This is a genomic window from Salmonella sp. SSDFZ69 (assembly GCF_004010755.1).
Classification (GTDB): Bacteria; Pseudomonadota; Gammaproteobacteria; order Enterobacterales; family Enterobacteriaceae; genus Salmonella; species Salmonella enterica.
This window is the reverse complement of the sequence record NZ_CP034831.1, coordinates 3,565,634-3,623,304: the sequence shown is the minus strand read 5'-3', so window position 1 is coordinate 3,623,304 and position 57,671 is coordinate 3,565,634. Positions and strand designations below refer to the sequence as shown.

The window sequence follows — 57,671 nt, the reverse complement described above, 5'->3', positions numbered from 1 at the left end:
ATGTTGTCTGCAACTCAACCAGTAAGCGAAAATTTGCCAGCACATGGCTGCCGTCATGTTGCCATAATTATGGATGGCAATGGTCGCTGGGCGAAAAAGCAAGGGAAGATCCGGGCCTTTGGGCATAAAGCCGGGGCGAAGTCCGTCCGGCGAGCGGTCTCTTTTGCTGCCAATAACGGTATTGATGCGTTAACGCTGTATGCCTTTAGTAGTGAAAACTGGAACCGACCGGCGCAGGAAGTGAGCGCGTTAATGGAGCTGTTTGTGTGGGCGCTGGATAGCGAAGTCAAAAGCCTGCACCGCCATAACGTTCGCCTGCGTATTATCGGCGATATCAGCCGATTTAACTCACGTTTACAAGAACGTATTCGCAAATCAGAAGCGCTTACCGCCCATAATACGGGTCTAACGCTGAATATCGCTGCGAATTACGGCGGACGTTGGGATATTGTCCAGGGAGTCCGACAACTGGCGGAACAGGTGCAGGCTGGAGTGCTGCGCCCCGATCAGATTGATGAAGAGAGACTAGGCCAGCAAATCTGTATGCATGAGCTGGCGCCTGTGGATTTAGTAATTAGGACTGGGGGAGAGCATCGCATTAGTAACTTTTTGCTTTGGCAAATTGCCTATGCCGAACTTTACTTTACGGATGTTCTTTGGCCCGATTTCGATGAACAAGACTTTGAAGGTGCGCTGCATGCCTTTGCTAATCGAGAGCGTCGTTTCGGCGGTACCGAGCCTGGTGATGACAAAGCCTGATGGGGGTTGCTTTTGCTGAAGTATCGCCTGATTTCTGCTTTTGTGTTAATACCCGCGGTCATCGCTGCGCTTTTTTTATTGCCGCCGGTGGGGTTCGCCATTATTACGCTGGTTGTCTGTATGCTGGCCGCGTGGGAATGGGGACAGTTAAGCGGTTTCGCCGCGCGTTCACAGCGGGTTTGGCTGGCGGTGCTGTGTGGTCTGTTATTGGCGCTGATGCTATTTTTGTTGCCTGAGTATCATCACAACATTCGTCAACCGCTGGTTGAGATGTCGCTTTGGGCATCGTTAGGATGGTGGATTGTCGCGCTACTGCTGGTGCTATTTTATCCCGGTTCGGCGGCAATCTGGCGCAACTCAAAAACATTGCGTCTCATTTTCGGTTTGTTAACTATTGTGCCATTTTTCTGGGGCATGCTGGCGCTGCGCGCCTGGCACTATGACGAGAATCATTACAGTGGCGCAATATGGCTACTCTATGTCATGATCCTGGTCTGGGGAGCGGACTCTGGCGCGTATATGTTTGGTAAATTGTTTGGCAAACATAAGCTGGCGCCGAAGGTTTCCCCGGGTAAAACCTGGCAAGGGTTTATCGGCGGGCTTGCTACGGCTGCCGTGATCTCATGGGGTTACGGTATGTGGGCGAATCTGAATGTTGCGCCTGTTATCTTGCTGATTTGCTCTGTGGTGGCGGCTCTGGCTTCTGTACTGGGCGACCTCACCGAGAGTATGTTTAAGCGCGAAGCAGGAATTAAGGATAGCGGCCACTTGATTCCAGGCCATGGCGGCATTCTGGACCGAATTGACAGCCTGACGGCTGCCGTACCGGTCTTTGCTTGCCTGTTGTTACTGGTGTTCAGGACGCTCTAACGGAAGGTTTTATGCTGAGTATTCTCTGGAATCTGGCTGCATTCATCATCGCACTGGGCGTGCTGATCACTGTGCATGAATTTGGTCATTTCTGGGTTGCCCGGCGCTGCGGTGTGCGAGTTGAGCGCTTTTCCATCGGTTTTGGCAAAGCGCTCTGGCGTCGTACCGATCGGTACGGCACCGAGTATGTCATCGCCCTGATCCCGCTGGGCGGCTACGTCAAAATGCTGGATGAGCGCGCCGAACCGGTAGCGCCGGAATTGCGTCGTCACGCCTTCAATAACAAAACGGTGGGCCAGCGCGCCGCAATTATTGCCGCAGGTCCGGTTGCGAACTTCATTTTTGCTATCTTTGCTTACTGGCTGGTCTTTATCATCGGCGTCCCTGGCGTTCGTCCGGTCATTGGCGAAATAACGCCCAACTCGATTGCTGCGCAGGCGCAAATTGCGCCTGGTACGGAACTTAAAGCCGTTGATGGTATCGAAACCCCTGATTGGGATGCCGTGCGTTTACAACTGGTGTCCAAAATTGGCGATCAGCAGACGACGGTGAGCGTCGCGCCGTTTGGTAGCGACCAGCGGCAGGATAAAACGCTTGATTTACGTCACTGGGCATTTGAGCCTGATAAGCAAGATCCTGTATCTTCTTTAGGGATTCGGCCCCGCGGGCCACAGATTGAACCGGTACTGTCAGAAGTGCAGGCGAATTCCGCAGCCAGTAAAGCGGGTTTGCAAGCGGGCGACAGGATCGTTAAAGTCGATGGTCAGCCGTTAACGCAGTGGATGAAATTCGTGACGTTTGTACGCGATAATCCCGGTAAGCCGTTAGCGTTAGAGATTGAAAGGCAGGGGAGCGCCTTGTCGTTGACGTTAACGCCGGATACGAAATCGGTTAACGGAAAGGCGGAAGGGTTTGCAGGCGTGGTGCCTAAAATTATTCCTCTGCCGGAAGAGTACAAGACTATACGCCAGTATGGGCCTTTTAGCGCCATCCTCGAAGCCACGGATAAGACGTGGCAGTTGATGAAGCTGACGGTCAGTATGCTGGGTAAATTGATAACCGGTGATGTGAAACTGAACAACCTCAGTGGGCCGATTTCTATCGCTCAGGGGGCTGGGATGTCAGCGGAGTTCGGGGTGATTTATTACCTGATGTTCCTTGCGCTAATCAGCGTGAACTTAGGGATAATTAACCTGTTTCCGCTGCCCGTTCTTGACGGGGGTCATCTGCTGTTCCTGGCGATTGAAAAGCTTAAGGGCGGGCCGGTATCCGAGCGGGTTCAAGACTTTAGTTATCGCATTGGCTCGATTTTGCTGGTGTTGTTAATGGGGCTTGCACTTTTCAATGATTTCTCTCGGTTGTAAGAGAGTTAGTTAGGAAGAACGCATAATAACGATGGCGATGAAAAAGTTGCTCATAGCGTCGCTGCTGTTCAGCAGCGCCACCGTATACGGTGCTGAAGGGTTCGTAGTGAAGGACATTCATTTCGAAGGCCTGCAGCGAGTCGCCGTTGGTGCGGCTCTCCTCAGTATGCCGGTGCGCACAGGCGACACGGTTAATGATGAAGATATCAGTAACACCATTCGCGCTCTGTTCGCCACCGGCAACTTTGAGGACGTCCGCGTCCTGCGCGATGGTAATACCCTTCTGGTTCAGGTAAAAGAACGTCCGACCATTGCCAGCATCACTTTCTCCGGGAACAAGTCGGTGAAAGATGACATGCTCAAGCAAAACCTCGAAGCGTCTGGCGTACGTGTTGGCGAGTCTCTGGATCGCACCACGTTGTCTGATATCGAAAAAGGTCTGGAAGACTTTTACTATAGCGTAGGTAAATACAGCGCCAGCGTTAAGGCGGTCGTCACGCCGCTACCGCGCAACCGTGTTGATCTTAAACTGGTGTTCCAGGAGGGCGTATCGGCGAAGATCCAACAGATCAACATCGTCGGTAACCATGCCTTTAGCACTGAAGAACTCATTTCTCATTTCCAGTTGCGTGACGAAGTGCCGTGGTGGAATGTCGTCGGCGATCGTAAATACCAGAAACAGAAGCTGGCGGGCGACCTTGAAACCTTGCGCAGCTACTATCTGGATCGCGGCTACGCGCGTTTCAATATTGACTCCACGCAAGTGAGTCTGACGCCGGATAAGAAAGGGATCTACATCACCGTCAATATCACCGAAGGCGATCAGTACAAGCTTTCCGGGGTTCAGGTGAGCGGTAACCTGGCCGGACATTCCGCTGAAATTGAGAAACTGACGAAAATTGAACCGGGCGAGCTCTATAACGGCACCAAAGTGACCAAAATGGAAGATGACATCAAAAAGCTTCTGGGTCGCTATGGTTACGCCTATCCGCGCGTGCAGTCACAGCCTGAAATTAACGATGCTGACAAAACCGTAAAACTGCGCGTGAACGTCGATGCGGGCAACCGTTTCTACGTGCGTAAGATCCGCTTTGAAGGCAACGACACCTCAAAAGATTCCGTTCTGCGCCGTGAAATGCGCCAGATGGAAGGGGCGTGGCTGGGCAGCGACCTGGTTGACCAGGGGAAAGAGCGTCTGAACCGTCTCGGCTTCTTTGAAACCGTCGACACCGACACGCAGCGCGTTCCGGGTAGCCCGGATCAGGTTGATGTGGTGTACAAGGTGAAAGAGCGCAACACCGGTAGCTTTAACTTCGGTATCGGTTACGGTACAGAAAGCGGCGTTAGCTTCCAGGCCGGCGTTCAGCAGGACAACTGGTTAGGTACCGGTTATTCCGTGGGGATTAACGGTACCAAAAACGACTACCAGACCTACAGCGAACTGTCCGTTACTAACCCATACTTTACCGTTGACGGCGTGAGCCTCGGTGGTCGTATCTTCTATAACGACTTCCAGGCGGACGATGCGGATCTATCCGACTATACCAACAAGAGTTACGGTACGGATGTGACGCTTGGCTTCCCCATCAACGAGTACAACACGTTGCGTGCTGGTTTAGGGTATGTGCATAACTCCCTGTCCAATATGGAACCGCAGGTTGCAATGTGGCGTTATCTGGCATCAATGGGTCAGTATCCGAGTACTAATGATCAGGATAATAGTTTTAGCACTGATGACTTCACCTTTAACTACGGCTGGACCTACAACAAACTAGACCGTGGTTACTTCCCGACGGAAGGTACGCGTATCAACCTGACGGGTAAGGTGACGATTCCGGGATCGGATAACGAATACTATAAAGCGACGTTGGATACCGCGACCTATGTACCGATCGATAACGATCATAAGTGGGTCATTCTGGGCCGTACCCGCTTTGGTTATGGCGATGGTTTAGGCGGTAAAGAAATGCCGTTCTATGAGAACTTCTATGCCGGTGGTTCCAGTACCGTTCGTGGCTTCCAGTCCAATACCATTGGTCCTAAGGCGGTCTATTATCCCTATAACCCTAAAAATTACGATGCTGATGAAGACTACGATTGCGCGACGCAGGACGGCGCAAAAGATATGTGTAAGTCGGATGATGCGGTAGGGGGTAACGCGATGGCGGTCGCCAGCCTGGAATTTATCACGCCGACGCCGTTTATCAGCGAGAAATATGCTAATTCGGTCCGTACTTCTTTCTTCTGGGATATGGGGACCGTCTGGGATACTAACTGGGATTCCAGCCAGTATTCTGGTTATCCGGACTACAGCGATCCGAGCAACATCCGTATGTCCGCGGGTATCGCATTACAATGGATGTCCCCATTGGGGCCGTTGGTCTTCTCCTACGCCCAGCCGTTTAAAAAGTACGATGGAGACAAAGCCGAGCAGTTCCAGTTTAACATTGGTAAAACCTGGTAATTGTTCACTGCAAAGGAATGCATTGGTAGTGTAGCGATGACTTTTGGCGATGCCCCCAGGGATCGCCAGGCCACGCAAAGAGCTGTACCTTCGGGTGCAAATGGGATGGTAAGGAGTTTATTGTGAAAAAGTGGTTATTAGCTGCAGGTCTTGGTTTGGCGATGGTAACGTCCGCACAGGCTGCTGACAAAATTGCAATCGTCAACATGGGTAATCTGTTCCAACAGGTTGCGCAGAAGACGGGTGTATCCAATACACTGGAAAACGAATTTAAAGGCCGTGCGGCTGAACTGCAAAAAATGGAAACCGATCTGCAATCTAAAATGCAGCGTCTGCAATCCATGAAAGCAGGTAGCGATCGTACTAAGCTGGAAAAAGACGTGATGTCTCAGCGCCAGACTTTCGCGCAAAAAGCGCAGGCTTTTGAGAAAGATCGCGCTCGTCGTTCCAACGAAGAACGCAACAAACTGGTGACTCGTATCCAGACTGCGGTGAAAAAAGTGGCTAACGACCAGAGTATCGATCTGGTGGTAGACGCAAACACCGTTGCTTACAACAGCAGCGATGTGAAAGACATCACCGCTGACGTACTGAAACAGGTTAAATAAGTAATGCCTTCAATTCGACTGGCTGACTTAGCAGAACAGTTGGATGCAGAATTACACGGTGATGGCGATATCGTCATCACCGGCGTTGCGTCCATGCAATCTGCAACAACAGGCCACATTACGTTTATGGTAAATCCTAAGTACCGTGAACACTTAGGTTTATGCCAGGCTTCTGCGGTTGTCATGACGCAGGACGATCTTCCTTTTGCTAAGAGCGCGGCGCTGGTAGTTAAAAATCCCTACCTGACCTACGCGCGCATGGCGCAAATTTTAGATACTACGCCGCAGCCCGCGCAGAATATCGCGCCAAGCGCCGTGATTGATGCGACGGCAACGCTGGGTAGCAATGTTTCAGTCGGCGCGAATGCGGTGATTGAATCTGGCGTACAACTGGGCGATAACGTGGTTATCGGCGCAGGCTGTTTCGTCGGAAAAAATAGCAAAATCGGGGCGGGTTCACGCTTGTGGGCGAACGTAACGATTTACCACGACATTCAGATCGGTGAGAATTGCCTGATCCAGTCCAGTACGGTGATCGGCGCGGACGGTTTTGGCTACGCTAACGATCGTGGCAACTGGGTGAAGATCCCACAACTGGGCCGGGTCATTATTGGCGATCGTGTCGAGATCGGCGCTTGTACCACCATTGACCGTGGCGCGTTGGATGATACTGTTATTGGCAATGGCGTGATTATTGATAATCAGTGCCAGATTGCACATAACGTCGTGATTGGCGACAATACGGCAGTTGCCGGTGGCGTCATTATGGCGGGTAGCCTGAAGATTGGCCGTTACTGCATGATTGGCGGCGCCAGCGTGATCAATGGGCATATGGAAATATGCGACAAAGTCACGGTAACTGGCATGGGTATGGTGATGCGTCCCATCACGGAACCGGGCGTCTACTCCTCAGGCATTCCGCTGCAACCCAACAAAGTATGGCGTAAAACTGCTGCACTGGTGATGAACATTGATGATATGAGCAAGCGTCTCAAAGCGATTGAGCGCAAGGTTAATCAACAAGACTAACGTTTCGCCTTGTAGTTGCCATTCTTTTCCGGCCTGTCACATTCATACGATTGCGGCAGGCCGTGTTATTATTGCCTTTTTGTATATTTGGACAGGAAGAGTATTTTGACTACTAACACTCATACTCTGCAGATTGAAGAGATTTTAGAGCTTCTGCCGCACCGTTTTCCGTTTTTACTGGTCGATCGCGTGCTGGACTTTGAAGAAGGTCGTTTTCTGCGTGCGGTGAAAAATGTCTCCGTCAACGAGCCGTTTTTCCAGGGGCATTTCCCGGGCAAACCGATTTTGCCAGGCGTGCTGATTCTGGAAGCGATGGCGCAGGCAACCGGTATTCTGGCGTTTAAAAGCGTTGGTAAACTGGAACCTGGCGAACTGTATTATTTCGCGGGTATTGATGAAGCGCGCTTTAAGCGTCCGGTGGTGCCAGGCGATCAGATGATCATGGAAGTCACTTTCGAGAAAACGCGCCGTGGCCTGACCCGCTTTAAAGGGGTTGCGCTGGTCGACGGTAAAGTTGTGTGCGAAGCAACCATGATGTGTGCTCGTAGCCGGGAGGCCTGATTCGTGATTGATAAATCCGCCTTTATTCATCCTACCGCCATTGTGGAAGACGGCGCTGTAATTGGCGCTAATGCCCACATTGGTCCCTTTTGTATTGTTGGGCCGCAGGTCGAAATTGGTGAGGGAACCGTACTGAAGTCTCATGTGGTCGTGAATGGTCAAACCAAAATCGGCCGCGACAACGAGATTTATCAGTTTGCCTCCATCGGTGAAGTGAACCAGGATCTGAAATATGCGGGTGAGCCGACCCGTGTGGAAATTGGCGATCGTAACCGCATCCGCGAAAGCGTCACCATTCATCGTGGTACAGTGCAGGGCGGTGGGTTGACGAAGGTGGGTAGCGATAACCTGCTGATGATCAATGCGCATGTCGCACATGATTGTACGGTAGGTAATCGCTGTATCCTCGCCAACAACGCCACGCTGGCGGGGCACGTATCAGTCGATGATTTTGCGATTATCGGCGGTATGACGGCAGTTCATCAATTCTGCATTATCGGTGCGCATGTGATGGTCGGCGGCTGCTCCGGCGTGGCGCAGGATGTCCCTCCGTATGTGATTGCGCAGGGTAACCATGCGACGCCGTTCGGGGTAAATATCGAAGGGCTGAAGCGTCGCGGCTTTAGCCGTGAAGGGCTGGTGGCGATTCGTAATGCCTACAAACTGTTGTACCGCAGTGGTAAAACGCTCGACGAAGCGAAGCTGGAAATCGCTGAACTTGCTGAAAAGCATCCGGAAGTGAAGGCGTTTACCGAGTTCTTTGAGCGTTCAACGCGTGGTCCGATTCGTTAATGGCGGCACAGCGTCCTTTAACGATTGCCCTGGTCGCCGGTGAAACGTCCGGCGATATTCTTGGCGCAGGCTTAATTCGTGCGCTGAAAGCGCGCGTACCCAACGCCCGTTTTGTGGGCGTTGCGGGGCCGCGTATGCAGGCCGAAGGGTGTGAAGCCTGGTACGAAATGGAAGAGCTGGCGGTCATGGGCATTGTTGAAGTGCTCGGACGTTTACGCCGTTTGTTGCATATCCGCGCCGATCTGACCCGCCGTTTTACCGAGCTCAAGCCCGATGTCTTTGTCGGGATTGATGCCCCTGATTTCAACATTACCCTCGAAGGTAATCTGAAAAAGCAAGGGATTAAGACCATTCATTATGTCAGCCCGTCCGTTTGGGCCTGGCGACAGAAACGCGTTTTCAAAATAGGCAGATCCACCCATATGGTGCTGGCTTTTCTGCCTTTCGAAAAAGCGTTTTACGATAAATTTAACGTCCCGTGCCGCTTTATCGGTCACACCATGGCGGATGCCATGCCGCTGGACCCGGATAAAAATGCGGCGCGCGACGTGCTGGGTATCCCGCATGACGCCCATTGTCTGGCGCTACTGCCAGGCAGCCGTGGCGCGGAAGTAGAAATGCTCAGCGCCGACTTCCTGAAAACCGCACAATTGCTGCGACAGCGCTATCCCGATCTGGAAGTGGTCGTGCCGCTGGTAAACGCGAAACGCCGCGAGCAGTTTGAAAAAATTAAAGCGGAGGTTGCGCCGGATCTCGCCGTTCATTTGCTGGACGGCATGGCGCGCGAGGCGATGATCGCCAGCGACGCGGCTCTGCTGGCCTCGGGTACGGCGGCGCTGGAGTGTATGCTGGCAAAATGCCCGATGGTAGTGGGGTATCGTATGAAGCCCTTCACTTTCTGGCTGGCGAAACGTCTGGTGAAAACGGAGTATGTGTCTTTGCCTAACCTGCTGGCGGGAAGAGAATTAGTCAAAGAGCTGTTGCAGGAAGAGTGCGAACCGCAAAAACTCGCCGAAGCGCTGTTGCCGCTACTGGCGAACGGTAAAACCAGCCATGCGATGCACGACACCTTCCGTGAATTGCATCAGCAGATCCGCTGTAATGCCGATGAGCAGGCGGCAGATGCCGTCCTGGAGTTAGCACAATGATCGAATTTGTTTATCCACACACACATTTAGTGGCGGGTGTGGATGAAGTGGGCCGTGGCCCGCTGGTGGGCGCCGTAGTGACCGCCGCCGTGATCCTCGATCCGGCTCGTCCGATCGTCGGTCTGAATGATTCCAAAAAATTGTCTGAAAAGCGTCGTCTGTCATTGTATGACGAGATTAAAGAAAAGGCGTTAAGCTGGAGTCTGGGACGCGCGGAAGCGCATGAAATTGATGAGCTGAATATTTTGCACGCCACCATGCTCGCCATGCAGCGCGCTGTCGCTGGTCTGCATATTGCGCCAGAATATGTGCTGATCGACGGCAATCGCTGTCCGGCGCTGCCTGTGCCGTCAATGGCCGTGGTGAAAGGCGACAGCCGCGTGGCGGAGATTAGCGCGGCGTCTATTCTGGCGAAAGTCACCCGCGACGCAGAAATGGCGGCGCTGGATATCGTTTTTCCTCAGTATGGCTTTGCGCAGCACAAAGGCTATCCAACCGCTTTTCATCTGGAAAAGTTGGCCCAGTATGGCGCGACGGCGCACCACCGACGCAGTTTTGCGCCTGTTAAACGCGCTCTGGGACTTGTGTCCTGATTCTTGTATCGAGAAATCTGAAGATGTCTGAACCACGTTTCGTTCACCTGCGGGTGCACAGCGACTACTCTATGATCGATGGGCTGGCGAAGACCGGGCCGCTGGTGAAAAAGGCGGCCTCATTAGGTATGCCTGCGCTGGCGATCACCGATTTTACCAACCTCTGCGGTCTGGTGAAGTTCTACGGAGCGGGTCATGGCGCGGGCATTAAACCCATCGTCGGGGCGGACTTTAACGTTCACAACGAACTGCTGGGAGATGAGCTGACTCATCTGACGGTACTGGCGGCGAATAATACGGGATACCAGAACCTGACGTTGCTGATCTCGAAAGCGTATCAGCGCGGCTACGGCGCGGCAGGCCCGATTATCGAGCGCGACTGGCTGGTAGAGCTTAAAGAAGGTTTGATCCTGCTTTCCGGCGGGCGCATGGGCGACGTAGGCCGCTGTCTGCTACGCGGCAACCAGGCGCTGGTGGAGGAGTGCGTTGCTTTCTATGAAGCGCATTTTCCCGATCGCTACTTCCTGGAATTGATCCGTACCGGCAGACAGGATGAAGAGACCTATCTCCATGCTGCGGTTGAGCTGGCTGAGGCACGTGGTTTGCCGGTTGTCGCGACAAACGATGTCCGTTTTCTTGAAAGCGATGATTTTGACGCCCATGAAATTCGTGTCGCGATCCACGACGGTTTCACGCTTGACGATCCTAAGCGTCCACGCAATTACTCGCCGCAGCAGTATATGCGCAGTGAAGAAGAAATGTGCGAGCTGTTCTCCGATATTCCGGAGGCGCTGGAAAATACGGTGGAGATTGCCAAACGCTGCAACGTAACGGTGCGTCTGGGTGAATATTTCCTGCCGCAGTTCCCGACCGGCGATATGACCACCGAAGATTATCTGGTCAAAAAAGCGAAAGAGGGGCTGGAAGAGCGTCTGGCTTTCCTGTTTCCGGACGAAGAAGAGCGCAAAAAGCGTCGCCCGGAATATGACGAGCGTCTGGATATTGAACTACAGGTTATCAACCAGATGGGGTTCCCTGGCTACTTCCTCATCGTGATGGAGTTTATCCAGTGGTCAAAAGATAACGGCGTGCCGGTAGGGCCGGGACGTGGTTCCGGGGCTGGTTCGCTGGTGGCCTACGCGCTGAAAATTACCGACCTTGATCCGCTGGAGTTTGACCTGCTGTTCGAACGTTTCCTGAACCCGGAACGTGTCTCGATGCCTGACTTCGACGTTGACTTCTGTATGGAGAAACGCGACCAGGTGATTGAGCACGTCGCAGACATGTACGGGCGTGATGCGGTATCGCAGATTATCACCTTTGGTACGATGGCGGCGAAAGCCGTTATCCGCGATGTGGGCCGCGTGCTGGGGCATCCGTACGGTTTTGTGGATCGTATCTCGAAGCTGGTGCCGCCCGATCCGGGCATGACGCTGGCAAAAGCCTTTGAAGCGGAACCGCAACTGCCGGAAATTTACGAGGCGGACGAAGAGGTCAGAGCGCTGATCGATATGGCGCGTAAGCTCGAAGGCGTCACGCGTAACGCCGGTAAGCACGCTGGCGGCGTGGTCATCGCGCCGACCAAAATTACCGACTTTGCGCCGCTGTACTGCGATGAAGAGGGCAAGCATCCGGTTACCCAGTTTGATAAAAGCGACGTGGAATATGCCGGGCTGGTGAAGTTCGACTTCCTCGGTTTGCGTACGCTGACTATCATCAACTGGGCGCTGGAGATGATCAACAAGCGGCGGGCGAAGAATGGCGAGCCACCGCTGGATATCGCCGCCATTCCGCTGGACGATAAAAAAAGCTTCGACATGCTGCAGCGCTCGGAAACCACGGCGGTCTTCCAGCTTGAATCGCGCGGCATGAAAGATCTGATCAAACGTCTGCAGCCAGACTGCTTTGAAGATATGATCGCACTGGTGGCCCTGTTCCGTCCCGGCCCGTTGCAGTCAGGGATGGTAGATAACTTTATCGACCGTAAGCACGGTCGTGAAGAACTCTCTTACCCGGACGTTCAGTGGCAGCATGAAAGCCTGAAGCCGGTACTGGAGCCGACCTACGGCATCATTCTGTATCAGGAACAGGTGATGCAGATTGCCCAGGTACTTTCCGGGTATACTCTCGGCGGCGCGGATATGCTGCGTCGTGCGATGGGTAAGAAAAAGCCGGAGGAGATGGCCAAACAGCGTTCCGTTTTTGAAGAGGGCGCGAAAAAGAACGGTATCGACGGCGAACTGGCGATGAAAATCTTTGACCTGGTGGAGAAATTCGCCGGTTACGGGTTTAACAAATCGCACTCCGCCGCTTATGCGCTGGTTTCTTACCAGACGCTATGGCTAAAGGCGCACTATCCGGCTGAATTTATGGCGGCGGTGATGACTGCCGATATGGACAACACCGAGAAGGTCGTCGGCCTGGTGGACGAGTGCTGGCGGATGGGACTGAAAATTCTGCCGCCGGATATTAACTCCGGATTGTACCATTTCCACGTTAACGATGAGGGCGAGATCGTCTACGGTATCGGCGCGATCAAAGGCGTCGGCGAAGGGCCGATCGAAGCGATCATCGACGCGCGTAATCAGGGCGGCTATTTCCGCGAGCTGTTTGATCTGTGCGCGCGGACCGACACCAAAAAGCTCAACCGCCGGGTGCTGGAAAAGCTGATCATGTCCGGGGCGTTCGACCGCCTGGGGCCGCACCGCGCCGCGCTGATGAACTCATTGGGCGATGCGCTGAAAGCCGCCGACCAGCACGCCAAAGCGGAAGCTATCGGTCAGGCGGATATGTTCGGCGTACTGGCGGAAGAGCCGGAGCAAATCGAGCAATCCTATGCCAGCTGCCAGCCGTGGCCGGAGCAGGTGGTGTTAGATGGGGAACGTGAAACGTTGGGGCTGTACCTGACGGGCCACCCCATCAATCAGTATTTAAAAGAAATTGAGCGCTATGTCGGCGGGGTAAGGCTCAAAGACATGCATCCGACAGAACGTGGTAAAGTCACCACGGCTGCGGGGCTCGTGATTGCCGCAAGGGTTATGGTCACCAAGCGCGGCAATCGTATCGGCATCTGTACGCTGGATGACCGTTCCGGGCGTCTGGAAGTGATGTTATTTACCGACGCGCTGGATAAATACCAGCAGTTGCTGGAAAAAGACCGCATACTTATCGTCAGCGGACAGGTCAGCTTTGATGACTTCAGCGGGGGGCTTAAAATGACCGCCCGCGAAGTGATGGATATTGACGAAGCTCGCGAAAAATACGCTCGCGGGCTTGCTATCTCGCTGACGGACAGGCAAATTGATGACCAGCTTTTAAACCGACTCCGTCAGTCTCTGGAACCCCACCGCTCGGGGACCATTCCAGTACATCTCTACTATCAGAGGGCGGATGCGCGTGCGCGGCTGCGTTTTGGCGCAACGTGGCGTGTCTCTCCGAGCGATCGTTTACTTAACGATCTGCGTGGCCTCATTGGTTCGGAGCAGGTGGAACTGGAGTTTGACTAATACAGGAATACTATGAGTCTGAATTTCCTTGATTTTGAACAGCCGATAGCAGAGCTGGAAGCGAAAATCGATTCTCTGACTGCGGTAAGCCGCCAGGATGAGAAACTGGATATTAATATCGATGAAGAAGTCCATCGCCTGCGCGAAAAAAGCGTAGAACTGACGCGCAAAATCTTCGCCGATCTCGGCGCATGGCAGGTAGCCCAACTGGCGCGCCATCCGCAGCGTCCGTACACCCTGGATTATGTCCGTCTGGCGTTTGATGAGTTTGATGAGCTGGCGGGCGATCGCGCCTATGCTGATGACAAAGCCATCGTCGGCGGTATCGCGCGTCTGGAAGGGCGGCCGGTGATGATCATTGGTCATCAGAAAGGTCGTGAAACCAAAGAAAAAATTCGTCGTAACTTTGGCATGCCAGCGCCGGAAGGCTACCGCAAAGCGCTGCGCCTGATGGAAATGGCTGAACGCTTCAACATGCCGATTATCACCTTCATCGACACCCCGGGCGCTTACCCTGGCGTGGGCGCGGAAGAGCGTGGTCAGTCTGAAGCCATCGCCCGCAACCTGCGTGAGATGTCTCGTCTGAACGTACCGGTCATCTGCACCGTGATTGGCGAAGGCGGCTCCGGCGGCGCATTGGCGATTGGTGTGGGTGATAAAGTGAATATGCTGCAATACAGCACCTATTCCGTTATCTCCCCGGAAGGTTGCGCCTCTATTTTGTGGAAGAGCGCCGACAAAGCGCCATTGGCTGCTGAAGCAATGGGCATCATCGCGCCGCGTCTGAAAGAGCTGAAGCTAATCGATTCCATCATTCCGGAGCCGCTGGGCGGCGCGCACCGTAATCCGGAAGCGATGGCGGCGTCGCTAAAAGCGCAGCTGCTGGAAGATTTAGCCGATCTCGATGTGTTAAGCACCGATGATTTAAAAAACCGTCGTTACCAGCGTTTGATGAGCTACGGTTACGCCTAATCATTTACCTCATTTTTCCCAGGAGGCCGGATAATCCGGCCTCTTTTTTTTGGACGAGGAAAAATGAGACGCCGATGAGTTGATGTGATTAAACGCAACAGCATGTTCTCCCTGACACTGTAGCAACTGCCAGGCGTGTGGCCAGGGCAGGCAGTGAACTACCCTTCAAGGAGAAAATTATGGGATTGCAAAAAACACTGGCGCTCAGCGCCGTGGCGGCAGGGATCATGTTGAGCTTATCCGGTGCGCAGGCCGCGCCGCTGCTTAGCAGTAGTGAGCCAATGACCATCAACGCCAGCGATCTGGCGGCGAAAGAGAAAGCGCTGACGGATTTTCCGTTAATGGAAGCAGTGAAATCCTCTATCCAGACGTTGGATAACAGCGCGGTCGAACAAATCGAACCGGGGCGCGCCGCTAACCCGGCAAACGTAAAACGCGTTGAAAGTATTCTGAAAGAGGCCGACTGGGATTATCTGTTCCCGATGCGCGCGCCGGAATACACTTACTCTAACTTCCTGAAAGCGATAGGTAAATTCCCGGCGGTTTGTGGTACCTACACCGATGGACGCGATAGCGACGCCATCTGCCGTAAAACCCTGGCTACTATGTTTGCGCATTTTGCCCAGGAGACGGGCGGTCACGAAAGCTGGCGTGACATTCCGGAATGGCGTCAGGCGCTGGTCTATCTGCGCGAAGTCGGCTGGACTGAAGGGCAGAAAGGCGGCTACAACGGCGAATGTAACCCGGATGTATGGCAGGGCCAGACCTGGCCGTGCGGTAAAGATAAGGACGGCGATTTCCTCAGCTATTTTGGTCGCGGGGCAAAACAGCTTTCTTATAACTACAACTATGGGCCTTTCTCTGACGCGATGTATGGCGACGTTCGCCCTCTGCTGGATAAACCCGAGCTGGTGGCGGATACCTGGATGAACCTGGCGAGCGCCGTCTTCTTCTTTGTGTATCCGCAGCCGCCGAAGCCGTCTATGCTACATGTGATTGACGGTACCTGGCAGCCAAACGATCGCGATAAAGCAAACGGCCTGGTATCAGGTTTCGGCGTCACCATTCAGATCATCAATGGCGGCGTGGAGTGCGGCGGCGCAGATGAGAATGCGCAGTCGCTTAACCGTATCGCCTACTACAAAGAGTTTGCCAACTACCTGAAAGTGCCGGTGCCGGCTGACGAAGTGTTGGGCTGTAAAAAGATGAAGCAGTTCGATGAAGGCGGCGCTGGCGCGTTACCGATCTATTGGGAACAAGACTGGGGCTGGAGCGCCGATACTGCGGACGGTAAAACCTATTCCTGCCAGTTAGTGGGATATCAGACGCCGTATACCGCCTTTAAAGAGGGCGACTACACGAAATGTGTACAGCATTATTTCAACGTTAATGTCGTCGATGATAGCGGAACCACTGAACCGGATGTCACGCCAACTCCGGCGCCAGTGACGGATGAAAACGTGGCGCCAGTCGCGCGCATTGCCGGACCGGTCGGGGCGGTGGAAGCTGGTAGCCCGGTTTCACTCAGCGCGGAAGGATCGACCGACGCGAATGGCGACAAGCTCACCTATACCTGGATGTCGCAGGATGGCAAAACGCTGAGCGGCCAGGATAAAGCCGTTGTGATTTTCAACGCGCCGGATGTCACTCAGAACACCCAGTATGTGGTGAATCTGACCGTTAGCGACGGTACGCTCTCCAGTACAGCGGTTTATACGCTGAATGTGAAAGCGAAGGCCGCCGCTGCGGATGACGAAGATAAGACCACCAGCTATCCTGCCTGGAGCAGCAGCCAGAAATGGAATCCGGGCGACATCGTCAACAGTAATGGCGCATTGTACCAGTGCAAACCGTTCCCGGAAGGCTCATGGTGTAATGTTGCGCCTGCCTACTATGAGCCCGGCGTAGGGATTGCCTGGGCCGATGCATGGAACGCATTGTAATAAGATAAATCCTGTCGGTGCTTTGCATCGGCAGGATTGTTACTATGCTTATCTCAGGTTTTTTCAGGAGAAAGCATGAACATCATCGCCATTATGGGGCCGCACGGGGTTTATTATAAAGATGAACCCATCAAGGAGCTTGAGCGTGCATTACAATCCCTGGGATTTCAAATTATCTGGCCGCAAAATAGCGTTGACTTGTTGAAGTTTATTGAACATAACCCGCGCATCTGCGGCGTTATTTTTGATTGGGATGAATACAGTCTCGACCTTTGTAGCGAAATCAACCAGCTAAATGAATACCTTCCTCTCTACGCCTTTATCAATACCAACTCCACGCTGGACGTTAGCGTTCACGATATGCGCATGGCGCTGTGGTTTTTTGAGTATGCGTTGGGGCTGGCTGAAGATATCGCGACGCGCATTCATCAATATACAAACGAATATCTCGATAATATTACGCCACCGTTTACCAAAGCGCTGTTTACCTACGCCAAAGAAGGAAAATATACCTTTTGTACGCCGGGTCATATGGCGGGAACGGCGTATCAGAAAAGTCCGCCAGGCTGTCTGTTTTATGACTTTTTTGGCGGCAATACCTTAAAAGCTGATGTGTCGATTTCGGTGACTGAACTGGGATCGCTGCTGGATCACACCGGGCCGCATCTGGAAGCGGAAGAGTATATCGCCCGTACTTTTGGCGCCGAGCAGAGTTATATGGTGACGAACGGTACGTCGACCTCGAATAAAATTGTCGGTATGTATGCCGCGCCTGCGGGAAGTACGCTACTTATTGATCGTAATTGCCATAAATCGCTGGCGCATTTGCTGATGATGAGCGATGTGGTGCCTCTCTGGTTGAAGCCGACGCGCAATGCGCTCGGTATTCTCGGCGGTATTCCTAAGCGTGAATTTACCCGCGACAGCATTGCGCGTAAGGTGGCGGAAACCGCGCAGGCGCAATGGCCGGTTCATGCGGTTATCACCAATTCGACTTACGATGGTCTGCTGTATAACACTAACTGGATCAAGCAGATGCTGGACGTTCCCTCGATCCATTTTGATTCCGCCTGGGTACCCTATACCCATTTCCATCCGATCTACCAGGGGAAAAGCGGGATGAGCGGCGATCGGGTGCCCGGAAAAGTGATTTTTGAAACGCAATCCACCCATAAAATGCTGGCGGCTTTTTCGCAGGCGTCGCTTATTCATATCAAAGGGGAATATGACGAAGAAACGTTTAACGAAGCGTTTATGATGCACACTTCCACATCGCCGAGCTATCCCATTGTCGCCTCTATCGAGACCGCGGCGGCGATGCTGCGCGGCAATCCAGGGAAAAGATTGATTAATCGTTCGGTGGAACGGGCGCTCCATTTTCGTAAAGAAGTACAGCGGTTACGTGAAGAGTCCGATAGCTGGTTCTTTGATATCTGGCAGCCGGAAGAGGTTGATGAGGCCGAATGCTGGCCGGTCACGCCGGGAGAAACCTGGCATGGCTTCGCCGATGCCGATGACGATCATATGTTCCTCGATCCGGTTAAGGTGACAATCCTGACGCCGGGGATGGATGAACAGGGCAACATGAGCGAAGAGGGGATACCCGCCGCGCTGGTGGCGAAGTTCCTCGATGAGCGAGGCGTAGTGGTGGAAAAAACCGGGCCGTATAATCTGCTGTTTTTGTTCAGCATAGGGATTGATAAGACCCGTGCGATGGGGCTGCTGCGCGGACTGACGGAATTTAAACGCGCCTACGATCTTAACCTGCGCGTCAAAAATATGTTGCCGGATCTGTATGCGGAAGATCCGGATTTTTATCGCAATATGCGCATTCAGGATCTGGCGCAGGGGATCCATAAACTGATCCGCCAGCACGATCTTCCGGGGCTGATGCTGCGGGCGTTCGAGGTTTTACCGGAGATGATTATGACCCCGCACCAGGCCTGGCAGCGTCAGATCAAAGGCGAGGTGGAAACCGTGGCGCTCGATCAACTGCCAGGGCGCGTTTCCGCGAATATGATCCTGCCTTATCCGCCAGGCGTTCCGCTGTTGATGCCCGGCGAGAGGATCACGCAACAGAGTCGGGCCGTGCTCGATTTTCTGCTGATGCTCTGCTCGATTGGCCAGCATTATCCCGGTTTTGAAACGGATATTCACGGCGCGAAACGGAATGAAGACGGGGTGTACCAGGTACGAGTCTTAAAACACGCCTGTTAGCTTGCCTGACGGGAATGTGACGAGTAACGTACTGATAATCAATAAAGGAGACGCTATGCTGGGATTAAAACAGGTTCATCACATCGCGATCATTGCGACAGACTATGCGGTGAGCAAGGCGTTTTACTGCGATATTCTGGGGTTCGATCTGCTAAGCGAAGCCTGGCGGGAAGAGCGTGACTCGTGGAAGGGCGATTTGGCGCTAAACGGGCAGTATGTGATTGAGCTTTTCTCTTTTCCCTTCCCTCCGGCGCGTCCAAGCCGACCTGAAGCCTGTGGCCTGCGCCATCTGGCTTTCAGCGTGGAAAATGTGGAAAACGCCGTTGCGCATCTGGAAAAGCATCAGGTTAAGTGCGAACCGATACGCATCGATCCGTATACCGGGAAGCGCTTTACTTTTTTCAACGATCCGGACGGTTTACCGCTTGAGCTGTATGAGCAGTAAGGCTTGTCATTAAGACGCTCGCCAGGTAACGTTGCCGGGCTAAGTCACTATAAGCATGGATCATGACCACTCTCACGTTGAATACCTCGTTACTCTCTTCTTGCCGTATTCTGGCTGCCTTTAGCGGCGGCCTGGATTCTACGGTGCTTCTGCATCAACTGGTGTTGTGGCGAGAACGCCACCCTGACGTTACGCTGCGTGCTATCCATATTCATCACGGTTTAAGCCCTCATGCTGATAGCTGGGTGCGGCATTGCGAAACCGTATGCGAACGCTGGCAGGTTCCGCTGGTAGTGGAGCGGGTGACGCTGGCAGATAATGGCCTGGGTATCGAGGCCCATGCGCGTGAAGCGCGCTACCGGGCGTTCGCACAGACGCTATTGCCTGGCGAAGTGCTGGCAACCGCGCAGCACCTTGACGATCAGTGTGAAACATTCCTGCTGGCGTTAAAGCGCGGCAGCGGTCCGGCCGGACTTTCCGCGATGGGAGAATGCTCGCCTTTTGCCGGAACTCTGCTTCTTCGCCCGCTGTTGAGAGAAACGCGGAAGACGCTGGAACAGTGGGCTGTGCGCCATGGCTTATGCTGGATTGAAGATGAAAGCAATCAGGATGACGCCTACGATCGCAATTTTTTACGCCTGCGCGCGCTTCCGCTCTTACAGCAGCGCTGGCCGCATTTTCCTGCGGCGGTAGCCCGTAGCGCGACGCTCTGCGCCGAGCAAGAAAGGCTGCTGGATGAGCTTCTGGCCAGCGATCTTACGGACTGTATCACGGCGGAGGGAACATTGCGGCTCTCTCCATTGATGTTGATGAGCGATGTACGGCGGGCAGCGATTTTGCGTCGCTGGCTGGCGATGCGTAATGCGCCGATGCCCTCTCGCGACGCGCTGGAACGTATCTGGCAGGAAGTGGCGCTGGCGCGCGACGACGCCTCTCCCTGTTTACGCTTTGGCGATCACGAGATTCGCCGTTATCAGTCGCAACTGTGGTGGATTAAAACCGTGGCCGGACAACACGAAACGACGGTCGTCTGGCCCGTCTGGCAAACACCGCTGGCGCTGCCTGCCGGCTTAGGGACGGTACAGCTCGTTCCTGGCGGCGAACTGCGCCGACCGCGAGAGGAAGAATCCGTCAGCATTCGGTTTAAAGCGCCAGGCGTATTACATATTGTCGGGCGTAACGGTGGACGTAAGTTAAAGAAAATCTGGCAGGAGCAGGGGATCCCGCCCTGGCGACGAGATACCACGCCGTTGTTGTTTTACGGCGAAACGCTGATTGCGGCTGCGGGTGTTTTTGTGACGCGTGAGGGAGCAGCAGAAGATAAAGAAGGGGTGAGTCTGGTTTGGCATGCCTGATGGCGCTGCGCTTATCAGGCCTGCGTATCGCATGGAACGTAGGCCGGATAAGGTGCTTGCACCACCATCCGGCAACAAAATACTCAGGATTCGCTAACTACCACGGTACCAATTTCCGGGTGGCTGAAACTGGCGATTTTATCGAGACGAAGTTCACAAGACTCGCCGGAAACTTCGGCAAGCAGATATTCTACGTTTTTACGTAAGATCAAATCGTTCGCTTTTGCCTGCAAAACCTCGCCATCTTTTAACGTTAGCGTCAGTATTAAATGATGCATGCAGGCAAGCTCAAGACTATCGTAGTCATCGCAATTAATGGGTTGATACGTTTCATTCATTGACATAATCGCTCACCAGTAAGTTCGCGGCAGCATAAGCTGCCTTTTCCCTGACCGACTCTGAAAGGGCGCTATCTGCCGCCACTTCATTAAGCACTTTCAATACACAACCCAGCGCATCCGGGACATACCCTAAGTCTCCGCTGGCGATTTCCGCATACCGCTTGCGTACTAACTCACAATATTTTTCCACACGCCCTCCTGTCAGCATTCTGACTTAACCGTGGATGCAAGTCTAAGCCTACGAAGTTAAATCTTGTTTAGCAAGGTGACTATACCATACTCATTTGCGCAATATCAGCGCCTGACGCGAGTGGATAAAAGATTCGTTAACAGCCTTTTAGCGCGGTTTTCGCTACAATGGGCGCCTGATTCGAAAGGAGTTTTCTCATGGCGCTTAAAGCGACAATTTATAAAGCCGTCGTCAATGTGGCTGACCTTGATCGCAACCGGTTTCTGGATGCGGCATTGACGCTGGCGCGTCACCCTTCTGAAACGCAGGAGCGCATGATGCTGCGCCTGTTGGCATGGATAAAATATGCTGATGAACGGTTGCAGTTTACACGCGGGCTCAGCGCGGAAGATGAGCCGGAGGCCTGGCTGCGCAACGATCATCTGGGCATCGATCTTTGGATAGAGCTGGGGCTGCCGGACGAGCGCCGTATTAAGAAAGCCTGTACTCAGGCGAGCGATGTCGCGCTCTTTGCTTATAACTCCCGGGCGGCGCAAATCTGGTGGCAGCAGCATCAAAGCAAGTGCGCGCAGTTCGCTAACCTGTCCGTCTGGTATCTGGATGACGGGCAGCTGGCGCAGCTCAGTGAATTTGCCGATCGTACCATGACGCTACAGGCGACGATTCAGGACGGCGCAATCTGGCTTTCTGATGCTCGGAATAATCTGGAAATACAGCTAACCGCCTGGCAACAGCCCTCATGATTGCCATCTCCCGGACGGTCTCCATAGCCGATAATGAGCTGGAAATTACGGCCATTCGCGCGCAGGGCGCGGGTGGTCAGCACGTAAATAAGACCTCTAGCGCGATTCATTTGCGCTTTGACATTCGGGCCTCTGGCCTGCCAGAGTATTACAAACAGCGTTTGCTGACGGCCAGCCACCATCTGATAAGCGATGATGGCGTCATTATCATTAAGGCGCAGGAGTTCCGGAGCCAGGAGCTCAACCGGGAAGCGGCTATCGCCAGGCTGGTTGCCGTCATAAAAGAATTAACCGCGGTGCAGAAAAGCCGTCGCGCAACCCGTCCGACGCGTGCCTCGAAAGAGCGCCGCTTGTCCTCAAAGGCGCAAAAATCTTCTGTAAAGGCGCTTCGCGGCAAAGTTCGTCGTCCACTGGATTGACGGGCAGGAATAGCAATTTCATAAGGATTTTATGGTGAGAACAGCAATATTGTCAGTAGCGGCAGCCTGTACGCTATTTGCATTGATAGGGTGTAATAACCGTGCGGAAGTTGACGCCCTACAACCTGCGCAGGCGGCGGAATTAAAACCCATGCAGCAAAGCTGGCGCGGCGTGCTGCCCTGTGCGGATTGTGAAGGTATTGAAACGTCACTGTTTCTGGAAAAAGACGGCACATGGGTGATGAACGAGCGCTATCAGGGCGTGCGCGAAGAACCTTCCTCTTTTGCGTCATACGGTACCTGGGCGCGGACGGCGGATAAACTGGTGTTAACCGACAGCAATGGCGAGAAATCGTATTATCGCGCGAAAGGCAATGCGCTGGAGATGCTCGACAGAGAAGGCAATCCGGTGGCTTCGCAGCTTAATTATACGCTTGTGCCTGTTACCGCCAGCTTGCCGGTAACGCCAATGCCGCTGCGTGGTATGTATGTATACAGGGCCGATGCGGCGACCTTTACCGATTGTGCGACCGGAAAACGGCTCCCGGTCGCCAGTAACGCCCAGCTTGAGCGCGGCTATCTGACAGCGAAAGGTGAAGCGGAAAAACCGGTGCTGCTGACGGTAGAAGGGCATTTTGTGTTTGCCGCGAACCCGGACACGGGCGAGCCGGTAAAAATGCTAATAGCCGATAAAAATGCGAAGTTTGCGCCGGGTAAAGATTGCACTCACTAATAAAAGGCCTCGCAGGGTGCGAGGCCTTTACATATCTGCCGGGTGGCGCCGGGCAATGCCAACAAAATGTCGTTTAGCCTTTAATCGCCTTGACCAGATAATCAACGATATCGCCAGTTTTAATCAGCGATTTTTCACCGCTGCGACGGTATTTATACTCAATATCGTCGTTATCCAGGTTGCGATCGCCAATCACGATAGTATGTGGAATACCAATCAGCTCCATATCGGCAAACATCACGCCCGGGCGCTCTTTACGGTCGTCCATCAGCACTTCAATGCCCTGCGCGCGCAATTCGCTGTACAGCTTTTCCGCCAGCTCCTGCACACGGAAGGATTTGTGCATATTCATCGGCAGAATAGCGACCTGGAAAGGCGCAATGGCGTCAGGCCATACAATGCCGCGCTCGTCAAAGTTCTGCTCGATAGCCGCGGCAACGACACGTGTTACGCCGATACCGTAGCAGCCCATTGTCAGGATCTGGTTACGGCCATCTTCACCCTGAACGGAGGCTTTCAGCGCTTCTGAGTACTTGGTACCTAACTGGAAGATGTGACCCACTTCGATACCGCGTTTGATAAGCAACGTTCCCTGACCATCCGGACTCGGATCGCCGGCGACTACGTTACGGATGTCGGCAACAACAGGCGTCGCCACATCGCGATCCCAGTTAATACCAAAGTAGTGTTTACCGTCGATGTTGGCGCCAGCGGCAAAATCGCTCATGGCGGCAACGGTACGATCGATGATGACCGGAATCGGCATATTGACCGGGCCGAGGGAGCCAGGGCCGGCATTAATTACGGCGCGAATCTCTTCTTCGGTAGCGAAGGTCAGCGGGCTGGCAACGTGCGGCAGTTTTTCCGCTTTAACTTCATTCAGTTCATGATCGCCGCGAACCAGCAGAGCCACCAGCGGAGACTTGCTGTCTTTCACCGCTTTCACCAGCAGCGTTTTTACCGTTTTTTCAATTGGCAGGTTGAATTGTTCCACCAGCTCCGCGATGGTTTTGGCATTTGGCGTATCGACCAGAGTCATTTCCTGCGTCGCCGCTGCGCGCGGCGTTTGCGGCGCGATAGCTTCTGCCAGTTCAATGTTAGCCGCGTAATCAGAAACATCAGAGAAAACGATATCGTCTTCGCCGCTTTGCGCCAGCACCTGGAATTCATGCGAGGCGTTGCCGCCGATAGAACCGGTATCGGCCTGTACCGCGCGGAAATCCAGCCCCATACGGCTGAAGATACGGCTATACGCGGCGTACATGGCGTCATAGGTTTCCTGCAACGATTCCTGAGAGGTATGGAAAGAGTAAGCATCTTTCATCAGGAATTCGCGCGAACGCATCACGCCAAAGCGCGGACGCACTTCATCACGGAATTTGGTCTGGATTTGGAAGAAGTTCAGCGGCAACTGCTTATAAGAGCTGAGTTCATTACGCACCAGATCGGTGATAACTTCTTCGTGGGTCGGGCCGAGTACGAACGGACGCTCGCCACGGTCGACAAAACGCAGCAGTTCCGGACCGTACTGTTCCCAACGACCACTCTCTTGCCACAGGTCGGCTGGCTGAACGACTGGCATCGACACCTCGATAGCACCGGCGTTGTTCATCTCTTCACGCACGATGTTTTCGACTTTTTTCAGGACGCGCAGGCCGGTCGGCAGCCAGGTATATAACCCGGAGGCGAGCTTGCGGATCATCCCGGCGCGCAGCATCAGCTGGTGGCTGATAACCTCGGCGTCGGCAGGTGTCTCCTTCAGAGTGGAGAGCAGGTATTGGCTAGTACGCATGTTGTTACGGTTCCAGTTGAACGATCGAACAGGCTCAATGTGAGCCTGATACAAAAAAAGTGATTTAGTTTACCAGCGTGCAAGAGATGTCAAAAGAGAAGGGCGTGAAATTACCGTGGTTCCAGCGCAAACACTTCAAATCCGGTGTTAACCACACGCCAGCGCACGTTAAAATCATGCAGCCAGACGGCATAGGTTTTGCCCGTCTCTTCACCCTTACGATAAGCCGGGCGAGGATCTTGCGCCAGCACATCGCAAATAAATGTCCGTAGCTGCGGATAACGCCTTTCCAGCGTCGTAAGCTGTTGAGCCACCTCAGCGGTAAAACTCACGGGCATTTCAGCTATCGGCGCCTGTTGCGCATAGCTGGCGGCGGCGTCCGGTAAGGCCTCGGCAAACGGTAAATACGGTTTAATATCCACCACCGGCGTGCCATCCACCAGATCCAGACTGCCTAATTTCAGAATTACGCTCTCTTTGCGGCACTCGATACCTTTTAGCGCAACGAGCGACATGCCAATCGGATTGGGGCGGAACGTGGAGCGCGTGGCAAAAACGCCCATTCTGGCGTTACCACCAAGACGGGGCGGACGAACTGTTGGCCGCCAGCCGCCGTCCATCGTCTGATGAAAAACGAAAAGCACCCACAAATGGCTGAACGCTTCCAGGCCGCGAACGGCATCGGCCTGGTTGTAAGGCGCTATCAGATGCAGTTCGCCGCAGGCGCTTTTGACCAGACCAGGCTGGCGCGGAACGGCGAATTTTTCTTTATAGGGGGAGCGAATAACGCCGATTTGTTCAAACTGAAAGCTGCTCATTTCGCCGAAATATTCAGGGCGGACCCGATACAAACCGCCTGACGATAGCAGCCTGGCGTGCCGCTGGTAATTTCACAGCTGTGCAGCAGGACGGCGTTGGCTTTCATTTTAGATGCATTAATCTGCATACGCTTGCGCGCAGTTGGAATGTTAGGCGGAGAGTCTTGATTTGTCGCCTGGCAGGATTCGCCGCTAACCTCGCCAAGATCGCGGAAAGGTTTGCCGACTAAGTCTTCAGCATTGGTGTAAATCCTGACGGGAGCGGCACGCGGCGCTTTAGGTTTCTCCGGCTCCGCTTTTGGCGGGGTTGCGGTGCTTTGAACGGGTTCAACAGGGGATCTGCTTAGCATGGAACAACCGCCCAGCATGAGTGCCAATAAACAGATCGGTAAAGCACGCATAATATTTCCTCAATGAATGTTCTAATTGCCAGATATTGAATCAGGAGCTTGCATAAATGACAAGACGGGCAATAGCCCGTCCTGAATAATATTACAGATTGTGGAATCAGCCTAAAACTTACCAGCCTTTCACCGCGCCGCCATTAAAAACTTTATTTGCGGCTTCGTACACTTCATCAGACTGGTAAGCCTGAACGAATTTTTTCACATTCTCGGCGTCTTTGTTATCTTCACGCGTCACGATCAGGTTAACGTACGGAGAATCTTTATCTTCAACGAAGATACCGTCTTTCGCTGGCGTCAGGCCAATCTGGCTGGCGTAAGTCGTATTGATGACCGCTAACGCGATCTGCGCGTCATCCAGCGAACGCGGCAACTGCGGCGCTTCCAGCTCAACAATTTTCAGATTTTTCGGGTTTTCCACGATATCCAGCGAGGTCGGAAGCAGACCGACGCCGTCTTTCAGTTTAATCAGCCCTACTTTTTGCAGCAGCAGCAGGGAACGACCAAGGTTGGTCGGGTCGTTAGGCACAGCGACCTGGGAACCGTCCTTGAGCTCATCCAGTGATTTGATTTTTTTGGAATATCCTGCAATGGGATAGACAAAAGTCTTACCTACAGAAACCAGTTTGTAGCCGCGATCTTTGATTTGCTGATCCAGATACGGTTTGTGCTGGAAGGCATTGGCATCGATATCGCCTTTGCTCAGCGCTTCATTAGGCAGAACATAATCATTAAAGGTCACCAATTCCACGTCCAGGCCGTATTTTTCTTTCGCGACTTTCTGCGCGACTTCGGCAACTTGCTGTTCTGCGCCAACGATTACGCCGACTTTAATATGATTCGGATCTTTTTCATCCTGACCGCAACCCGCAAGTGCCAGAGAACCAATCAGAGCACCCACTGCCGCAAAGGTTTTGAATTTGAACGCCATGCTTATTTCCTTAATGAGTATTTGTGTTGTGTTTAACGTTACTTATGCGTGACAGCCCTGACGATGCGATCGCCGGATAACTGAATTAAATAAACCAGAACGACAAGTAATACCAGCACCGTATTCATCACGGTAGCATTGTATCCAATATAACCGTACTGATAGCCGATTTGACCGAGGCCACCAGCGCCGACGGCACCGCCCATTGCGGAGTAACCGACCAGGGTGATCAGTGTAATGGTTGCCGCATTCACCAGACCAGGCAGCGCTTCCGGTAAAAGGATTTTACGTACAATTTGCAGCGGCGTGGCGCCCATCGCTCGCGAGGCTTCAATCAGCCCGGCAGGGATCTCTAACAACGCATTTTCCACCATACGGGCGATAAAAGGCGCGGCGCCGACGGTCAGCGGTACAATCGCGGCCTGCAAACCAATGGAGGTGCCGACAATTATTCGGGTAAAAGGAATCATCCACACCAGCAGGATGATAAAGGGAATCGAGCGGAAAATATTGACCACCGCAGAGAGGGTGCGATACAGCCTGGCGTTCTCCATAATCTGCCCCGGGCGCGTAACATACAGCAATACGCCGACCGGCAGGCCAATCACGAAACCGAAGAAACCGGAGACAAAGGTCATCGCCAGCGTTTCCCAGACGCCACGAACCAGTAACCACATCATTGCCTCAGACATAACCCAGTACCTCTACTTTCACATGGTGATCCTGCAGCCAGGCAATTGCGGCTTGCGTCTCTTCTTGTGTGCCGTGCATTTCCGTTAGCATAATGCCGAACTTCACACCGCCCGCGTAATCCATCTGCGCGCTGATAATATTATTGTTCACGTTGAAACGACGCGCGGTTTCAGAAAGCAGCGGGGCATCCACAGACTGCCCGGTGAATTCCATGCGCAGCATCGGCACGCTGTCAGTTTCCGGCGACGCTTTCAAACGCGCCTGGTAATCTTCCGGAATGTCCAGATGCAGAGTGGACTGAATAAACTTCTGCGCCAGCGGCGTTTTAGGATGCGAGAAGACTTCGCTGACCGTATCCTGCTCAATAAGCTCGCCATTACTGATGACGGCAACGCAGTCGCAGATACGTTTTACGACATCCATTTCATGAGTGATAAGCAGAATCGTCAACCCCAGACGACGGTTGATATCTTTCAGCAATTCCAGAATCGAACGGGTCGTCGCGGGATCAAGCGCGCTGGTGGCTTCATCGCACAGCAACACTTTTGGATTACTGGCTAACGCGCGGGCAATCGCGACACGCTGTTTCTGACCTCCGGAAAGATTTGCCGGATAGCTGTCGTGCTTGTCGCCAAGACCGACTAAATCCAGCAGCTCTGTGACACGGCGTTTGATCTCTTCCTTTGGTGTGTTATCCAGTTCCAGCGGCAACGCGACGTTGCCAAATACGGTACGGGAAGAGAGCAGGTTAAAATGTTGGAAAATCATGCCGATTTGACGGCGAGCTTTGGTCAACTCAGACTCTGAAAGCGTTGTCAGCTCCTGACCGCCGACCTGAACGCTACCTTCGGTTGGACGTTCAAGTAAGTTTACGCAGCGAATGAGCGTACTTTTACCGGCGCCGGAGGCGCCGATGACGCCGTAAATTTGTCCGGCAGGGACATGCAGGCTGACATTGTTCAGCGCCTGAATGGTGCGCGCCCCCTGCTGGAACACTTTGGTAATATTCGAAAGTTTAATCATTGATTCTTTATTATCGTAATGAAATGAGCGGAGGCATTTTCGTCTGCCTAATACGGTCAACGCCGTCAACAGAATGGATGTTAAGGCATCCAGACGTCTAAATCAATCAGGCTTTATACGATGAGCACTTTCTTGCCTGCTGAAACATGCGATACTAGCGCCACTTGCTTTACTCAGGAGCTATAAAAGGTGGCAAAGTCTGTACCCGCAATTTTTCTCGACCGTGACGGCACCATTAATGTGGATCACGGCTACGTACATGAAATCGATGCATTCGAGTTTATAGACGGTGTTATTGACGCGATGCGCGAGCTAAAAAAAATGGGCTATGCGCTGGTGGTGGTGACGAACCAGTCCGGAATCGCGCGCGGCAAATTCACTGAGGCGCAGTTTGAAACGTTAACCGAATGGATGGACTGGTCGTTGGCGGATCGCGATGTTGATTTGGACGGCATCTATTATTGTCCTCACCATCCGCAGGGCAGTATAGAAGAGTTCCGTCAGGTATGTGATTGCCGCAAGCCGCATCCAGGAATGCTTATCTCGGCGCGTGATTTCCTGCATATCGATATGGCGGCTTCTTATATGGTGGGAGACAAGCTGGAAGATATGCAGGCGGCAGCGGCGGCAAATGTCGGGACAAAAGTGCTGGTGCGTACGGGCAAACCGGTCACGGCAGAAGCAGAAAACGCGGCGGACTGGGTGTTAAACAGCCTTGCCGACCTGCCATCGGCGATAAAAAAGCAGCAAAAATAAGCGTTATGGATAAAAGATGAGCGGTTAAAACAAAAATGCATTTTTCCGCTTGTCTTCCTGAACCGACTCCCTATAATGCGCCTCCATCGACACGGCGGATGTGAATCACTTCACACAAACAGCCGGTCGGTTGAAGAGAAAAATCCTGAAATTCAGGGTTGACTCTGAAAGAGGAAAGCGTAATATACGCCACCTCGCGACGGTGAGCTGAAAGCCGCGTCGCACCTGCTCTTTAACAATTTATCAGACAATCTGTGTGGGCACTCGAAGATACGGATTCTTGACGTCGCAAGACGAAAAATGAATACCAAGTCTCAAGAGTGAACACGTAATTCATTACGAAGTTTAATTCATGAGCATCAAACTTTTAAATTGAAGAGTTTGATCATGGCTCAGATTGAACGCTGGCGGCAGGCCTAACACATGCAAGTCGAACGGTAACAGGAAGCAGCTTGCTGCTTCGCTGACGAGTGGCGGACGGGTGAGTAATGTCTGGGAAACTGCCTGATGGAGGGGGATAACTACTGGAAACGGTGGCTAATACCGCATAACGTCGCAAGACCAAAGAGGGGGACCTTCGGGCCTCTTGCCATCAGATGTGCCCAGATGGGATTAGCTTGTTGGTGAGGTAACGGCTCACCAAGGCGACGATCCCTAGCTGGTCTGAGAGGATGACCAGCCACACTGGAACTGAGACACGGTCCAGACTCCTACGGGAGGCAGCAGTGGGGAATATTGCACAATGGGCGCAAGCCTGATGCAGCCATGCCGCGTGTATGAAGAAGGCCTTCGGGTTGTAAAGTACTTTCAGCGGAGAGGAAGGTGTTGTGGTTAATAACCACAGCAATTGACGTTACCCGCAGAAGAAGCACCGGCTAACTCCGTGCCAGCAGCCGCGGTAATACGGAGGGTGCAAGCGTTAATCGGAATTACTGGGCGTAAAGCGCACGCAGGCGGTCTGTCAAGTCGGATGTGAAATCCCCGGGCTCAACCTGGGAACTGCATTCGAAACTGGCAGGCTTGAGTCTTGTAGAGGGGGGTAGAATTCCAGGTGTAGCGGTGAAATGCGTAGAGATCTGGAGGAATACCGGTGGCGAAGGCGGCCCCCTGGACAAAGACTGACGCTCAGGTGCGAAAGCGTGGGGAGCAAACAGGATTAGATACCCTGGTAGTCCACGCCGTAAACGATGTCTACTTGGAGGTTGTGCCCTTGAGGCGTGGCTTCCGGAGCTAACGCGTTAAGTAGACCGCCTGGGGAGTACGGCCGCAAGGTTAAAACTCAAATGAATTGACGGGGGCCCGCACAAGCGGTGGAGCATGTGGTTTAATTCGATGCAACGCGAAGAACCTTACCTGGTCTTGACATCCACGGAAGTTTTCAGAGATGAGAATGTGCCTTCGGGAACCGTGAGACAGGTGCTGCATGGCTGTCGTCAGCTCGTGTTGTGAAATGTTGGGTTAAGTCCCGCAACGAGCGCAACCCTTATCCTTTGTTGCCAGCGGTTAGGCCGGGAACTCAAAGGAGACTGCCAGTGATAAACTGGAGGAAGGTGGGGATGACGTCAAGTCATCATGGCCCTTACGACCAGGGCTACACACGTGCTACAATGGCGCATACAAAGAGAAGCGACCTCGCGAGAGCAAGCGGACCTCATAAAGTGCGTCGTAGTCCGGATTGGAGTCTGCAACTCGACTCCATGAAGTCGGAATCGCTAGTAATCGTGGATCAGAATGCCACGGTGAATACGTTCCCGGGCCTTGTACACACCGCCCGTCACACCATGGGAGTGGGTTGCAAAAGAAGTAGGTAGCTTAACCTTCGGGAGGGCGCTTACCACTTTGTGATTCATGACTGGGGTGAAGTCGTAACAAGGTAACCGTAGGGGAACCTGCGGTTGGATCACCTCCTTACCTGAAAGAAGCGTACTTTGAAGTGCTCACACAGATTGTCTGATGAAAAACGAGCAGTAAAACCTCTACAGGCTTGTAGCTCAGGTGGTTAGAGCGCACCCCTGATAAGGGTGAGGTCGGTGGTTCAAGTCCACTCAGGCCTACCAGATTTTCCCTGAATACTGCGTTGTGAAATAACTCACATACTGATGTATGCTTCGTTATTCCACGCCTTGTCTCAGGAAAAATTATCGGTAAAGAGGTTCTGACTACACGATGGGGCTATAGCTCAGCTGGGAGAGCGCCTGCTTTGCACGCAGGAGGTCTGCGGTTCGATCCCGCATAGCTCCACCATCTCGTGAGTGTTTACGAAAAAATACTTCAGAGTGTACCTGAAAGGGTTCACTGCGAAGTTTTGCTCTTTAAAAATCTGGATCAAGCTGAAAATTGAAACACAGAACAACGAAAGTTGTTCGTGAGTCTCTCAAATTTTCGCAACACGATGGTGTTTTACGAAACATCTTCGGGTTGTGAGGTTAAGCGACTAAGCGTACACGGTGGATGCCCTGGCAGTCAGAGGCGATGAAGGGCGTGCTAATCTGCGATAAGCGCCGGTAAGGTGATATGAACCGTTATAACCGGCGATACCCGAATGGGGAAACCCAGTGTGACTCGTCACACTATCATTAACTGAATCCATAGGTTAATGAGGCGAACCGGGGGAACTGAAACATCTAAGTACCCCGAGGAAAAGAAATCAACCGAGATTCCCCCAGTAGCGGCGAGCGAACGGGGAGGAGCCCAGAGCCTGAATCAGCATGTGTGTTAGTGGAAGCGTCTGGAAAGGCGCGCGATACAGGGTGACAGCCCCGTACACAAAAGCGCATGTGCTGTGAGCTCGATGAGTAGGGCGGGACACGTGGTATCCTGTCTGAATATGGGGGGACCATCCTCCAAGGCTAAATACTCCTGACTGACCGATAGTGAACCAGTACCGTGAGGGAAAGGCGAAAAGAACCCCGGCGAGGGGAGTGAAAAAGAACCTGAAACCGTGTACGTACAAGCAGTGGGAGCCCCACCACTAAGCCAGTGGTGAACTCCACATACGCATCCTTTGCTGAGGATACGGTTAACGGAGCGAAAGCGACGTTCAACCGCAAAACAAGCAGAGGGGGCTTAGTGGTGGGGTGACTGCGTACCTTTTGTATAATGGGTCAGCGACTTATATTCTGTAGCAAGGTTAACCGTATAGGGGAGCCGGAGGGAAACCGAGTCTTAACTGGGCGTTAAGTTGCAGGGTATAGACCCGAAACCCGGTGATCTAGCCATGGGCAGGTTGAAGGTTGGGTAACACTAACTGGAGGACCGAACCGACTAATGTTGAAAAATTAGCGGATGACCTGTGGCTGGGGGTGAAAGGCCAATCAAACCGGGAGATAGCTGGTTCTCCCCGAAAGCTATTTAGGTAGCGCCTCGTGAATTCATCTCCGGGGGTAGAGCACTGTTTCGGCTAGGGGGCCATCCCGGCTTACCAACCCGATGCAAACTGCGAATACCGGAGAATGTTATCACGGGAGACACACGGCGGGTGCTAACGTCCGTCGTGAAGAGGGAAACAACCCAGACCGCCAGCTAAGGTCCCAAAGTCATGGTTAAGTGGGAAACGATGTGGGAAGGCCCAGACAGCCAGGATGTTGGCTTAGAAGCAGCCATCATTTAAAGAAAGCGTAATAGCTCACTGGTCGAGTCGGCCTGCGCGGAAGATGTAACGGGGCTAAACCATGCACCGAAGCTGCGGCAGCGACACTGTGTGTTGTTGGGTAGGGGAGCGTTCTGTAAGCCTGCGAAGGTGGCCTGTGAGGGGTGCTGGAGGTATCAGAAGTGCGAATGCTGACATAAGTAACGATAAAGCGGGTGAAAAGCCCGCTCGCCGGAAGACCAAGGGTTCCTGTCCAACGTTAATCGGGGCAGGGTGAGTCGACCCCTAAGGCGAGGCCGAAAGGCGTAGTCGATGGGAAACGGGTTAATATTCCCGTACTCGGTGTTACTGCGAAGGGGGGACGGAGAAGGCTATGTTGGCCGGGCGACGGTTGTCCCGGTTTAAGCGTGTAGGTGTGTGTTCCAGGTAAATCCGGTTCACTTTAACACTGAGGCGTGACGACGAGGCACTACGGTGCTGAAGCAACAAATGCCCTGCTTCCAGGAAAAGCCTCTAAGCATCAGGTAACATCAAATCGTACCCCAAACCGACACAGGTGGTCAGGTAGAGAATACCAAGGCGCTTGAGAGAACTCGGGTGAAGGAACTAGGCAAAATGGTGCCGTAACTTCGGGAGAAGGCACGCTGACACGTAGGTGAAGTGATTTACTCATGGAGCTGAAGTCAGTCGAAGATACCAGCTGGCTGCAACTGTTTATTAAAAACACAGCACTGTGCAAACACGAAAGTGGACGTATACGGTGTGACGCCTGCCCGGTGCCGGAAGGTTAATTGATGGGGTCAGCGCAAGCGAAGCTCCTGATCGAAGCCCCGGTAAACGGCGGCCGTAACTATAACGGTCCTAAGGTAGCGAAATTCCTTGTCGGGTAAGTTCCGACCTGCACGAATGGCGTAATGATGGCCAGGCTGTCTCCACCCGAGACTCAGTGAAATTGAACTCGCTGTGAAGATGCAGTGTACCCGCGGCAAGACGGAAAGACCCCGTGAACCTTTACTATAGCTTGACACTGAACATTGAGCCTTGATGTGTAGGATAGGTGGGAGGCTTTGAAGTGTGGACGCCAGTCTGCATGGAGCCGACCTTGAAATACCACCCTTTAATGTTTGATGTTCTAACGTGGACCCGTGATCCGGGTTGCGGACAGTGTCTGGTGGGTAGTTTGACTGGGGCGGTCTCCTCCTAAAGAGTAACGGAGGAGCACGAAGGTTGGCTAATCCTGGTCGGACATCAGGAGGTTAGTGCAATGGCATAAGCCAGCTTGACTGCGAGCGTGACGGCGCGAGCAGGTGCGAAAGCAGGTCATAGTGATCCGGTGGTTCTGAATGGAAGGGCCATCGCTCAACGGATAAAAGGTACTCCGGGGATAACAGGCTGATACCGCCCAAGAGTTCATATCGACGGCGGTGTTTGGCACCTCGATGTCGGCTCATCACATCCTGGGGCTGAAGTAGGTCCCAAGGGTATGGCTGTTCGCCATTTAAAGTGGTACGCGAGCTGGGTTTAGAACGTCGTGAGACAGTTCGGTCCCTATCTGCCGTGGGCGCTGGAGAACTGAGGGGGGCTGCTCCTAGTACGAGAGGACCGGAGTGGACGCATCACTGGTGTTCGGGTTGTCATGCCAATGGCACTGCCCGGTAGCTAAATGCGGAAGAGATAAGTGCTGAAAGCATCTAAGCACGAAACTTGCCCCGAGATGAGTTCTCCCTGAGACTTTAGGTCTCCTGAAGGAACGTTGAAGACGACGACGTTGATAGGCCGGGTGTGTAAGCGCAGCGATGCGTTGAGCTAACCGGTACTAATGAACCGTGAGGCTTAACCTTACAACGCCGAAGATGTTTTGGCGGATTGAGAAGACAACAATTTTCAGCTCAGATTCAGAGTCCGAAGGATTTTACGCTGAGACAAGGCGGCAAACGCAGCGACGGAAGGAGCATACAGAAGTATGTGACTGACGCTCGCAAGAGCAGCCAACGCCGTATCAGTGTAAAAGACACAGGACAGAGCACAAAGAATTTGCCTGGCGGCACTAGCGCGGTGGTCCCACCTGACCCCATGCCGAACTCAGAAGTGAAACGCCGTAGCGCCGATGGTAGTGTGGGGTCTCCCCATGCGAGAGTAGGGAACTGCCAGGCATCAAATTAGAAGTATGGCATTAACTTTCGGGGCAGTTCACTACTCGACAGAGAGTAGGACAAAAGCGAAAGCTTTTGAATGTTGCGAAGCAACGGCCCGAAGGGTGAATCACGAAGTGATTCATAAACTGCCAGGCATCAAATTGCAGGAAACCGGGATGAAAATCCGGGTTGTGACAAAGAAATTCGGTGGAGCGGTAGTTCAGTTGGTTAGAATACCTGCCTGTCACGCAGGGGGTCGCGGGTTCGAGTCCCGTCCGTTCCGCCACTTATTAAGAGCCCTGAGCATTAGCTCAGGGCTTTTTCTTTGCATGTCATTTAATTATTGCTCAATTCGCAAAAATCCTCTGCATTTCTCGCTCTTTTTCTGCAAAGCGCTGAAGGTCATAATCCCCTCAGTTAACGAACATAGTGATTAAAAAGAGGAATTCTATGACTATCCCTGCATTCGGTTTAGGTACTTTTCGCCTGAAAGACGACGTGGTTATCGCTTCTGTTAAAACGGCGCTTGAACTGGGCTACCGTGCTGTCGACACTGCACAGATCTATGATAATGAAGCGGCTGTTGGACAGGCGATTGCTGAAAGCGGTGTACCACGTAATGAGCTGTACATCACCACCAAGATCTGGATTGAAAACCTTAGCAAAGACAAACTAATCCCAAGCCTGAAAGAGAGCCTGAAAAAACTGCGTACCGATTATGTCGATCTGACGCTGATCCACTGGCCATCTCCGGGTGATGCTGTGTCTGTCGAAGAATTTATGCAGGCATTGCTGGAAGCTAAAAAACAAGGGCTGACTCGCGAAATTGGCATTTCAAACTTCACCATTCCGTTGATGAAAAAGGCTATTGCCGCGGTGGGCGCAGACCATATCGCCACCAACCAGATTGAGCTATCTCCGTATCTGCAGAATCGTAAGGTGGTTGACTGGGCGAAAGCGCACGGTATCCATATCACCTCTTACATGACGCTGGCATACGGTAAAGCGCTGAAAGATGAAGTGATTGCGCGCATTGCGGCTAAACATAATGCGACCCCGGCGCAGGTTATTCTGGCATGGGCTATGGGTGAAGGTTACTCCGTGATCCCTTCATCCACCAGGCGTGAAAACCTGGCAAGCAACCTGCTGGCACTGGACCTGCATCTGGATGCCGAAGATAGAGCAGCGATCGCGGCACTGGACTGCAACGACCGCCTGGTTAGCCCGGAAGGACTGGCTCCTGCCTGGGATTAATTACCCGATCCTTTGTACCTTTACCCCTCTTTCACAGCTCCTGCGGGGGCTGTTCTTATATATTCGCTCAAAAAGTCGATAAATGCCCGAATGCGTGTGCTGACGGCGCGATCGCTGTAGTAAACGGCGCTGAAAGGCATTTCTACCGGCAGACGTTTATCGGCCAGCAGTTCCACCAGTTCTCCCCGCGCGATCTCTTTATCAATCATATAATCTGAAAGACATGCAATGCCGTTACCGTTCAGGCAAAGTTGTTTTAACGTTTCTCCGCTGTTGGAAGAAATCCCACATTCGATCTCATGGAGCTGCCCATCGCTACAGGCTATTGGCCAGGTATTGAGCGAGATGGGTTCAGAGAACCCCAGGCACAGATGCCGTTTTAACTCTTCAACGGTCTCTGGCTTGCCAAAACGGGCAATATAATCCGGTGAGGCGATAATCTTACGATAACTGGTAAATAACGGACGCGCGCGCAGACTTGAATCTGTCAACGTGCCTGCGCGTATCGCAACATCCACTTTTCGTTCAATAAGATTGATGAACGTTTCTGAGGAGACAAGAGACAACGTTATTTCCGGATACCGTTCACGAAAAGGTTTAATCAGCGGCATCAGGAAATGCAGCATTACCGGCGTTGCCGCATCAATACGCAGTAAGCCGCGCGGGGTATTACGCGACTCCATGATTTCCGTTTCTGCGGCGGCCATTTCTTGCAGTATCTGCTGCACGCGCCTGAAGTATCGCTCTCCTTCTTCAGTCAGGCTCAGCTGTCGGGTCGTACGATTAAGCAGACTGACGCCGAGCTTCATCTCCAGCTTTTTAACTGCCCGGCTGACAGCGGAATTGGCCTGTCCAAGCTGCTCTGCCGCCCGGCTGAAGCTGCCGCTTTCCACGACAGCGACAAAAATTGCAAGTTCTTCGGAGGTTGCTTTCATTTTTGCACCTGAAGCAAAATTAAATTGATATTTTGAATATTTTTGTCATTAAAACATCCAGGCATACTGCGTGTCATCTGATTACTGATGTTATGGAGTTATTTATGCCTCTCGCTTTATTTGCACTGACAATAAGTGCCTTCGCTATTGGCACGACTGAGTTTGTGATTGTCGGCCTGGTGCCGACCATTGCACAACAACTGGCGATCTCGTTACCTTCCGCCGGAATGTTGGTTTCAATCTATGCGCTGGGCGTGGCTATTGGCGCGCCGGTGCTGACTGCTCTGACCGGACGCCTGCCGCGTAAACAGTTACTGGTCGCGCTGATGGTCTTGTTTACGGCCGGAAATTTGCTGGCATGGCAGGCACCGGGCTATATGACATTAATCGTCGCCCGTCTGCTGACGGGGCTGGCGCACGGTGTGTTCTTCTCAATTGGCTCTACCATCGCGACAAGTCTGGTGCCGAAAGAGAAAGCGGCTTCCGCCATCGCCATTATGTTTGGCGGCTTAACGGTGGCGCTGGTAACCGGCGTACCGCTGGGTACGTTTATCGGTCAGCACTTTGGCTGGCGAGAGACTTTTCTTGCTGTATCACTGTTAGGAGTGATTGCGCTGATGAGCAGTCAACTGCTGATCCCGGCCAACATCCCCGGTCGGGCTGCCGCCAGCATTCGTGACCAGGTGAAAGTGCTGACCCATCCTCGTCTGTTGCTGATTTACGCCGTTACGGCGCTGGGCTACGGCGGTGTATTCACGGCATTCACCTTCCTGGCGCCGATGATGCAGGATCTGGCTGGATTCTCCCCGGCAGCAGTGAGCTGGATCTTGCTGGGTTATGGCGTATCTGTGGCTATCGGCAATATCTGGGGCGGTAAACTGGCGGATAAGCATGGTGCCGTGCCGGCTCTGAAATTCATTTTCGCCGCGCTGTTTGTTCTGCTGATGGTCTTCCAGGTGACGGCTTCCACGCAGTATGCCGCGCTGGCTACCATTCTGGTGATGGGGATCTTTGCCTTCGGTAACGTACCGGGGTTGCAGGTCTACGTGGTACAGAAAGCGGAACAATTCACGCCTAATGCGGTAGATGTGGCGTCAGGTCTGAACATTGCGGCGTTTAACATTGGTATTGCGCTGGGCTCCGTGATTGGCGGGCAAACGGTGGAGCATTACGGTTTGGCGCAGACGCCGTGGATTGGCGCCCTCATTGTTCTGGTGGCTTTCCTGCTGATGGGTGTCAGCGGACGTCTTGATAAACCTGTACGCATTGCTCTGGAGTAAATTATTGATGTAAGCGCCTACTTACAAAACAAACTTCAATTGTTCGTTGAAAGTGAGTGCTAAAATCCCTATAACAGAAGAACCAGTCCGGTTGAGGACTGGTTGACGTTACAGAGGTTTGAAAGTCAAAAGTGCGAAAAAACACCTATGCGATGCGCTATGTTGCCGGACAGCCCGCCGAGCGGATTTTGCCGCCAGGGTCGTTTGCGAGCATTGGCCAGGCATTGCTCGCCGGGGAACCGCTAAGCAGTGAAGAGCGGATCCGTATCCTCGTGTGGAATATATTCAAGCAGCAGCGAGCCGAATGGTTATCGGTGCTGAAGAACTACGGCAAAGATGCGCATCTGGTCCTGTTGCAGGAGGCACAGACGACGCCTGAACTGGTACAGTTTGCCACCGCTAACTATCTTGCCGCCGACCAGGTTCCCGCTTTTGTACTACCTCAGCATCCGTCTGGCGTCATGACGCTTTCTGCCGCCCATCCTGTTTACTGCTGCCCTTTACGGGAAAGAGAACCGATTTTACGTTTGGCGAAATCAGCCCTGGTGACGGTATATCCCTTGCCGGATACCCGTTTATTAATGGTAGTAAATGTTCATGCGGTAAATTTTAGTCTGGGCGTGGACGTATACAGTAAGCAGTTACTTCCGATCGGCGACCAGATTGCGCACCATAGCGGCCCTGTCATTATGGCGGGTGATTTTAATGCCTGGAGCCGCCCACGTATGAATGCGTTGTACCGCTTTGCACGTGAGATGTCGCTGCGCCAGGTGCGTTTCACTGACGATCAGCGCCGTCGTGCGTTTGGACGACCGCTGGATTTTGTTTTTTATCGTGGGTTAAACGTGAATGAAGCCTCCGTACTGGTGACGCGCGCTTCCGATCACAATCCGCTACTCGTTGAATTCAGTCCCGGCAAACCTGAGCAATAAAGGTGCGTCAGGTCTGCCGTGGGGCAGGCCTCTTCGGGTGCTGCCCTCTATTTTTCTCATAACAGAAGGGCACTACCATGACAACGCATTCCCATCATGACAATGTTGAAAAGCAGTTTGGTTCACAGGCGAACGCCTATTTACATAGCGCCGTTCACGCATCGGGTCGTGACTTAGCGCGGCTGGCGCAAAGGCTGTCTGATTTTTCCCACGCGAACGTACTGGATATGGGATGTGGAGCTGGACACGCGAGTTTTGTCGCTGCGCAACATGCCAACTCGGTCGTGGCATACGATTTATCCGCCAGCATGCTTGAGGTTGTCGCTGGAGCGGCGGAAGAAAGACATTTAAGTAATATTACTCTCCGCCAAGGCTATGCCGAAAAACTGCCCTTTGAAGATGCATCGTTTGAGGTGGTGATTAGCCGCTATTCCGCGCATCACTGGCACGACGTTGGTCAGGCATTGCGTGAGGTTTATCGTGTATTAAAACCCGGCGGCGTGCTGATTATCATGGATGTCATGTCGCCTGGACATCCTGTACGCGATATCTGGCTGCAAACGGTGGAGGCGTTACGCGACACGTCGCATGTCCGTAACTATTCCAGTGGCGAATGGCTGACGATGGTCAATAACGCGATGCTGGTAACGAATACCGTGATAACCGATCGTTTATCGCTGGAGTTTCGCTCATGGGTAACGCGGATGCGTACGCCAGCGCCGTTGGTTGAGGCGATTCGATTATATCAGGCGAGCGCCCCGGTAGAGGTGAAGCGTTATTTTGAGTTGCAGGATGACGGCTCGTTTAGCAGCGATACTATCATGCTGGAAGCGCATAAAGCGGTATAGCAATTTAAAAGGCGCCGGGGGAAGCGGCGCCTTTTGGCTTTTTCGTCGGACAATATCAGGAGTCTGGCGTGCTATTGTCCTTCACAAACAACGTAAGCTGATCGCCCGGTTGTAGATTATCCGTATCATGGTTCCAGCGCATCACATCTTTGATATTCACCCCGTGACGTCTGGCTATACTGGAAAGCGAATCGCCTTTACGGACACGATAGGTAATGCTATCGCTATTGTTTGCCAGTCGTTGCGCGCTGCTGCCAGCGCCCACGGTCAGGCTTTGCCCGATTTTCAGGCGCGAACCACGCAGGTTGTTCCACTGCTGCAAGTCCTTCGTGCTTACGCCAAGCCGCGAAGCAATACCGGAAAGCGTATCGCCAGAGCGCACCTTATAGCTACGGCTATTCAACGGCGTATTGTCGGCGATCAGTTGGGACTGAACGGCGTCAATCTCACCGGAAGCCAGCGACTCACGCAACTGCTCGGCATGCTTTTTGGGCACCATAACATATTGCGGACCGCTTACGCCTAAGGTAGACCCTTTTACACCGGCATTAAACGTCTTCAGCTTGCTGATAGACATGCCCGCCATATCCGCAACCTGGGCCATTTCAACTGGACTGTTTAAACGAACTCGTGCCAGCGCTCGGCTTTCATCTGTTGTTGGCAGACGTACGCCGTAGCGTTTGCTGTTTTTGAGAATTTCACTCAATGCCAGCATCTTAGGTACGTAGAGTTTCGTTTCTCTGGGCAAAGAAAGCGACCAGAAATCCGTCGGTTTTCCACGCGCTTTGTTTGCTTTAATTGCCCGCATAACACGGCCTTCGCCGCTGTTATACGCTGCAACGGTTAACAGCCAGTCGCCGTCAAACATTTTGTTCAGACGCTGCATCATGTCTAACGCGGCGGTCGTAGAGGCTACAACATCGCGACGCGCGTCATAATTACGGGTCTGCTTTAAACCATAATTGCGCCCTGTGCTCGGTATGATCTGCCAGATGCCTGCGGCATTGGCGCCAGACGTTGCGTGAGGATCAAAAGCGCTCTCCACTATGGGTAGTAGTACTAGCTCCATAGGCATGTTACGTTTCTTAACCTGCCCCGCTATCCAGTACATATACGGCTCTGCCCGTAAAGTTACATCGTGGAGATAGCTCTTATTGCGTAAATACTTCTGTTTCTGTTCGCGAATCCGGCTGTTTTCCGGAATTCCCATCTTTAGCTCGTCGCCAATGAAAGCCCACAAGTCCTGATCTGGCGCGATAGACGTTCCGTCGTCCATCCATCGTGCCTGACTCGTAAACTTTCCTGCTTCCCCTTGACCAGCTGCAGAAAGGCTCTGTGCGTGCTGTTGGACGTTGCCAGTGTTCTGAGACGTCTGGCACCCCACAAGCAGGACAGAGGCGAGTAATATCGCTTTTGCCTTCATGTGTGTGTCAATAGTTGCTTAAAAGACGACCGATCATAACGGCGAAGTTAGCGAATGACAAGTAAGAATTATCAGAACGTGTCTTTCTTTGACCTTAACCATGCAAAACGCGCTTCTGGTTGTTGCAATATTGTTTCTTTGTTGATTTCGTTAATTAAATCAATATCTTCAGTTCTTAAAAAAAGATTAATCTTACGCTCATTTTTAAGAATAACGGGTAATGTCATTTGTTTTTTTACACGTAACTCTTTAACTTTACGATAATATTCATTTATGAACGAATCGTGCGGAAGTATGCTCAATGCGAACTTAATGTTAGCTAAAGTGTATTCGTGAGCGCAGCAAATGAGCGTGTCGTCAGGCAGAGAGTTAATTTTCATAAGTGACTGATACATCTGTGATGGCGTGCCTTCAAACAGTCGACCACAGCCGCCAGAGAACAGCGTGTCGCCGCAGAATAAGTAAGGATGGCTAAAGTAACAGACGTGTCCTAACGTGTGGCCCGGCGTGGCAAAAAGAGTAAATTTCTCGCCTAAAACGCGAATAGTATCGCCATCGCCAACAAGATGGGTTGCTCCCTTGTCTTGCGTTTCCGCCGGTCCATAAACCGTCATTTGCGGGAAGTGTTGCAACAGCTCTTTGACTCCGCCAACATGGTCGTGATGGTGATGCGTCAGAAAAATCGCCTCCGGCATCCACTTATGTTCAGCAATGGCCTTTAAGACGGGTGCCGCTTCGCCGGGATCAACAATCGCACAGCGGCCTTCATCATTGGTCAGCACCCAGATGTAATTGTCCTGAAACGCGGGAATACTGTTAAGATTCATATATTACCTCTCAAATAATTAGCGGAAGGTTGCGATGAAACCGGCAAGGCTCTCTCAAACTGTCGTTGCGCCCGGATGTTGGGGTGAGTTGCCCTGGGGCAATTACTACCGTGAGGCGCTGGAACAGCAGCTAAATCCGTGGTTTGCAAAAATGTATGGTTTCCATTTGCTTAAAATCGGTAATTTAAGCGCAGAAATCAATTCCGAAGCGTGCGCGGTCTCCCATCAAGTGAATGTTTCGTCGCAGGGGTCGCCGATGCAGGTTCTGGCCGATCCGCTACACCTTCCTTTTGCAGATAAATCCGTCGATGTTTGTCTGCTGGCGCATACTTTGCCGTGGTGTACCGATCCGCACCGTTTATTGCGGGAAGCCGACCGCGTATTGATTGATGACGGTTGGCTGGTCATCAGTGGATTTAACCCGCTGAGTTTGATGGGGTTACGTAAACTGGTACCCGTTTTACGTAAAACACCGCCCTATAATAGTCGGATGTTTACCCTTATGCGGCAACTGGACTGGCTGTCTTTACTCAATTTTGAAGTGCTACATTATAGCCGTTTTCATGTCTTACCCTGGAAAAAGCAGGGAGGGCGGCTTTTAAATACGCATATCCCGGCGCTGGGCTGTTTACAGCTTATTGTGGCCCGTAAGCGGACCATCCCGCTTACGCTTAATCCGCTGCGACATAATAAAAGTAAAACCCCTATCCGCCAGACCGTTGGCGCCACCCGGCAATATCGCAAACCGGATGGCTAACCTTCCGCCTGGTAGCCACTATCTTCCTGCGTGGGATTCATTGCCGCGGCGCGCGCCAGTTCATCACAACGCTCGTTTTCGGGATGGCCTGCATGGCCTTTGACCCATACCCATTTGATCTGATGCTGGCCTAACGCAGCATCGAGACGTTTCCAGAGATCGACATTTTTTACGGGTTTCTTTTCCGCTGTTTTCCAGCCGCGTTTCTTCCAGTTATGAATCCATTGGGTAATTCCTTGCCGCACATATTGGCTGTCGGTGCTCAATGTCACTTCGCAATGTTCTTTTAACGCTTCAAGCGCGACGATCGCCGCCATCAGTTCCATACGGTTATTGGTGGTCAGCGTGTAACCTTCACTAAACGTTTTTTCATGACCGCGATAGCGTAAGATAGCGCCATAACCGCCAGGCCCTGGATTCCCCAGGCAAGAGCCATCGGTGAAAATTTCTACCTGTTTAAGCATCTCTGGTAGACTTCCTGTAATTGAAATCGATAACAAAACGCAAGTCTGACATAAATGACCGATATGAGCACTGCAATTACACGACAGATTGTCCTCGATACCGAAACCACCGGTATGAACCAGATAGGCGCGCACTATGAAGGTCACAAGATTATTGAGATCGGTGCGGTTGAGGTGATAAACCGTCGTCTGACCGGCAACAATTTTCATGTTTACCTGAAGCCGGATCGGCTGGTGGATCCGGAAGCGTTTGGCGTACACGGTATTGCCGATGAGTTTCTGCTGGATAAGCCGGTTTTTGCTGATGTGGTCGATGAGTTTCTCGATTATATCCGCGGCGCGGAGCTGGTCATCCATAACGCATCGTTCGATATCGGCTTTATGGATTATGAGTTTGGTCTGCTTAAACGCGATATTCCTAAAACCAATACTTTCTGCAAAGTTACCGATAGCCTGGCGTTGGCGCGGAAAATGTTCCCCGGCAAGCGTAACAGCCTTGATGCGCTGTGTTCGCGTTATGAGATAGATAATAGCAAACGTACTTTGCACGGCGCATTGCTCGATGCCCAGATCCTTGCCGAAGTGTATCTGGCGATGACGGGCGGACAAACGTCCATGACGTTTGCGATGGAAGGAGAGACGCAACGGCAGCAAGGTGAAGCGACCATTCAGCGAATCGTTCGCCAGGCCAGCCGGTTACGGGTCGTTTTTGCCTCTGAGGAAGAGCTGGCTGCGCATGAATCGCGGCTTGATCTGGTGCAGAAAAAGGGCGGAAGTTGCCTTTGGCGGGCGTAATTTATTCCTTTTTAGGCTATAAAAATCATCCTTCGGGCGATTTTTGCAGCAACTGATTCAAAAGGTGAGAAAAAGCGTTGACGGGCGACACCGCAAACCGTAATATTCGCCTCGTTCCCAGCGGGAACATCACGGAGCGGTAGTTCAGTTGGTTAGAATACCTGCCTGTCACGCAGGGGGTCGCGGGTTCGAGTCCCGTCCGTTCCGCCAGATACAAATCTCAGGGTGTTTTTATACATCCTGTGAAGTAAAAAAAACCGTATCACTGTAAAAGGGATGCGGTTTTTTTTCGTCTTCAGCAGTGCCACCGCCTATCGTGGAATCTGACGCAAATGGGCCTACGCCTGGATGACGAACAGGATATTACCGCCACTTCTTTCACTGTCATGGTTATTTTGTCCCACTGACATTTAAGGCGCGGCCTCATGGCGGTGCTTAACCGGGATCGGGACATGTTCAGCGCAGAAGCAGACTGCGTAATGTTGATGTCACTCAGATAATCACGGAGAACCGCCAGACATGCGCATCATCACTCCAGGGCATCCCACTTCTCCAGCAACTCCACCGGGATCTCATTGATCACCTCCGAGAACCGTTTTCCCACCAGTCTTTCAGCCTGGCGTAACAGTGGGATGGTTGGGCTGCTGGGTTCACTGCTCTCAAACCAGCGACGAATGCACCGCAGGCGCTCCAGCGCATCATTACGATCGCGAATTGGCCCCGGTTCAGCATTGTGTGGGAGGGATATACCGGGTGGCGCGTTGACAGGCGGCACATCCTCTGCCCGTGCCGGAACGGCATTATCCATAACCGTGCCTGCGGGGTCTGGCACTGGCGCTGGCGACGGAGGGATTTCCGGTGTGGTTGTCTGTACCACGTCAGGCAGCAGCGCTAACAACTGCCGCAGGCGTGAAAAATCTGGAGCCAGATCGCCTAATGTCTCACGCGCCCACACTTGCAGGCGTTCTGCGCTTTCCTGCGCTTCGCGAAACGCTGCCAGCGATAATGCCCCACGGGCTTCGAGGTCGGCCAGTTGCTGGCGGACGGATTCGGGGGCCAGCGCATCAGCCGGGCGAGGGGCGGATAACGCTCGCTCCACATCCCGTACCTGCAGGCCCAGGGCGGCACTGTTTGACAGCGTGATACCGCGAATGTCTGCCATCACGCCTTCGTGATCCAGCAGCGCCGCCAGGGCATTACTGCGCGCCAGCGCCGCATCTTCAATAGATTCTGCGGATGCGCCTTCGCCGGTAAGCAGCTGTGGATGGAGTGCATCAGACCAGATTACGCTCAGTTCTGCCAGTTGCGTGAGCATTTCCGCCAGTCCCTGTGCGCCAGCCTGCTGGATGCGACTGCGCAGCAGCAGGATCAACACCCGGATATCCTTACTGCGCGTGAGCAGACGGCGCGCATCACGCTCAATTTCCGGCCAGTTCACGGCTTCCGGCGTACTGACAAAATCACCATATTGCGCCTCCGCCTGGGGGGCGGCGCGGCTGAACAGCAGCAGGTACTCCGGATCGTACTCCGGATCGGGGCCGCAGGGTTGTTCCGCGCTTACCGGTTTAGTCAGGGACATGTCCATATCATTACTCTCAGTGGGTTAAGCCGTGTTCAGGTTCAAAAATCATGCCTGTCACCGGACGGTCATGCATGGCTTTACCTGCCCAGGCCGTCCAGCCAAGCCGCTGCGCGCCGCCGATCACCGCAGGCGGTGCGGCATGAGGCTTCAACTGCAGCTCAATTTCCCAGCAATATTCAAAACCAATGAACGTACGCACCAGTTCTGTCAGCACGGGCAGATTGTTGCCGCCGGGCAGAAAACGCAGGTAATCCTCCAGCGTGAGCGGGCCGATAATTAGCCGGAATTTGTACTGCATATCCGGTACGGCCTGGCCGATAAGCGCCCCGTTGCCCAGCACCGAGGACTGCACAGGCGTGCCCAGACGGGTGATTTCATCATCCGCCACCGTTATCCAGTGCAGGGCGAACTCTTTCACCGCAAAAGGTACGCTGAAATAGTGTGCCAGCGTGGCGGCCAGCCCGTCAGGATTGCGCGATTCGCGTACCAGATGGGCGGAGGCAGCCAGGCGAACATGATCTGACAGCGGGCTTTCGGCGCTTTCCCGTAGATCCTGCCCGCTGAGACTGGCGATATAAAACGCAAAACGGTCGTGTTCCGGTTTGTCCAGCCCGCCACCGGCGGACTGGGCGCTGCGCCATGCCTGCCAGAACTGCGTCAGCCAGCGGTGGTGAAAAATATTGGAAAAATGAACCAGCGTCGGATCGTGACGACTCTCTGAGCGGTTCAGTGCCAGCTCGGTATAGTGCAGCGGCAACGGGCCGTTTGGCCCCCATAGTCCGAGGCTGTACAGGCTCAGGTGCAGGCGTCCATCCTGCCAGCTGACCTGGGCGATTTCCCGTGGCGCAAAGGTCATCGTCGGCGTCTGTCCCAGACGGAATTTTTCCATCCGTGGCTGCCAGATACTGCCTGCCGGAGTATCACAGAGCTGGGCATCCACGCGCCGCATCAGGTTCAGGAATCCGTAACGCCAGGGGGTTTTCTGCGCCTGGTCGAGAGCGCCGGTCATACGCTCCCCCGTTGCCCGGTTCTGACCGGCCAGGTCATGACATGCCCGCGTTGCATCGAGTGCAGCGTCATCTGCGAGAAGGTATTAATGGAAACATGGCGGGCAATATAGTGTTCCAGCACCAGACCGAACAGGTAAGGACTGATACCGGAAAATCCCTCTTCGTCCACGGTCAGTTCGCAACTGACACCCCGGCCATAGACTAACAGGCCGGAGCCGGGCAGGCGGCGGGTCACCGGGGTGGTTTTGCAGCCAATCAGGCTGCGCACCTGGCGCGACTGCGGGCTGTCGTGAGCCGTGATAAACAGGTTCAGCAGATCGCGCAGCGCCTGGCCGCCGGTGCGGTGATCCAGATCGGCCAGCGGCAGATAATTAAACGACAACTGCCGGATCAGCCGCCAGGCCATTTCGCGTTCAGCCAGCGGCGGCTGCGGCGGGCGCGGCGGTCTGATAAGACCCACGCCCGCCACCGGAATCGCCGCATCTACGGTCAGATCATCCCGGCCATTACGTGGAATAAGGCAGGGCAGATCGCGGTTAGTCACCATTGCCGTGACGGTGATATGGCGCAGATTTTCCGGGTAGGGCGCTTCATGCTGATCAACCAGCGACAGGAAGACTTCCGAGCCGGTATAAGGGGTTCGGGTGCCATAGCGGCGGGCGTTTTCTGACGAGCGGCGCGGCTCACGACGCAGTGAAAAATAACGCCCGTGGTTGCCTTCGTCATTATTACGGGTGTGATACAGCGGACGAAAAATCATCTTCCGTGTGGTTTCCGCTTCCAGGCCTTCGACTTCCTGAACAGAAAACACCTCGTAATCCAGCGGACGGGTACGATCCACCACCAGATGCTGTTCCGTCACGCTGTGAGTAACTTCAATCCGGGTGGTGGTGCGAGGAAACAGGTTGATCACCGGCGTACAGAACAGGCTGAACTGTGCAGCGTCCGTCTGATGAATCAGCCAGTCCGGCGGCAGGCGGTTAAGCAGTATGACAATTTCCGCCACATTGCCCTGCACCTTTTGTAACCCGGCAGACAATCCGGTCGGGGTGAAGAAGTAAAACCGCTCCGGACAGGCGAAAAATTCATGCAGCAGATTATGGCCGTGAAACACGTTCCAGGCGAGCGGCAGCAGCCCCTGCCCTGGCTCCAGCCCTTCGTGCGCCACCGGGTGTTGAAGATTCACATTCAGTTCGCCGTCAAAGTGACCGGGTTCACCGGCCAGTGTGGCGACGGCGCTGGTATGCAGCAGCTCAAACAGGTGTGACGCAATGCGTTCTTCGCCGCAGAGGTAAAAGGGCAGCCGTGCCGGACCGGCCAGCTCGCTGAAAGTCAGTTCCCCGAAGGTTCGCAGGGTGATGCGCAATGCCCCGGCGACATGAATATTAGGCGGCAGATAACGGTGCAGGGCGGGCATATCCGGCGGCGCGGCGGTCAGGCGTACCTCCTCGATGGACAGCGGCCACAGCGTGACGTCCTGGCTGCTGCGAAACTGGCAGGCGGTATTTTCGCCTTCCGGGATGGGGGAAACGAACGCGGTATCGCGCGGCACGGTGACCCCTTTCGCCAGGTCGCCTTCCTGCGTATCGGGATACAGCTTTACCACTGCTATCGATGGCGTGGGGGTGACGTAATTGGGGCTGACGACTTCCAGTAACCGCTGTGTGAAGCGGGGAAACTCGGCGTCAATTTTTAGCTGAGTGCGGGCGCTCAGAAAGCTGAACGCCTCGATCATGCGTTCCACATACGGGTCGGCAATATCGGTTCCCTGCATCCCCAGTCGGGCGGCAATTTTGGGATGGAGGGTGGCGAACTCAGCACCGGTCTCCCGCAGGTAGCTCAGTTCGCGGTTGTAATACTCCAGTAGCCGTGGATCCATGAATAATGCCCTGTATTAAAAGAACGTAATGCGGCTCAGCTCCATATCCAGCGCGCTGCGTACCAGAAACTCCGTGGGATACGGCTGCGTCAGAATTTGTCCGCGAATTTCAAACTGTAGCGTGTTATAGCTACCCTGCCGGGTTTTATCGAGCAATGGCGTGACCCTGAGTGTGGCGGCGTTCAGTCGGGGTTCGAAACGGATAATGGCGCGCCGGATCGCCTCGCTGATATCGTCCCACTTATGCTCATACATAAAGCTGCCCGCCAGCGGCGGCAGGCCATAGTTGAGCACTGACGCCGCCGCCTGCGGATAGCGCCGGGCGTCGATGTCACCCTCGTGGCTAATGGTATTGAGCAAAAAGGAGAGATCCCGGCGAATGATCTCCTTCAGTTGTACCGGCGTGACGCTGATATCCCGGTCAATTTTCTGATACGGAGCATTGTCACACAGCCGATCAAATAGGGTGGGCAGCAGGTGGTTAGCGGGTGTAAAACGAGACGTGCTCATGCGCCATCGTTTTCCTGAGCATGAAAGGTACAATGGGCCATGTCCAGCAGGCTGATATCGCCGTGGCTGGTCAGCCACACTTTCTGCCCCTGCGCCCGCACGGTGGTTTCGCCGGGGCCATCCTGCCAGGCGGTTTCCCGGCACAGACGCAGGGCGTCAGATGCACTTTCCGAACCGCTGTAACGGGTAAAGAGCCAGGCGCCGTGCGTATCGCCATTCATCAGGGTGATATTAACGGGTTTCCACAGCAGATCGGTCAGGCGCGTCGGTTGCGGCGATTCCAGCGAGCGTATTTGCGAAAACGGCAGCCAGATATACACGCCGCCGGTGACCAGCTCAAGTACCGGGCCAAGGCGGGAATCGCTGTCGCTCGCCCAGTCAAATGCGCCGCCGTTCCACTGCCCGCCCGTGTCTGTTATGGCTTCCAGTGCGGTATTACGGTGTTTATCAATCTCACCGGTATCGTCATGACAGGCGAGTGCCGCCAGCAGTGACTCCACCCAAACGGGCTGCGGCAGAAGAAAACCGGGTCGTTGTTCACCCTGAAAAACGGTGTGGCGGAACATTTCGCAGCGAACCAGCTCCCGGTACAGCCGGGCCTCCTGGGTATAATTGGCCTCCATCCTGGCGCATAGCTGAAGCTGGTGTAGCGCCCGCGACCAGTCTCCGGCCACACACAGCAACTGAAACAGGCTGTGGCGGCAGAGCGCTTTCGCCGGATTTTCCCGAACCTGCTGCTCCGCCATCTGAATCCCCTCCGCAATAGAGTATTCCTGTATCAGCGCGGACAGGGTAGCAGGAAGCGTGTCAGTTTTTTTCATGGGCGGTATTTCCATTTTTCTGTGTCGGAGTGATTCGGTAGTGGCTGTCGATGCCAATAATACGATGCTCGCGGCGGGTCAGATCGGGCAGTATCTCGCTATGTGCGATTTTCCCCCCCATTTCCGGCGAGAGCAGTTGTAGGATATCGGGCATTGATTCCATCGCCAGCCAGTGCATTTCACCCTCACCGGTCGTGTCCAGCGTATCCAGAATGGCATCAATACCGGGCGCGCCTGCCACCATATCCTGTAACGTGTCGGTGTCGCCCTTTTTATCGTATAACGACGTCAAATCCTGGGTGACAGCGTCTTCATTTCGGGGAAACGGTTTAGCACGGAGGGGCTTTTCCTGCCCGGAGGGCCGCAATGCCTGCTGATATTCCTGGTAAAGCTGGTGTAGCGTGCTATCCGCTTCATGGCCGGTGTAAGAGGATGCGGTTTCCCGGACGGGAATAATATCGAACGGGTTCTGCGGATTGAGCTGTTGTTGTTTAAACCAGTCCAGATCCAGGTACTCAGCAACGGATTCAGATGACTGAACCAACTGAGGAAACGAAACATCGGGACGGGACTCATCATTGGTGCGGGCAAGGCACCAGGATGACAGACCCCATTCAATCGTATCTCCATCATTCAGCCGCATACGGTGATGAGGTTCCATCACCTGCTCATTGACGGCACAGCACAGTTCATCCGAGTGATTAACAATCCACCACGCCTCTTCGTGGCGAACAAGACTGAGCGCGATATCGTCTTTCCCATGTTGCTCAAAAAGCGGAATGTAGGGGGCGGCGGCAGTAAATACGATGTATGTCCCTGCGGGATACTGTGCGTTATCCGTTATACCCTGCGACTGTATTTTCCGTAATTCCCACATGTCTTGTTTCATTATGTCCCTTAAATGTATTTATTTTTCTGGAGGAAACGTTTAGGGAGTTTTAATTCATAAATAATTTTAACTAAATTTATAGGGGGTCATTATTGATGACACCCTTTTTATTATTTTCGTCGTGAATGCATTGTTGTATGCATAGATGTCTTTTTTGAAATATTGTTTCTTTTAATTCTGCAATTGCGATTTTTATCTTGCTGTTCATTGATTATTTAATATTAACGGCTTGGTTGCTAATTAGTCCCTGATCTGTATCATTGTTTTGTTTCGATATTTTTTCGAGGCTATCAATAAAGAATTGTTTATATATTTATATGCATTGATGCATTATTTTTATGAATTTTTATGTCACAAGGCATAACACATGGAAACTCCTGTTTCACGCAGTGCGTTATATGGAAAACTGGCCGGCCCACTATTCCGGTCGCTGGAATCGGCAACGGCATTTTGCAAACTACGTTCTAATCCCTGGGTTGAGCTGACTCACTGGCTGCACCAGTTAACACAGCAGCCCGATAACGATATTCTCCACGTTCTTCGGCATTACCAGATCCCTCTTTCTGATGTGGAGAAAGCGTTACTCCGGCAACTGGATATGCTGCCCGCCGGGGCCAGCGCCATTAGTGATTTTTCTCACCATATCGATCTCAGCGTTGAAAAGGCCTGGATGCTGGCGAGCGTCCGTTACGGCGATAACAAAATTCGCAGCGGCTGGTTGCTGCTGGCCTTGTTGACCACGCCAGAACTGCGTCGGGTACTGAGCAGTATCTGCGCGCCGCTGGCCACGCTTCCGGTTGATGAACTGACGGAAATACTGCCCTCGTTGATCGAAACATCGCCGGAAGCGCAGGAGCGCCCTTACGACGGCTCCGGTCTGGCATCAGCCATTCCCGGTGAAAGCAGTCAGGCGATTCCCAACGGCGGGCAGGACGGTAAATCCGCGCTGGCAAAATACTGTCAGGACATGACGGCACTGGCGCGCGACGGCAAAATCGACCCGGTGACGGGGCGTGAGCATGAAATCCGCACCATGACGGATATTCTGCTGCGCCGTCGCCAGAATAATCCACTACTGACTGGTGAGGCGGGCGTCGGAAAGACGGCGGTCGTCGAAGGTTTTGCCCTCGCGATTGCGCAGGGGGAAGTGCCGCCCGCGCTGCGGGAAGTACGGCTGCTGGCGCTGGACGTTGGCGCTCTGTTGGCCGGAGCCAGCATGAAAGGCGAGTTTGAATCGCGTCTGAAAGGGTTACTGGAAGAGGCCGGGCGCTCGCCGCAGCCGGTTATTCTGTTTGTCGATGAAGTTCACACTCTGGTGGGCGCGGGCGGCGCATCCGGCACGGGCGATGCCGCTAACCTGCTGAAACCGGCGCTGGCGCGCGGCACCCTGCGGACTATCGGCGCCACCACCTGGAGCGAATACAAGCGCCATATTGAGAAAGATCCGGCGCTGACCCGTCGTTTTCAGGTGTTGCAGATTGCCGAACCGGAAGAGATCCCCGCAATGGAAATGGTGCGTGGTCTGGTGGATACGCTGGAAAAACACCATAACGTTCTGATTCTGGATGAGGCGGTACGTGCGGCGGTACAGCTTTCTCACCGCTACATTCCCGCCCGGCAGTTGCCGGATAAGGCCATCAGCCTGCTGGATACCGCCGCGGCCCGCGTGGCGCTGACGCTGCACACGCCGCCTGCCAGCGTACAGTTCCTGCGCCAACAGCTAAAAGCGGCGGAAATGGAACGGTCGCTGTTGCAGAAGCAGGAAAAAATGGGGATTCAGTCAGATGAGCGGCGCGATGCGCTGACGGCGCAAATTTTCTCGCTCAACAATGAACTGACTGCATCCGAATCCCGCTGGCAGCGGGAGCTGGAACTGGTACATACGTTGCAGGAACTGCGTCTCGCAGAGTCTGATGCTGATGACAAAACGACGCTGCAACAGGCCGAAACGGCGCTAAGGGAGTGGCAGGGCGACGCGCCGGTGGTGTTCCCGGAAGTCAGCGCGGCGGTTGTCGCGGCGATTGTCGCCGACTGGACCGGTATTCCTGCCGGGCGCATGGTGAAAGATGAGGCCAGCCAGGTGCTGGAACTGCCTGCCCGACTGGCGCAACGCGTTACCGGGCAAGACGGCGCGCTGGCGCAGATTGGTGAACGTATTCAGACCGCCAGAGCGGGACTGGGCGATCCACGCAAACCGGTGGGCGTGTTTATGCTGGCCGGGCCGTCCGGTGTCGGTAAAACCGAAACCGCGCTGGCGCTGGCGGAGGCTATCTACGGCGGTGAGCAGAACCTGGTAACCATCAATATGAGCGAGTTCCAGGAGGCTCACACCGTTTCCACGCTGAAAGGCGCGCCCCCCGGCTATGTGGGCTATGGCGAGGGTGGTGTGCTGACGGAAGCAGTGCGTCGCCACCCCTGGAGTGTAGTGCTGCTCGACGAGATCGAAAAAGCGCACCATGACGTCCACGAACTCTTCTATCAGGTGTTTGACAAGGGCGGGATGGAGGACGGTGAGGGTACACATGTCGATTTCAAAAACACCACGCTATTACTCACCACCAACGTGGGTTCCGACCTCATCAGCCAGATGTGTGAAGATCCGGCTTTAATGCCCGACGCTACGGGGCTTAAAGAGGCGCTAATGCCGGAATTACGCAAGCATTTCCCGGCGGCATTTCTGGGCCGCGTGACGGTGATCCCTTACCTGCCGCTGGACGAAACGTCGCGTGGCGTGATTGCCCATCTGCACCTTGACCGGCTGGTGGCGCGGATGAGTGAACAGCACGGCGTGACGCTGACGTATAGCGAGGAACTGGTCGCACATATTGTGGCGTGCTGTCCAATGCATGAAACGGGCGCGCGGTTGCTGATTGGCTACATCGAACAGCACATCCTGCCGCAACTGTCGCGCTACTGGTTGCAGGCCATGACGGAAAAAGCCGCTATCAGGCAAATTGATATCGGCGTTAATGGTGATGAGCAGATTGTTTTTGAGATCGTTTGCTGAAACCGGCCGTTCGAAGTGTCCGTAGTGCGATTTTAAAAACTGTACCGGTATACCGCTCCCCTTGCGGCAACCAGTTGACTAAAAAGGAAATGAAGGATTATGGCTATCAACAATAGCGCGCAGAAATTCATCGCGCGCAACCGCGCGCCGCGCGTGCAGATTGAATATGACGTAGAGATTTACGGCTCTGAGAAAAAAATCGAGCTGCCGTTCGTGATGGCGGTGCTGGCCGATCTGGCCGGGAAACCGCGTGAAGAACTGCCGCCGGTGACGGATCGCAAATTCCTCGATATTGATATTGATAACTTCAATGAGCGCATGAAAGCCATTGCACCGCGCGTGGCGTTCGCTGTGCCGAATACGCTGACGGGTGAAGGTCAGTTGATGGTCGATATCACGCTGGAAAATATGGACGACTTTTCGCCGGCACAGATTGCCCGCAAGGTGGACGCCCTGAACCAGTTACTGGAAGCCCGCACTCAACTGGCGAACCTCCAGACCTACATGGATGGCAAGGCCGGGGCGGAAAATCTGGTCAATAAACTGTTGCAGGACCCGACCCTGCTGAAAACGCTGGCGAATGCGCCGAAACCGGCCGCTACCCAGCAAGGTGTGTCAGCGGATAATGAATCAGCGGAATAACGTCGAATTTTTAAGGAATTTTCATGGCAAACAGTAATATGCAGGCAACCGACGCGGTTGCTCAGGATACCGTCTCCGCATCCGGTGAATTTGATGCGTTGCTGAATCAGGCCTTCCGACCCAAGACTACCCAGGCGGCAAAAGCCGTGGAAGCCGCGGTGCAGACGCTGGCGCAACAGGCGCTGGCGAACACGATCACCGTCAGCGATGACGCCTATAAAAGCATCAGCGCTATTATTGCGCAGATCGACTTTAAACTGACCGAACAGATCAAACTGATCCTGCAACATCCCGACTGGCAGAAGCTGGAATCCTCGTGGCGCGGTATGGAGCATCTGGTTTACAACACCGAGACCGACGAAAAGCTGAAAATTCGCTTCATGAATCTGTCAAAAGATGAATTGCGGCGCAACATGAAGCGTTACAAGGGCATCGCCTGGGATCAAAGCCCGATGTTCAAGAAACTGTATGAAGCTGAATACGGCCAGTTAGGCGGCGAACCTTATGGCTGTATCATTGCGGATTACTACTTCGACCATACACCGCCCGATGTGGATCTGCTTGGCTCTATCGCCAAAGTCGCCGCGTCGGCCCATGCGCCGTTTATTGCCGGGGCTTCCCCCTCGGTACTGCAAATGGACTCCTGGCAGGAGCTGGCGAATCCCCGCGACCTGACCAAAATCGTCACCCAGAACCTGGAATATGCGCCGTGGAACTCGCTGCGGGCTAGCGAAGACTCCCGTTATATTGGCCTGACGATGCCGCGTTTTCTTGCCCGCCTGCCGTATGGCGCAAAAACCAACCCGGTGGACGAGTTTGATTTTGAAGAAGATGCGGATGGTTCTGACCATACCAAATACGTCTGGAGCAACGCGGCCTACGCGATGGGCGTAAACATCAACCGTTCCTTCAAACACTACGGCTGGTGTACGTTGATTCGCGGTGTGGAATCAGGCGGTGCGGTGGAAAATCTTCCCTGCCATACCTTCCCGACTGACGATGGCGGCGTGGACATGAAATGCCCGACCGAAATCGCCATCTCTGACCGCCGCGAGGCTGAACTGGCGAAAAACGGTTTTATCCCGTTGATCCACCGTAAAAACTCAGACTATGCCGCCTTTATCGGCGCACAATCGCTGCAAAAACCACAGGAATACTACGATCCGGACGCGACGGCCAACGCCAACCTGTCCGCCCGTCTGCCGTACCTGTTCGCCTGCTCGCGCTTCGCTCACTTCCTCAAATGTATCGTCCGCGACAAAATCGGTTCCTTTAAAGAGCGTGAGGATATGCAGCGCTGGCTAAATGAATGGATTATGAATTATGTCGACGCCGATCCGGTGAACTCCTCGCAAGAAACTAAAGCCCGTCGTCCGCTGGCTGCCGCTGAAGTAGTGGTGGAAGAGGTCGAAGGCAATCCAGGTTATTACGATGCGAAATTCTTCCTGCGTCCGCATTTCCAGCTTGAAGGGCTGACGGGATCGCTGCGCCTGGTGACAAAACTGCCGTCAGTGAAGCAGGGCAATGCCTGATATATATTTTATGAATGTTTAAGCGAGTGAAGACAGAGAAGATAGAGAATATAAAGAGGGATATGAAGAAAAGAATTTCGTCTCGCCCACGGTCTCGTAAAGGTGGGGTACGTAATGATGACACATATCCGAATGCCAGTAACAATGCCGAAGCTTTTTATATCATTGAGTAGGAAATACATATTATGACCATAAGCCCAACTTTTCATCTGTTACCTGGTATTGTTCTGCTCTTTTCACAATATGCTGTAGCCTGGGAAGTCAGTTGCCCGGCTGTTATTGATACTCAGTCTTCTGCTGTGAGCCTGAAGTCTGATGTCCCAGCGGCGTGGCAGCTTTCTCCCCGATATATGTCGCGTTTATGGTTAAGTAGTATTGGGGTAACGCAGGGTAAACCTGAAAACCTGATGGATCTCAAACCAGAGACTAAAAAAGTAAACGGTGAAAATTGGTCTGTATGGGAAACAGAACGTGGTAGCGATAAAGAAACCGATCGCTATTGGGTTTCGTGTATTTATGGTCATGAACAGATATGGTTGACGCAACCAATACCTGCTTCTTCTACTCGCTGTAAGACTCGTAATTTTGAGGGATCGCCAGAAGACCAGTCTGTATCTTTTATCTGTAATTAGCGATTTGAGACGTGAAAATTTCAGTACAGGTTATGGTTTTTATTATCGGAAGTTATGAAGCATTATTTATATGCATTAAATAATGCAAATTCATAAAATAACTAAATACATTATCGGTACCGGAAAAATATACAGTCCTCTGTTCTCCTGAAGTTATTGGAGAAGGATTCTGTACGGCAATGATTTATCTATAAACAAAAAGATATAGATAAAATCAGGTTTATTTTAAGTAAAACTTAATAAGGATATAAAAATGGCTTATGACATTTTTTTGAAAATTGACGGCATTGATGGCGAGTCAATGGATGACAAACACAAAAATGAAATTGAAGTACTGAGCTGGCGCTGGAATATTCATCAGGAATCCACCATGCACGCCGGTAGCGGCCTCGGCTCCGGTAAGGTCTCCGTCACCAACCTGGATTTTGATCACTATATCGACCGCGCCAGCCCGAACCT

The 57,671-nt window shown here is 53.3% G+C and carries 50 protein-coding genes, 4 tRNA genes and 3 rRNA genes (1 of these 57 cut by a window edge); 39 read left to right on the top strand and 18 right to left on the bottom strand.

The annotated features are described in order from the left end of the window. The 16 genes from ispU to tilS all read left to right on the top strand — a co-directional run bounded on the left by ispU (nt 1) and on the right by tilS (nt 20,626). Nucleotides 1-759, top strand: a complete 759-nt coding sequence (gene ispU, locus EOS98_RS18100; RefSeq protein WP_000947413.1) for a (2E,6E)-farnesyl-diphosphate-specific ditrans,polycis-undecaprenyl-diphosphate synthase — start codon at nt 1-3, stop codon at nt 757-759. 12 nt (nt 760-771) lie between these two features. Continuing rightward, on the top strand, nt 772-1,629 hold the full coding sequence (gene cdsA / locus EOS98_RS18095) for a phosphatidate cytidylyltransferase (RefSeq protein WP_000922419.1): 858 nt from the start codon (nt 772-774) through the stop codon (nt 1,627-1,629). An 11-nt stretch (nt 1,630-1,640) separates the two neighbouring features. Continuing rightward, nucleotides 1,641-2,993: a sigma E protease regulator RseP gene (gene rseP, locus EOS98_RS18090; RefSeq protein WP_000949017.1), complete on the top strand. Its 1,353-nt coding sequence runs from the start codon at nt 1,641-1,643 to the stop codon at nt 2,991-2,993. A 31-nt stretch (nt 2,994-3,024) separates the two neighbouring features. Further along, nucleotides 3,025-5,457, top strand: a complete 2,433-nt coding sequence (gene bamA / locus EOS98_RS18085) for an outer membrane protein assembly factor BamA (protein WP_001240931.1) — start codon at nt 3,025-3,027, stop codon at nt 5,455-5,457. 122 nt (nt 5,458-5,579) lie between these two features. Next, nucleotides 5,580-6,065: a molecular chaperone Skp gene (gene skp / locus EOS98_RS18080; protein WP_000758966.1), complete on the top strand. Its 486-nt coding sequence runs from the start codon at nt 5,580-5,582 to the stop codon at nt 6,063-6,065. Between the two features lie 3 nt (nt 6,066-6,068). Continuing rightward, nucleotides 6,069-7,094: a UDP-3-O-(3-hydroxymyristoyl)glucosamine N-acyltransferase gene (lpxD, locus tag EOS98_RS18075; RefSeq protein WP_001139265.1), complete on the top strand. Its 1,026-nt coding sequence runs from the start codon at nt 6,069-6,071 to the stop codon at nt 7,092-7,094. A gap of 105 nt (nt 7,095-7,199) precedes the next feature. After that, nucleotides 7,200-7,655, top strand: coding sequence for a 3-hydroxyacyl-ACP dehydratase FabZ (gene fabZ, locus EOS98_RS18070; protein ID WP_000210741.1), 456 nt, complete (start codon nt 7,200-7,202; stop codon nt 7,653-7,655). 3 nt (nt 7,656-7,658) lie between these two features. Then, nucleotides 7,659-8,447: an acyl-ACP--UDP-N-acetylglucosamine O-acyltransferase gene (gene lpxA / locus EOS98_RS18065; protein WP_000565950.1), complete on the top strand. Its 789-nt coding sequence runs from the start codon at nt 7,659-7,661 to the stop codon at nt 8,445-8,447. Next, the gene (lpxB, locus tag EOS98_RS18060) at nt 8,447-9,595 is read left to right on the top strand and encodes a lipid-A-disaccharide synthase (protein WP_000741216.1); all 1,149 of its coding nucleotides are present in this window, start codon (nt 8,447-8,449) and stop codon (nt 9,593-9,595) included. The genes lpxA and lpxB overlap by 1 nt, the downstream gene beginning before the upstream one ends. Then, the gene (rnhB, locus tag EOS98_RS18055; protein WP_000569411.1) at nt 9,592-10,188 is read left to right on the top strand and encodes a ribonuclease HII; all 597 of its coding nucleotides are present in this window, start codon (nt 9,592-9,594) and stop codon (nt 10,186-10,188) included. The genes lpxB and rnhB overlap by 4 nt, the downstream gene beginning before the upstream one ends. 23 nt (nt 10,189-10,211) lie before the next feature. Next, complete coding sequence (dnaE, locus tag EOS98_RS18050) at nt 10,212-13,694, top strand: DNA polymerase III subunit alpha (RefSeq protein ID WP_058805794.1); 3,483 nt, start codon at nt 10,212-10,214, stop codon at nt 13,692-13,694. A 12-nt stretch (nt 13,695-13,706) separates the two neighbouring features. After that, a complete protein-coding gene (gene accA, locus EOS98_RS18045) occupies nt 13,707-14,666 on the top strand; it encodes an acetyl-CoA carboxylase carboxyl transferase subunit alpha (protein ID WP_000055753.1) in 960 nt (319 codons plus the stop codon). A gap of 179 nt (nt 14,667-14,845) precedes the next feature. Continuing rightward, on the top strand, nt 14,846-16,609 hold the full coding sequence (locus EOS98_RS18040; RefSeq protein ID WP_000524171.1) for a chitinase: 1,764 nt from the start codon (nt 14,846-14,848) through the stop codon (nt 16,607-16,609). A 75-nt stretch (nt 16,610-16,684) separates the two neighbouring features. Beyond that, complete coding sequence (ldcC, locus tag EOS98_RS18035) at nt 16,685-18,826, top strand: lysine decarboxylase LdcC (RefSeq protein ID WP_001021042.1); 2,142 nt, start codon at nt 16,685-16,687, stop codon at nt 18,824-18,826. Nucleotides 18,827-18,881: 55 nt separating this feature from the next. Then, nucleotides 18,882-19,271: a VOC family protein gene (locus EOS98_RS18030; protein WP_000901086.1), complete on the top strand. Its 390-nt coding sequence runs from the start codon at nt 18,882-18,884 to the stop codon at nt 19,269-19,271. Nucleotides 19,272-19,333: 62 nt separating this feature from the next. After that, nucleotides 19,334-20,626 carry a tRNA lysidine(34) synthetase TilS gene (gene tilS / locus EOS98_RS18025; protein ID WP_000210036.1) on the top strand — a complete coding sequence of 431 codons (1,293 nt, stop codon included), beginning with the start codon at nt 19,334-19,336 and terminating at the stop codon, nt 20,624-20,626. Nucleotides 20,627-20,709: 83 nt separating this feature from the next. Here the strand turns inward: tilS and rof are convergent, their stop codons facing one another. Together rof and EOS98_RS18015 are read right to left on the bottom strand one after the other, a co-directional pair. Further along, nucleotides 20,710-20,970 carry a Rho-binding antiterminator gene (gene rof, locus EOS98_RS18020; RefSeq protein ID WP_000062330.1) on the bottom strand — a complete coding sequence of 87 codons (261 nt, stop codon included), beginning with the start codon at nt 20,968-20,970 and terminating at the stop codon, nt 20,710-20,712. Continuing rightward, nucleotides 20,957-21,157: a YaeP family protein gene (locus tag EOS98_RS18015; protein WP_001518678.1), complete on the bottom strand. Its 201-nt coding sequence runs from the start codon at nt 21,155-21,157 to the stop codon at nt 20,957-20,959. The genes rof and EOS98_RS18015 overlap by 14 nt, the downstream gene beginning before the upstream one ends. 197 nt (nt 21,158-21,354) lie before the next feature. Between EOS98_RS18015 and EOS98_RS18010 the strand changes: the two genes are divergently transcribed. From EOS98_RS18010 to nlpE, 3 genes are read left to right on the top strand one after another with little or no spacing between them, the layout of a single operon-like run. After that, nucleotides 21,355-21,900 (top strand): YaeQ family protein, encoded by a 546-nt coding sequence (locus EOS98_RS18010; RefSeq protein ID WP_001185319.1) that lies wholly within the window; start codon nt 21,355-21,357, stop codon nt 21,898-21,900. Further along, complete coding sequence (gene arfB / locus EOS98_RS18005) at nt 21,897-22,319, top strand: alternative ribosome rescue aminoacyl-tRNA hydrolase ArfB (protein WP_000560528.1); 423 nt, start codon at nt 21,897-21,899, stop codon at nt 22,317-22,319. Before EOS98_RS18010 ends, arfB begins: the two co-directional genes overlap by 4 nt. Nucleotides 22,320-22,350: 31 nt before the next feature. Next, nucleotides 22,351-23,052, top strand: a complete 702-nt coding sequence (nlpE, locus tag EOS98_RS18000) for an envelope stress response activation lipoprotein NlpE (RefSeq protein WP_000252576.1) — start codon at nt 22,351-22,353, stop codon at nt 23,050-23,052. Nucleotides 23,053-23,125: 73 nt separating this feature from the next. Here nlpE and proS read toward each other — a convergent pair whose 3' ends face one another. From proS to metN, 6 genes are all read right to left on the bottom strand, one after another. Continuing rightward, nucleotides 23,126-24,844 (bottom strand): proline--tRNA ligase, encoded by a 1,719-nt coding sequence (proS, locus tag EOS98_RS17995; protein ID WP_001260683.1) that lies wholly within the window; start codon nt 24,842-24,844, stop codon nt 23,126-23,128. A gap of 110 nt (nt 24,845-24,954) precedes the next feature. Continuing rightward, nucleotides 24,955-25,662 carry a tRNA (N6-threonylcarbamoyladenosine(37)-N6)-methyltransferase TrmO gene (gene tsaA / locus EOS98_RS17990; RefSeq protein WP_000093988.1) on the bottom strand — a complete coding sequence of 236 codons (708 nt, stop codon included), beginning with the start codon at nt 25,660-25,662 and terminating at the stop codon, nt 24,955-24,957. After that, nucleotides 25,659-26,063, bottom strand: a complete 405-nt coding sequence (gene rcsF, locus EOS98_RS17985; RefSeq protein ID WP_001202315.1) for an Rcs stress response system protein RcsF — start codon at nt 26,061-26,063, stop codon at nt 25,659-25,661. Before rcsF ends, tsaA begins: the two co-directional genes overlap by 4 nt. A gap of 118 nt (nt 26,064-26,181) precedes the next feature. Beyond that, on the bottom strand, nt 26,182-26,997 hold the full coding sequence (metQ, locus tag EOS98_RS17980) for a methionine ABC transporter substrate-binding lipoprotein MetQ (protein WP_000874215.1): 816 nt from the start codon (nt 26,995-26,997) through the stop codon (nt 26,182-26,184). A 38-nt stretch (nt 26,998-27,035) separates the two neighbouring features. Further along, nucleotides 27,036-27,689 carry a methionine ABC transporter permease MetI gene (locus EOS98_RS17975; protein ID WP_001287489.1) on the bottom strand — a complete coding sequence of 218 codons (654 nt, stop codon included), beginning with the start codon at nt 27,687-27,689 and terminating at the stop codon, nt 27,036-27,038. Further along, nucleotides 27,682-28,713 carry a methionine ABC transporter ATP-binding protein MetN gene (metN, locus tag EOS98_RS17970; protein ID WP_000594017.1) on the bottom strand — a complete coding sequence of 344 codons (1,032 nt, stop codon included), beginning with the start codon at nt 28,711-28,713 and terminating at the stop codon, nt 27,682-27,684. Before metN ends, EOS98_RS17975 begins: the two co-directional genes overlap by 8 nt. A gap of 189 nt (nt 28,714-28,902) precedes the next feature. On the opposite strand from metN, the gene gmhB reads away from it, so the two are divergent. From gmhB to dkgB, 8 genes are all read left to right on the top strand, one after another. Continuing rightward, nucleotides 28,903-29,469: a D-glycero-beta-D-manno-heptose 1,7-bisphosphate 7-phosphatase gene (gene gmhB, locus EOS98_RS17965; protein ID WP_001140158.1), complete on the top strand. Its 567-nt coding sequence runs from the start codon at nt 28,903-28,905 to the stop codon at nt 29,467-29,469. Nucleotides 29,470-29,838: 369 nt separating this feature from the next. Then, nucleotides 29,839-31,380: ribosomal RNA gene (locus tag EOS98_RS17960) — 16S ribosomal RNA — on the top strand. Between the two features lie 69 nt (nt 31,381-31,449). Continuing rightward, nucleotides 31,450-31,526: transfer RNA gene (locus tag EOS98_RS17955), tRNA-Ile, on the top strand. A 111-nt stretch (nt 31,527-31,637) separates the two neighbouring features. Next, nucleotides 31,638-31,713 (top strand) — tRNA-Ala (locus EOS98_RS17950). A 180-nt stretch (nt 31,714-31,893) separates the two neighbouring features. After that, nucleotides 31,894-34,899: ribosomal RNA gene (locus EOS98_RS17945) — 23S ribosomal RNA — on the top strand. A 196-nt stretch (nt 34,900-35,095) separates the two neighbouring features. Further along, nucleotides 35,096-35,211: ribosomal RNA gene (gene rrf, locus EOS98_RS17940) — 5S ribosomal RNA — on the top strand. The 16S, 23S and 5S rRNA genes sit together here with 3 tRNA genes alongside, the layout of an rRNA operon. 191 nt (nt 35,212-35,402) lie before the next feature. Next, a tRNA-Asp gene (locus tag EOS98_RS17935) sits at nt 35,403-35,479 on the top strand. Nucleotides 35,480-35,643: 164 nt separating this feature from the next. Next, nucleotides 35,644-36,447: a 2,5-didehydrogluconate reductase DkgB gene (gene dkgB, locus EOS98_RS17930; RefSeq protein ID WP_023216583.1), complete on the top strand. Its 804-nt coding sequence runs from the start codon at nt 35,644-35,646 to the stop codon at nt 36,445-36,447. 20 nt (nt 36,448-36,467) lie between these two features. Here the strand turns inward: dkgB and yafC are convergent, their stop codons facing one another. After that, nucleotides 36,468-37,382, bottom strand: a complete 915-nt coding sequence (yafC, locus tag EOS98_RS17925) for a DNA-binding transcriptional regulator YafC (RefSeq protein ID WP_001647892.1) — start codon at nt 37,380-37,382, stop codon at nt 36,468-36,470. A gap of 104 nt (nt 37,383-37,486) precedes the next feature. On the opposite strand from yafC, the gene EOS98_RS17920 reads away from it, so the two are divergent. From EOS98_RS17920 to EOS98_RS17910, 3 genes are all read left to right on the top strand, one after another. Then, a complete protein-coding gene (locus EOS98_RS17920) occupies nt 37,487-38,662 on the top strand; it encodes an MFS transporter (protein WP_001127536.1) in 1,176 nt (391 codons plus the stop codon). A 131-nt stretch (nt 38,663-38,793) separates the two neighbouring features. Beyond that, the gene (locus EOS98_RS17915) at nt 38,794-39,594 is read left to right on the top strand and encodes an endonuclease/exonuclease/phosphatase family protein (RefSeq protein WP_127821191.1); all 801 of its coding nucleotides are present in this window, start codon (nt 38,794-38,796) and stop codon (nt 39,592-39,594) included. A 77-nt stretch (nt 39,595-39,671) separates the two neighbouring features. Then, nucleotides 39,672-40,442, top strand: a complete 771-nt coding sequence (locus EOS98_RS17910) for a class I SAM-dependent methyltransferase (RefSeq protein ID WP_000207237.1) — start codon at nt 39,672-39,674, stop codon at nt 40,440-40,442. Between the two features lie 55 nt (nt 40,443-40,497). On the opposite strand, the gene mltD is transcribed toward EOS98_RS17910, so the two are convergent. Both mltD and gloB read right to left on the bottom strand, forming a co-directional pair. Further along, a complete protein-coding gene (mltD, locus tag EOS98_RS17905) occupies nt 40,498-41,865 on the bottom strand; it encodes a murein transglycosylase D (protein ID WP_000644706.1) in 1,368 nt (455 codons plus the stop codon). Between the two features lie 71 nt (nt 41,866-41,936). Then, complete coding sequence (gloB, locus tag EOS98_RS17900; protein WP_094894614.1) at nt 41,937-42,692, bottom strand: hydroxyacylglutathione hydrolase; 756 nt, start codon at nt 42,690-42,692, stop codon at nt 41,937-41,939. Between the two features lie 34 nt (nt 42,693-42,726). Between gloB and EOS98_RS17895 the strand changes: the two genes are divergently transcribed. Further along, the gene (locus EOS98_RS17895; protein WP_000801238.1) at nt 42,727-43,449 is read left to right on the top strand and encodes a class I SAM-dependent methyltransferase; all 723 of its coding nucleotides are present in this window, start codon (nt 42,727-42,729) and stop codon (nt 43,447-43,449) included. On the opposite strand, the gene rnhA is transcribed toward EOS98_RS17895, so the two are convergent. Beyond that, nucleotides 43,446-43,913 (bottom strand): ribonuclease HI, encoded by a 468-nt coding sequence (gene rnhA, locus EOS98_RS17890; RefSeq protein ID WP_039589908.1) that lies wholly within the window; start codon nt 43,911-43,913, stop codon nt 43,446-43,448. The genes EOS98_RS17895 and rnhA overlap by 4 nt on opposite strands. Nucleotides 43,914-43,976: 63 nt before the next feature. Between rnhA and dnaQ the strand changes: the two genes are divergently transcribed. Beyond that, nucleotides 43,977-44,708: a DNA polymerase III subunit epsilon gene (gene dnaQ / locus EOS98_RS17885; RefSeq protein ID WP_001670675.1), complete on the top strand. Its 732-nt coding sequence runs from the start codon at nt 43,977-43,979 to the stop codon at nt 44,706-44,708. Between the two features lie 133 nt (nt 44,709-44,841). Then, a tRNA-Asp gene (locus EOS98_RS17880) sits at nt 44,842-44,918 on the top strand. Nucleotides 44,919-45,237: 319 nt separating this feature from the next. On the opposite strand, the gene EOS98_RS17870 is transcribed toward EOS98_RS17880, so the two are convergent. Genes EOS98_RS17870 through tagK form a run of 6 tightly spaced genes read right to left on the bottom strand, consistent with a single transcriptional unit; the run spans nt 45,238 to nt 51,399 of the window. Then, nucleotides 45,238-46,293 carry an ImpA family type VI secretion system protein gene (locus tag EOS98_RS17870; protein ID WP_126524268.1) on the bottom strand — a complete coding sequence of 352 codons (1,056 nt, stop codon included), beginning with the start codon at nt 46,291-46,293 and terminating at the stop codon, nt 45,238-45,240. Nucleotides 46,294-46,303: 10 nt separating this feature from the next. Continuing rightward, the gene (gene tssG / locus EOS98_RS17865; protein WP_126524267.1) at nt 46,304-47,299 is read right to left on the bottom strand and encodes a type VI secretion system baseplate subunit TssG; all 996 of its coding nucleotides are present in this window, start codon (nt 47,297-47,299) and stop codon (nt 46,304-46,306) included. Further along, complete coding sequence (tssF, locus tag EOS98_RS17860) at nt 47,296-49,179, bottom strand: type VI secretion system baseplate subunit TssF (protein WP_126524266.1); 1,884 nt, start codon at nt 49,177-49,179, stop codon at nt 47,296-47,298. The genes tssG and tssF overlap by 4 nt, the downstream gene beginning before the upstream one ends. A 15-nt stretch (nt 49,180-49,194) precedes the next feature. Next, nucleotides 49,195-49,689, bottom strand: coding sequence for a type VI secretion system baseplate subunit TssE (gene tssE, locus EOS98_RS17855; RefSeq protein WP_000108007.1), 495 nt, complete (start codon nt 49,687-49,689; stop codon nt 49,195-49,197). Further along, nucleotides 49,686-50,510: a type VI secretion system accessory protein TagJ gene (locus tag EOS98_RS17850; RefSeq protein WP_127821190.1), complete on the bottom strand. Its 825-nt coding sequence runs from the start codon at nt 50,508-50,510 to the stop codon at nt 49,686-49,688. The genes tssE and EOS98_RS17850 overlap by 4 nt, the downstream gene beginning before the upstream one ends. Then, complete coding sequence (gene tagK / locus EOS98_RS17845; RefSeq protein WP_126524265.1) at nt 50,497-51,399, bottom strand: type VI secretion system-associated protein TagK; 903 nt, start codon at nt 51,397-51,399, stop codon at nt 50,497-50,499. The genes EOS98_RS17850 and tagK overlap by 14 nt, the downstream gene beginning before the upstream one ends. A 367-nt stretch (nt 51,400-51,766) precedes the next feature. On the opposite strand from tagK, the gene tssH reads away from it, so the two are divergent. The 6 genes from tssH to EOS98_RS17815 form a co-directional block, all read left to right on the top strand. Further along, nucleotides 51,767-54,406 (top strand): type VI secretion system ATPase TssH, encoded by a 2,640-nt coding sequence (gene tssH, locus EOS98_RS17840; RefSeq protein WP_126524264.1) that lies wholly within the window; start codon nt 51,767-51,769, stop codon nt 54,404-54,406. A 99-nt stretch (nt 54,407-54,505) separates the two neighbouring features. Next, the gene (tssB, locus tag EOS98_RS17835; RefSeq protein WP_000996815.1) at nt 54,506-55,048 is read left to right on the top strand and encodes a type VI secretion system contractile sheath small subunit; all 543 of its coding nucleotides are present in this window, start codon (nt 54,506-54,508) and stop codon (nt 55,046-55,048) included. A gap of 23 nt (nt 55,049-55,071) precedes the next feature. Beyond that, nucleotides 55,072-56,580, top strand: coding sequence for a type VI secretion system contractile sheath large subunit (gene tssC, locus EOS98_RS17830; protein ID WP_000013884.1), 1,509 nt, complete (start codon nt 55,072-55,074; stop codon nt 56,578-56,580). A 14-nt stretch (nt 56,581-56,594) separates the two neighbouring features. Continuing rightward, nucleotides 56,595-56,753 (top strand): BPSL0067 family protein, encoded by a 159-nt coding sequence (locus EOS98_RS17825; protein WP_001632431.1) that lies wholly within the window; start codon nt 56,595-56,597, stop codon nt 56,751-56,753. Nucleotides 56,754-56,765: 12 nt separating this feature from the next. Further along, nucleotides 56,766-57,212: an STY0301 family protein gene (locus tag EOS98_RS17820; RefSeq protein WP_001526444.1), complete on the top strand. Its 447-nt coding sequence runs from the start codon at nt 56,766-56,768 to the stop codon at nt 57,210-57,212. Between the two features lie 253 nt (nt 57,213-57,465). After that, nucleotides 57,466-57,671 carry the start of an Hcp family type VI secretion system effector gene (locus tag EOS98_RS17815; protein ID WP_000312802.1) on the top strand. It continues 280 nt past the right edge of the window, so the window shows 206 of its 486 coding nt (coding positions 1-206); the start codon lies at nt 57,466-57,468; its stop codon lies off the right edge, out of view.

Bases quoted from the DNA above. Each gene is read 5' to 3' on its own strand.
- ispU (WP_000947413.1), top strand. From the start codon at position 1: ATGTTGTCTGCAACTCAACCAGTAAGCGAAAATTTGCCAGCACATGGC.
- rseP (WP_000949017.1), top strand. From the start codon at position 1,641: ATGCTGAGTATTCTCTGGAATCTGGCTGCATTCATCATCGCACTGGGC.
- bamA (WP_001240931.1), top strand. From the start codon at position 3,025: ATGGCGATGAAAAAGTTGCTCATAGCGTCGCTGCTGTTCAGCAGCGCC.
- lpxD (WP_001139265.1), top strand. From the start codon at position 6,069: ATGCCTTCAATTCGACTGGCTGACTTAGCAGAACAGTTGGATGCAGAA.
- lpxB (WP_000741216.1), top strand. From the start codon at position 8,447: ATGGCGGCACAGCGTCCTTTAACGATTGCCCTGGTCGCCGGTGAAACG.
- rnhB (WP_000569411.1), top strand. From the start codon at position 9,592: ATGATCGAATTTGTTTATCCACACACACATTTAGTGGCGGGTGTGGAT.
- dnaE (WP_058805794.1), top strand. From the start codon at position 10,212: ATGTCTGAACCACGTTTCGTTCACCTGCGGGTGCACAGCGACTACTCT.
- accA (WP_000055753.1), top strand. From the start codon at position 13,707: ATGAGTCTGAATTTCCTTGATTTTGAACAGCCGATAGCAGAGCTGGAA.
- EOS98_RS18040 (WP_000524171.1), top strand. From the start codon at position 14,846: ATGGGATTGCAAAAAACACTGGCGCTCAGCGCCGTGGCGGCAGGGATC.
- ldcC (WP_001021042.1), top strand. From the start codon at position 16,685: ATGAACATCATCGCCATTATGGGGCCGCACGGGGTTTATTATAAAGAT.
- EOS98_RS18030 (WP_000901086.1), top strand. From the start codon at position 18,882: ATGCTGGGATTAAAACAGGTTCATCACATCGCGATCATTGCGACAGAC.
- tilS (WP_000210036.1), top strand. From the start codon at position 19,334: ATGACCACTCTCACGTTGAATACCTCGTTACTCTCTTCTTGCCGTATT.
- rof (WP_000062330.1), bottom strand. From the start codon at position 20,970: ATGTCAATGAATGAAACGTATCAACCCATTAATTGCGATGACTACGAT.
- EOS98_RS18010 (WP_001185319.1), top strand. From the start codon at position 21,355: ATGGCGCTTAAAGCGACAATTTATAAAGCCGTCGTCAATGTGGCTGAC.
- arfB (WP_000560528.1), top strand. From the start codon at position 21,897: ATGATTGCCATCTCCCGGACGGTCTCCATAGCCGATAATGAGCTGGAA.
- nlpE (WP_000252576.1), top strand. From the start codon at position 22,351: ATGGTGAGAACAGCAATATTGTCAGTAGCGGCAGCCTGTACGCTATTT.
- proS (WP_001260683.1), bottom strand. From the start codon at position 24,844: ATGCGTACTAGCCAATACCTGCTCTCCACTCTGAAGGAGACACCTGCC.
- tsaA (WP_000093988.1), bottom strand. From the start codon at position 25,662: ATGAGCAGCTTTCAGTTTGAACAAATCGGCGTTATTCGCTCCCCCTAT.
- rcsF (WP_001202315.1), bottom strand. From the start codon at position 26,063: ATGCGTGCTTTACCGATCTGTTTATTGGCACTCATGCTGGGCGGTTGT.
- metQ (WP_000874215.1), bottom strand. From the start codon at position 26,997: ATGGCGTTCAAATTCAAAACCTTTGCGGCAGTGGGTGCTCTGATTGGT.
- EOS98_RS17975 (WP_001287489.1), bottom strand. From the start codon at position 27,689: ATGTCTGAGGCAATGATGTGGTTACTGGTTCGTGGCGTCTGGGAAACG.
- metN (WP_000594017.1), bottom strand. From the start codon at position 28,713: ATGATTAAACTTTCGAATATTACCAAAGTGTTCCAGCAGGGGGCGCGC.
- dkgB (WP_023216583.1), top strand. From the start codon at position 35,644: ATGACTATCCCTGCATTCGGTTTAGGTACTTTTCGCCTGAAAGACGAC.
- yafC (WP_001647892.1), bottom strand. From the start codon at position 37,382: ATGAAAGCAACCTCCGAAGAACTTGCAATTTTTGTCGCTGTCGTGGAA.
- EOS98_RS17920 (WP_001127536.1), top strand. From the start codon at position 37,487: ATGCCTCTCGCTTTATTTGCACTGACAATAAGTGCCTTCGCTATTGGC.
- EOS98_RS17910 (WP_000207237.1), top strand. From the start codon at position 39,672: ATGACAACGCATTCCCATCATGACAATGTTGAAAAGCAGTTTGGTTCA.
- mltD (WP_000644706.1), bottom strand. From the start codon at position 41,865: ATGAAGGCAAAAGCGATATTACTCGCCTCTGTCCTGCTTGTGGGGTGC.
- gloB (WP_094894614.1), bottom strand. From the start codon at position 42,692: ATGAATCTTAACAGTATTCCCGCGTTTCAGGACAATTACATCTGGGTG.
- EOS98_RS17895 (WP_000801238.1), top strand. From the start codon at position 42,727: ATGAAACCGGCAAGGCTCTCTCAAACTGTCGTTGCGCCCGGATGTTGG.
- rnhA (WP_039589908.1), bottom strand. From the start codon at position 43,913: ATGCTTAAACAGGTAGAAATTTTCACCGATGGCTCTTGCCTGGGGAAT.
- dnaQ (WP_001670675.1), top strand. From the start codon at position 43,977: ATGAGCACTGCAATTACACGACAGATTGTCCTCGATACCGAAACCACC.
- EOS98_RS17870 (WP_126524268.1), bottom strand. From the start codon at position 46,293: ATGGACATGTCCCTGACTAAACCGGTAAGCGCGGAACAACCCTGCGGC.
- tssG (WP_126524267.1), bottom strand. From the start codon at position 47,299: ATGACCGGCGCTCTCGACCAGGCGCAGAAAACCCCCTGGCGTTACGGA.
- tssF (WP_126524266.1), bottom strand. From the start codon at position 49,179: ATGGATCCACGGCTACTGGAGTATTACAACCGCGAACTGAGCTACCTG.
- tssE (WP_000108007.1), bottom strand. From the start codon at position 49,689: ATGAGCACGTCTCGTTTTACACCCGCTAACCACCTGCTGCCCACCCTA.
- EOS98_RS17850 (WP_127821190.1), bottom strand. From the start codon at position 50,510: ATGAAAAAAACTGACACGCTTCCTGCTACCCTGTCCGCGCTGATACAG.
- tagK (WP_126524265.1), bottom strand. From the start codon at position 51,399: ATGAAACAAGACATGTGGGAATTACGGAAAATACAGTCGCAGGGTATA.
- tssH (WP_126524264.1), top strand. From the start codon at position 51,767: ATGGAAACTCCTGTTTCACGCAGTGCGTTATATGGAAAACTGGCCGGC.
- tssB (WP_000996815.1), top strand. From the start codon at position 54,506: ATGGCTATCAACAATAGCGCGCAGAAATTCATCGCGCGCAACCGCGCG.
- tssC (WP_000013884.1), top strand. From the start codon at position 55,072: ATGGCAAACAGTAATATGCAGGCAACCGACGCGGTTGCTCAGGATACC.
- EOS98_RS17825 (WP_001632431.1), top strand. From the start codon at position 56,595: ATGTTTAAGCGAGTGAAGACAGAGAAGATAGAGAATATAAAGAGGGAT.
- EOS98_RS17820 (WP_001526444.1), top strand. From the start codon at position 56,766: ATGACCATAAGCCCAACTTTTCATCTGTTACCTGGTATTGTTCTGCTC.